We start from the raw sequence: 57,530 nt of genomic DNA on the forward strand, positions 1-57,530 counted from the left end.
GGCGCATCGCGTGCAGCGGTGGATGCCGGTTACGTGCCGAACGACTATCAGGTCGGTCAGACGGGCAAGATCGTGGCACCGCAGTTGTATGTGGCTGTGGGTATCTCGGGTGCGATCCAGCACCTTGCGGGCATGAAGGATTCGAAGGTGATCGTGGCGATCAACAAGGATCCGGAAGCGCCGATCTTCTCGGTGGCGGACTATGGTCTGGTGGGCGATCTGTTCACCGTCGTGCCGGAACTGACGAGCGCGCTGTAAGCGTCTGACGTAGTACCGAAGTGAAGTTGTGCGGCTGCGAGATCCATCTCTCGCAGCCGATTCGCATGAGGAGGCGTGCAAGTGCGTCTTCATGCGAATCGGTCGAGCAGCATCTGCAGTGAAAACAGAACGAACATAACAATATGCATCCCGGTAATCGCCACCCACCGAAGGCAATCGGAATCCCTTGGAGGAACGACATGAGTTATCAGGCCCCGATCAAGGACATGCAGTTCGTGATGAACGAACTGGCGGACCTGAACCGCATCGCTGCGCTGCCGGGTTATGAGGAAGCCTCGCCCGAACTCGCACAGGCCGTGCTCGAAGAAGCGGCCCGCTTCAATCAGGAAGTGCTCGCGCCGCTGAACGTGATCGGCGATCAGCAGCCGAGCACGTGGAAGGACGGCGTCGTGACGACCACGCCGGGCTTTAAGGACGCCTTTCGTCAGTTCTCCGAGGCGGGCTGGCAGGGCGTGGTGCATCCGCAGGAGTTCGGCGGTCAGGGCTTGCCCAAGCTCGTTGCCACGCCGTGCACGGAAATGCTCAATGCCGCGAACCTGTCGTTCGCACTGTGCCCGCTGCTGACCGACGGCGCCGTCGAAGCGCTGCTCACGGCCGGTACCGACGCACAGCGCGCCCTCTACGTCCCGAAGCTGCTTTCGGGCGAGTGGACCGGCACGATGAATCTGACCGAGCCCCAAGCCGGTTCCGATCTCGCGATGGTGCGCACGCGCGCCGAGCGGGAGGGGGACGGCACCTATCGCATCTTCGGTACCAAGATTTTCATCACGTTCGGCGAACACGACATGGCGGAGAATATCGTCCACCTCGTGCTCGCGCGCACGCCCGATGCGCCCCCGGGCGTTAAGGGCATCTCGCTGTTCATCGTGCCGAAGTTCAACGTCGACGCCGAGGGCAAGCTCGGCGCGCGCAACGACGTGCACTGCGTGTCCATCGAGCACAAGCTCGGTATCAAGGCGAGCCCGACGGCCGTGCTGCAATTCGGTGACAACGGTGGTGCGACGGGATATCTCGTCGGCGAAGAAAACCGCGGTCTCGAGTACATGTTCATCATGATGAACGCTGCGCGTTTCGCCGTCGGCATGCAGGGCGTGGCCGTCGCCGAGCGCGCTTATCAGCACGCGGTGGCGTATGCGCGTGATCGTCTGCAAAGCCGTCCGGTGGATGGCTCGTCGCGAGACGCCGTCACGATCATTCATCACCCAGACGTCAAGCGCATGCTCATGACGATGCGTGCGCTGACCGAAGGCGCTCGCACGCTGGCCTACGTGGCAGCAGCGCAGGCCGATATCGGTCATCACGCCGCCGATGCTGCCGAGCGCAAGCGCGCCCAGGCCATCTACGAATTCCTCGTGCCGATCGTAAAGGGCTGGAGCACGGAGATGTCGCTGGAGGTCACGAGCCTCGGTGTGCAGGTGCACGGCGGCATGGGCTTCATCGAAGAAACCGGTGCGGCGCAGTACTATCGCGACGCGCGCATTCTTCCGATCTACGAAGGCACGACCGCGATTCAGGCGAACGACCTGATCGGTCGCAAGACGCTGCGCGATGGTGGCGCGGTGGCGCGCACGCTGTGCGAGATGGTCGAAGCGACGGAGAACGAGCTGCGCGCAGCGGGTGGCGTGGCGGCATCGGTGGCGGAGCGCCTTGCCAGGGGGCGCGAAGCGCTGTCGATCGTAGTCGACTATGTCGTGGCGAACACGCAAGACAACGCCAACGCCGTGTTCGCAGGCAGCGTGCCGTATCTGAAGCTTGCGGGCATCGTGCTGGGCGGCTGGCAGATGGGACGTGCGTTGCTGGCCGCGCAGAAGCTGCGCGATCAGGATCCCTCGTTCTTCGATGCCAAGATCGGCACCGCACGTTTCTTCGCGGATCACATCCTGACGCAGGCGCCGGGTCTGGCGCAGTCGATCACCGAGGGGGCCGACTCGGCCTTGTCACTGAACGACGCGCAGTTCTGACGCGTTAGCATCGCGCAAAAACGAAAGGCGACCTGCGGGTCGCCTTTTCTTTTGCGCACGAACATCGTCGGACAAATATCGTTGACGAAAAAAAAAACGGCACTGCGTGATTCACGCAGTGCCGTGCATTGGGTCCCCGCCTCAGCCGCTAAGCCGGCATCCTGAACCGAAGGTTCAAGGTGGTCGCGGTTAGTAGCGCTTTGGGTTCATCAGACAGAGTGACGCTCACGCCAGCACTACAAACTTCCGCAACCTGCAACAGATCATTGGTTCAAGGAATCTATGACTTTCGCGAACCAGGCAGGGAAAACTAACCTTTCGGACCGGACGTCTGCGGGTGTCTTTCAGTTCTGATACTGATCGATCACTGCGCTCAGTCGTTCGTCCATGAGTTGCATTCTACGCTGAATTTCTTCGGCGGGGAATGCTTGTCCAGCAGCAATACTTTTTTCCAGTGCAAGCAATTCGGATGCCAGACTCAACGCTGCCATGACGGCAATCCGGTCAGTGCCGCGTACGCTGCTTTGCGCGCGGACCTTGCTCATTTCGGCATCCACGCGCGACACCGAAGCGAGCAGGTCGGCTTCGTGTTCCGGCGGGCAGGCGAGTCGGTACGACTGTTCCAGAATATGAACTTCGAGCTGCTTGATCGTCATGCGTTTTCTCCACCGGGGGCACCGAGCAGATCCATCTGACCCTCAGCGGGGTTCTGCGTGGGAAGCTTTTCAAGGATGGCGTTCAGGCGAACCTGTGCCTCGTCGATCTTGGCAGCAAGCTGATCGCGTTGCAGACGCAAGGCGTCACGCTCCGTGCGCAATTGCTCAATGGCAGCGCGGGTTTCGTCGCATTCGGCACGCGCGCGGTCGAGTTCCGCGAGCAGCGCTTGATTGTGTTGGTGAAAACGCTGGCTGATAAGAACCAGCTGTTCCATTTTGTCGGTGAGATTGTCGAGATCGGTGAGCATCGGGCTGCGTCCTCTTGATTGCCCTACATTCTAACGGAATCGGCGGCCAATGCCCGACGAACGAGCATTGACGCTCGTTCCAATGGCCCCTACACTTGCGGCACTTCGGTGCTCGCGCACGCCCCCCGGCATGCGCAGTTAAACGGGAAACAGGGAGCCGCGTCCCCACACGGGCTGGCCAACCTGTGCTGCCCCCGCAACGGTAAGTCATTCTTTCGGCCCGAAAGGTTTCCGAAAACGCGCCTCGCCTCCATTGCCACTGCGTGCTATCCGCATGCGGGAAGGCCGGTCAGGCGCCATGATGACCAGCCCGGATACCGGCCCAAGTGAGTGGGGAATCATCCATGCCGCCCGGCTTTGAGCCACAGGTGGCCTGACGTCGTTTTCATGTGTCGATGCCCAGCATCCGTGACGTGTCACCGGCGCTCCCCTTGCGCCGGCGGCCCGCGGGGGAACGGGCCTAGGCTATAAGAAAATTACGGAAGTCACACCCGACCATGCGCACCCACGTTCGCGCGATGGCGCCGCACGCGCCTGCTTTTGCACGTCTCGCTTCGGCGCCCGCCGCCAGCGCTCTCACCTGTATTTCCACCTGCATTCCCGCTCCGCGCCGTCTCGCGATGGCTGCCGCCTTGCTGGGCGCAAGCCTCGGCGCGCACGCGCAGTCGAGCGACGCGTCGCTCAACACGACCGTCGTGACGGCTTCGCGCACGGAGCAGAAGCTGGCGGACACGCTCGCCTCCACCTCGGTCATCTCGCGCGAGCAGATCGAGCAAAGCCAGGCGCAGGATCTTCCCTCGCTGCTGCGCGGTCAGGCCGGTGTGGAAATTGCGCAGAACGGAGGCTTCGGCACGACGGCCAGCATCTTCATGCGTGGCGCGAACTCGAACTCGTCGCTGGTGTTAATCGACGGCGTGCCCGTCAACTCGGCCACGACCGGTGTGACCAACATCGCTCAGATTCCGGTGTCGCAAATCGACCACATCGAAATCGTACGCGGCAACGTGTCGGCCCTGTATGGCTCGCAAGCTGTTGGTGGCGTGATCCAGATTTTCACGCGCAAGGGGGACGGCGGCCCGCCCAAGGCTTACGCCGAAGTCGGCTACGGCACGAACAACACCACGCAGGCCAACGCAGGTATCGCCGGGTCGTTCGAAGACGGCAAGACGCGCTTCTCGCTGGATGTGTCGCGTTTTCATACTAACGGCATTTCTTCCCTTGATCCGCGCTTCTATCCGAAGGCCAACCCGAACCGCAACGGCGACGACAACACCAGCGTGACGGCCTCGCTCTCGCGCAAATTCGGCGACACCTGGGAGGTCGGTGCGCGTCTGTTCCAGAGCGACGGCAGCAGCAGCTACGACAACGCCTTCGGCAAGCCCTCCGATCTGAACGACACCGACGCACGCGTGCGTCAGATCTCGGCATACGCCAAGGGCAACATCACCGACAAGTGGAACACGCGCTTCACCGTCACGCAGGGCGACGACTACAGCTACAACTACCTGAACGGCAAGGGCAACGGCAACTTCCATACGTCGAACAACCAGATCGACTGGGCCAACGAATACGCCTTCATGCCGGACCACAAGCTGATCGCGGGTTACACGCGTCAGGAACAGACGGTCGAAGGCAGCACGACCTACAACCACAACAACCGCCATCTCGACTCGTTCTACGTCGGCTATGAAGGTGTTTTCGCGCAGAAGCACGAAGTGCAGGCCACCGTGCGCCGCGACATCTATTCGGACTTCGGCGGTGCGAACAGCTACTGGGTCGGTTACGGCTACAAGCTGACCGAGCAGTGGAAGCTGATGGCCAACGCATCGGACGGTTTCCGTGCACCGACCTTCAATGAACTGTTCTACCCGGGCTACGGCAATCCGAACCTGCAACCGGAGCGTTCGATCTCGAAGGAACTCGCCGTCCAGTTCTACGACCCGGCCTTCGGTCTCGCGAAACTGGCGCTGTTCCGCACGAGCTACACGAACCTGATCCAGTCGCTGTCCGTGTTCCCGTACACGGCCGCAAACGTGGCGAACGCGCGCGTCGAAGGGCTTGAGCTCACGTATCAGGGCAAGATTCAGTGGACGGGCACGGACGTTCGCGCGTCGTTCACGCGTCAGAACCCGACCGATCTCGATGCCAACAAGGTACTTGCCCGCCGCGCCAGGCAATACGCGTCGTTCGGCGTGACGCAGAAATTCCTCGGCAAGTACTCGGTCGGTGGCGATGTCTATTACAGTGGCGAGCGTTACGATACGGGCGGCCAGCATCTCGGCGCTTACACGCTCGTGAACTTGCAGGCACGCTACGATATCGACAAGTCCTGGTACGTCTCGGCGCATCTGGACAACGTTTTCAACAAGAACTACCAGACGGTCTATGGCTACAACACCCTCGGACGCGCAATTTACGTCTCGCTTGGCTGGAAGCAGTTCTGACGACGTCCCGGCAGGACGTGACGCCGCATGACGCTGCGTCGCGCCCTCGCCATATGGACGGGACTGGCCGGTGTCGCGCTGGCCGTGCTCGTTGCGTCGCTTATGCTCGGAAGCGTGCCGGTTTCGTTGCGTGAGATCGGAGCGCTCGCGCTCGGCCACGATGTCGGTCTGGCGGGCGACGTGGTCTGGCGACTGCGTCTGCCGCGCGCGCTCGCCGCATTCGCCTGCGGCGGCTTGCTGGCAGTGGCTGGCACGCTCATGCAAACGCTGCTGCGCAACCCGCTAGCGGACCCTTACGTGCTCGGCATTTCCGGTGGCGCAGGCGTCGCGGCGCTTGCGTCGCTGGCGCTCATGCTGCCGTTTTTCTGGGTGCAGACGAGTGCTTTCCTCGGCGCACTGGCAGCCATCGCCATCGTAATGGGCCTCTCGCACCGCAGCTTCCTGCGCCCCGGCGATCAGGACAGCAGCACCAAACTGTTGCTTACCGGCGTGATGATGGCCGCCGGCTTCGGCGCACTTTCCACCCTGATTCTCACGCTCGCGCCCGACGCGAGTCTACGCGGCATGCTGTTCTGGCTGACGGGCGATTTGAATGGCGTGGATCGCGCGTCGCTGCCGCTTATCGCCCTCGCTGTGACCTTGCTCATCGTCTGCCCGGTCGCTCATCGGCTGAACGTGCTGCTGCGCGGCGAGGCTGTAGCTCAGGCCGTCGGTGTCGCCGTCGGCCCGTTGCGTGCGCGCGTCTATCTGGCGGCGTCGCTTGCGACGGCCGTCGCCGTGACGACCGCAGGCAGCATCGGCTTCGTCGGGCTTGTGGTGCCGCACATTCTGCGTCTGCGCTTCGGCAACGACCAGCGAATGTTGATTCCGGCGGCTGCCCTCGGCGGCGGCGCGTTGTTGATGCTCGCCGATCTGGTCGCGCGCACCGTGATTGCGCCGACGCAACTGCCGGTCGGCGTCATCACTGCGATGATCGGCGTGCCCGTGTTCCTGTGGCTGCTCTCGCGACGGGTGATCCGATGACATCTATGCCCTCAACGAACCCGACGACGAACGCAGCGATGTTGCAAACGCACGCGCTGACGCTGCGCGCGGGCGAGCGCGTGCTCGTCGACTGGCTGGACCTGGCGATTGCGCCGGGCGAGTGCTGGTGTCTGGCCGGACCGAACGGCGCGGGCAAGACGACGCTACTCGGCACACTCGCGGGATTGCGTCCCATCGACGACAAGCCGCAGCGCGATGCCACGATCACCGCCAGCGGACGTGTGGACATCGCAGGCAAGCCGCTCGCGCATTGGCGCCCCGGCCCGTTGGCGAAAGTGCGCGCGCTCATGCCTCAGCAGAGCCGCGACGCGTTCGGTGCGACCGCGCTGGAGGTTGTGCTGGCGGGCCGTCATCCGTATCTCGCGCAGGGCCGCTGGGGCGCATGGGAGTCCGACGATGACGTCGCGCTGGCCATCGACGCGCTCGCGCAAGTCGGGCTGGAAGACTTTGCGTCGCGCGACGTCACGACGCTCTCGGGCGGCGAGCGTCAGCGTGTATCGCTCGCGGCGGTGATTGCTCAGGCCACGCCGTTGCTGCTACTCGACGAACCTGTGTCGCATCTCGATCTGCATCATCAGATCGATGCACTCGAACTTCTCGCCCGCCACGCACAGCGCGACGATTGCGCCGTCGTTTTTTCGTGTCACGATCTCAACCTCGCGCGTCGCTTTGCCACGCACGCCCTGTTGCTCGACGGCCGTGGCGGGTGGCGCGCCGGTCCTGTGCAGGAGGTACTCTCCGCTGAGTATTGCAGCGACGCGTTCGGCTATGCGCTGCGCCTGATTCGCGATGGCGACGACGAGGCGCTCGTGCCGGTGCGTCGCACATGACTGACGTAGCCGGTGTACGTCCCCTTACTTCCGTATTCGACTTGATTGACAGGTGCTGTCCATGACCCAGGAAACTCCGAAATCCGACGCGCATTCCGCTGACAACGGCGTCGATGCGAATGCCGACGACGGCCGCAATGAACGCCATCGAGCGCGCATGGTGCGCAAAAAAGCGGTCGTCGACGAGAAGATCGAGAAAGCGCAGCGCGACTGTGGTGTGATCGTTATTACGACCGGCAACGGCAAGGGCAAATCCAGCTCGGGCTTCGGCATGGTCGTGCGCGCGATGGGGCACGGCATGAAGACCGGTGTCGTGCAGTTCATCAAAGGCGCAATCCCCACGGGCGAGGAGAAATTCCTGCGTCGTTTCCCTGAAGAATGCGAGTTTCACGTGATGGGCGAAGGCTACACGTGGGAGACCCAGGACCGTACGCGCGATATCGCCAAGGCCGAAGCGGCGTGGGAGCAGGCGCGCCGCATGTTGCAAGATGCCTCCTTTGGTCTGGTGTTGTTCGACGAACTGAACATCGCGCTCAAGCTCGGCTATCTCGACGTGAACACCGTGATCGCGGACTTGCAGGCGCGCCCCGACATGCAGCACGTGGTGATCACCGGCCGTGGCGCGCCGCAGGCGCTCATCGACGCGGCCCACACCGTGACCGACATGACGCCAGTGAAGCACGCGTTTGCCGATGGCATTCGCGCGCAGCCCGGCGTCGAAATGTAATTCCAGTCTCACTGCTCATCGTTTCAGGACGTTCCCGTATGACCGCATTCAGCCCCCTGCTGGCAGAACTTTTCGACATCGCTGCGCCATCGACGGCGATGGATGCCGCGCTCCAGCATGCCATCGACATCAAGACGAAGCCGCCCGGCAGTCTCGGCGCACTGGAGCGCGTGGCGCATCGGATCGGCCGCATTCAGCAGAGCGCGACGCCAGAGCTCACACGTCCCGCGATGCTGGTGTTCGCGGGCGATCACGGCGTCGTGGCCGCGGGCGTGAGTCCCTATCCGCAGGCCGTGACGGCGCAGATGGTGCTCAACTTCCTGCGCGGTGGCGCAGCCATCAATGTCTTCTGTCGCGCTGGCGGCATCGAGATGGAAGTGATCAACGCAGGCGTGGCGGCGGACTTTCCGGCCCATGCGTCGCTCGTGGACATTCCCGTCGCGCGCGGCACGCAGAACTTCGTCGACATGCCCGCCATGACGCGCGAGCAACTGGAGACAGCGCTTGCCGCCGGGGCCGCGCGTGTGGTGGCGCATGCGTCGCGCGGCACGCGCTTGATCGGCTTTGGCGAGATGGGCATTGGCAACACGTCGGCCGCCGCCTGTCTGATGCAGCGTCTGACGGGGCGGCCGCTCGCGGACTGCGTCGGCCGTGGCACAGGTGTGGACGACGCCGGTCTCGCGCGCAAGACGGCCGTACTCGAACGCGCGCTGGCGGCGCATCCGACAACCGGTGACATGCCTGACCCGCTCGACACGCTTGCGACCTTCGGCGGCTTCGAGATTGCGATGATGACAGGCGCGTATCTCGCCGCCGCGAAGCTCGGCCTTGTGATCGTGGTGGACGGCTTCATCAGCACGTCGGCACTGCTGGTCGCCGCGCGCGTCGCACCTGCGGTGCTCGATTACTGCGTGTTCGCGCACGCGTCGGACGAAACCGGGCATCGTGCCATGCTCGACGCGCTGGGAGCAGAACCTCTTTTGCAATTGGGACTGCGTCTCGGCGAAGGCACGGGCGCGGCGCTCGCGATGCCGCTGATTCAGGCGGCTGCGGCGTTCCTGCGCGAGATGGCGACGTTCGAAGGTGCGGGCGTTAGCGACCGCGCGTGAATGAGACGACAAACGAATGACGACCTCCGCCCCCGATCCTTCCGACGACTCCGTACCGCCGACACACGTGCCTGTGGTGCAGGATCGCGTGCGGGTCTCGTTCGGCGGATTCCGGGGACAGTTGCGTCTGTTCCTGACCGCGCTCGGATTCTTCACGCGTGTGCCGATTCCGCAGTGGGTGGGTTACTCGCCGGAGCAACTGAACGCCGCGACGCGTTATTTCCCGCTCGTCGGCGTGTTTGTCGGCGCGCTGGTGGCGTTGCTGACGGTGGCGATGGGGCACCTCTGGTCGCCGCATCTCGCTATTGCGCTGGGGCTTGGCGTGAGCGTGCTGCTCACGGGCGCATTTCATGAAGACGGACTCGCCGATTCCGTCGACGCTTTCGGCGGGGCGTTCGAGCGCGAGCGCGTGCTGGAGATCATGCACGATTCGCGCATCGGAACTTACGGCGCTGTGGCGCTGTGGCTCGCGCTGGCGGTCAAGTGGCAGGCGCTCGTCGACGTTCAGGCGTCGGTCGGATGGAGTGGCTTTGCCGTGGTGCTGATCGGCGCGCATGCGGCGAGCCGCAGCATGGCAATCAGTCTGCTGCGCACCCTCGATTACGTGCGCCCCGAAGGCAAGGCGAAGCCAGTGGCGCAACGGCTGAGTCTCGGCGGACTGATGTTCGGCGTACTTTGCAGCGCGCCGTGGTGGGTGTGGCCGGACTGGCGTGCCGGTGTGACGGGCGTGGTGGTCCTGATAGCACTGCGCGCGGCGTTCATCCGCTATCTGCGCCGACGCCTCGGTGGCTACACTGGCGACACGCTGGGTTTCGCGCAGCAACTCGGCGAGCTGGCGCTCTATCTCACGGTGTGCGCATGGATCTGATTCTGGTGCGTCATCCGCAGCCCGATGTGGCGTCTGGTGTCTGCTACGGACAGACGGATGTGCCGCTGATCCAACCGATCCAGCATGGGACGCTGGTCGCGAGAATCCGCGGTGCTATCGGAGACCGGCCGCTGACCGCGGTGCACAGCAGTCATCTGACGCGCGCGCGAATCCCGGCAAATTGGCTGTCGTCTATGTTTCATGCGCCGCATCACATCGATACCCGCCTCGCCGAGATGCACTTCGGCGAGTGGGAAATGCGTGGGTGGGACGAGATCGATCGCAATGCGCTCGACGCGTGGGCACAAAACGTCGCTGGCTTTGCGCCGCCCGGCGGCGAGTCGGCCCGCGACGTTGTGGTGCGCGTGGACGCGTGGGCGCGTGAGTTGCGCTCGCAAGTATCAGACAACGACGAGGTGCACGTTGTGATCGGTCACGCCGGGCCGATCCGTCTGCATATGGCCACGGCGTTGCGTTTGCCGACGACCACGTGCCTGCCGTGGGCACTCGACTTCGGTGGCATCTGCCATTTGCATATTGCCGACGACGGCAACGCGCGCCTGATTCACTGGAACGTGCAAACGAACGTTTAGCCGCACGCTGCTGCCGCCTCGCTGGCCGCCTTTACTTCGCAGAAGCCGTGCGACGCGAGCGCGCGATATCGAGGTCTTGGCACATCGTGCGGGCGCCGTCGAGAATGCGCGGGCTGGGGCGGTTGATGAGGTCGCCGTCGATGCCGAACAGATTGTTGTGTGCGACGGCCGGGAGTTGCGGCCACTTGCGCCAGTTATCCAGTGTGGCCAGCGGCTTGTCGGACTTCGTGGCCCCGGGTGTCGCGGTAAACATCGCTTCCGGCGCCTTGGCCAGTACCGCTTCGATGGACACGCGCGGCACGAGCGCCGGTTCGTCTGCGAAGATATTCACGCCGCCGCACAGGCGGATCACGTCGCTCACCATATGTGTGCCGTTCAGCGTCATGAGCGGCTGCGTCCACACCTGATAGAACACCGGTACCGGCGCGCGCGACGTATATTGCTTGCGCAACGCTTCATAGCGCGCGCGGAAAGCTTCTGCGGATTCTTTTGCTTTGGCAGGTGTGCCCATCAGTGTGCCGAGCGTCTCGATTGCGGCTGGCAGATCGGTCAGATGCTTCGGCTCCGAATAGAACACGGGTAACTTCAACTGACGCAGCGCCTCGACCTGACGCTGCGAATTGCCGTGCATCCACACGACGAGCAGATCGGGCTTGAGCGCGAGAATGCGTTCGAGATCGAGCGCATTGTTATCGCCCACGTGTGGAAGGCGCTGCGCCGCCTCGGGATAGTCGGAGTACTTCACCACGCCCACGACCTTGTCGCCCGCACCGGCGGCGAACAGCAACTCTGTGGCGTGCGGCGACAGACTGACCACGCGCTGCGCCGGGGCGGGCAGCGTGACAGTCGCGCCGGAGTCGTCCTTCACGGAGACGGCGGCATGTGCGCCGGACAGGGGTGCACATGCGAGGCAGGCGAAGGCGAGGGCAAGCGTCTGAACGCGAAGGCGGGTGAGCATGACCGGGCGGGGCAGCGATATCAGCGACATGGGTGCGATGCGTTCGATGAACGCGAAGCGAGGCGGGTGTAAGGGCTGGCGGGTGCGAGACGCGTCAACAAAGGAAACGTCGAAAAATGAGATCATTCCCGCCACGGACTCGCCATTTTCTGCGGGTTGGGGCGCGGCGACAAGCGTTTGAAAGACCGTCCCGCGAACCGATGTCACGCAACGGCTGTCGAATGATGCGTGGCATTCGGCGGCATGCCTGCCGTGCCGGATAGAACTGAAGGAGTCGACGTCGTGAAACGAAACTTGGGAATAGTAGGCGCTGCGGCGCTGGTGGTGGTCGCGATGCTCGCCGGGTGTGCTGCACCGGGCGGCGGTTCTGGCTCGGGAACCAGTGCAACGAGCACTAGCAAAGTGCAAGCCTATGGCGTGCTCGACGCCGGTGTGGCGGTGGTGAGGTAATGCGTTGATCCAAGTCGTCGACAAAAGCACGTCGACCGAAACGACTGCGCCCCCTGACGCCGAAGCGTTCAGGGGGCGCAGTGTCTGACGCGGTGCCGGGGGTGACGGGAACGTTACTGGAGCACAACTAAAACGTTACTGAAACGGGGCGGCACCCGGTAACTCGGCGCATTGCACAATGGACCGGAGTCCACGGCAACGGTCGAGCTACCGTGCGGCGTTAGTTCGATGCCGGAGCGGGGGCCATGGCGCCTGCGTCCGATGCCGGGGCGCTCATTGCGCCGCCGCCTGCATCGCTGGCCGCAGCCGGTGCCGGAGCGGTCGTGTCGGCCGCCGGGGCGGCCGGTTGATCTTCCTTCTTGGAGCAACCCACCGTCACAACAGTGGCGGTCAGAAGCGTGGCGAGCAACAGCGGCAGTTTTTTCATTTGGTCGTCCTTTTAATTGGGAAAGCCCTTGCGAAAGAACCTTCAGTCTAGCGGCGCCTTTCGGCGATGACTGTGTGCATTTGTTGCAGAAATGCTTCAATTTGTAACGAAAACGGCAGGAACACCCGTTATTTAATACTGCGTAAGCAGTCCTCGGATATTCCCGGGCAACGTACACCCGTTCGGAAGCATAACGAGAAAATTGGATGAGTCCGCTCTGCGGCAGTTCCCAAAAACATCGTTAAGGACGGAATCCGGGACGCAGCGTCATCAGCGCGCCCGCCAGTCGTAGCCATTCGTCTTCGGTCGCTGGCAGGCCCAGACGCAGGCTCGGCAGCGTTTGGATGCCATCCACCGACGAAATCGGACGTGCATCGAACAAGCGCGTCCATATGCCTTGTTCAGCCAGTTGCGCGTGCCATTGCGGCGCAAGCGCATGCGGCGTCCAGGCAAATAGCGGTGTGCCAACCGTTGGCCAGTGATGGTCGTACAACAGCGATAACAGTCGTTCACCTTCCTGTAACAGACGTTCCTGAGTCGCACGTTGCCATGCGGTGTCGCACAGGGCCGTTCGCACTGCGAACCTTGCCGGGCCACTGACCGTCCATGCGCCGAGCCGTTCGCTCAGACGTTTGCCAAGCCGTGCCGGGCACAGCGTGAAGCCCGCACGAATCCCTGCCAATCCGAAGAACTTGCCGACCGAGCGCAGGATGACGAGGCCGTCTTCGCCCGCGTGAGGCGTCATCGACGTCGCGGGGGATACGTCCGCGAAGGCTTCGTCGACGATCAGCATGCCGCCGCGTGCGGCCAGCTGTGCTTGCCATTGGGCGAGCGTCTCACGCGAGACGGATCGCGTCGTGGGATTGTCAGGGTTGACCCAGACGAGGTAGTCAACATCCGGCAAGCCCGCTTCGGGTCCGAGCCATGAGACGAGTGTGTGTCCGGCGTGCGCGAACGCCGGTGCGTACTCGCTATACGTCAGCGATGCGACGGCGACGCGCCCCGGGCGAAGCAGCGCGGGCAGCGCGCGGATGACCGCCTGCGAACCAGCGCAGGGCACGACGGTTTCCACCGGTACGCCGTAGTAACGGGCGGCCACGTCGCACAGGTCGTCGAAGGCGTCGGGGAGATCGCGCCAGACATCCGGCGGCGGCATCGGCACCGGATACCCCACGGGATTGATGCCGGTCGACAGATCCAGCCAGTCTTCGCGCGCACGTCCGAACCGGCGGATGGCTTCGCCGAGATTGCCGCCGTGGCGCGGGGCATCGGAGGGAGAAGATGAGGGTGACGGTGGGGGTGCAGCGGGTGATGCAGACATGGCGATCGGAAAGCGAGTTACAGCAGTGTTGTGGGCATGGCATCGGCCTGCGACGCGGCGAACAGCGCCAGCGCGCCGGTGACGATCAGCCACATCCACATGGAACGGGAGATCAGCCGCCATGCGGCCTTGATGTGTTGTGCGGAGGGTTCCATGCCGCAGCCGAGCGGTGGACGCACCTCCCACTCGCCGTGATATCGCGCCGGTCCGCCGAGCTGAACACCGAGGCTACCCGCACCGGCGGCCATCACGGGACCGGCATTGGGGCTGGACCAGGCGCTGGCCTGCGTGCGCCAGCAATCGATGGCACGCGCCACGTCGCCGAAGATCGCGTAGCTCGCTGCCGTCAATCGCGCGGGAATCCAGTTGAGGACGTCGTCGATGCGCGCCGCCGGTCGGCCGAAGTACAGAAACTTGTCGGTGCGATAGCCCCACATCGCGTCGAGCGTATTGGCCAGACGGAACAGCACGACGCCGGGCGCACCGGCAATCGCGAACCAGAAGAGCGCGCCGAAGATGGCGTCGTTGCCGTTCTCCAACGTGGATTCGACGGCGGCGCGCGCAAGATCGGAGGCGTTAGCGTCTTCCGTATCGCGCGAGACGATGCGTGCCGTGAGTGCGCGTGCTTGTTTCAGATCACCGTCGCGCAGGGCGTGAGCGATGGGCATGACGTGTTCGCGCAGACTGCGGGCACCGAGCGCCGCGTACAACGCCAGCGCTTGCCAGACGATGCCGCCCCAGCCAGGCAGGAACGTCAGCGCCCACGCGATCAGTACGGGAATCACGAGCATGATGCACCACGCCCACGTGCCACGCGTCATGGCGCTGAACGGCTTGTCGCGCACCTCGGGATCGTTGAGCCATGCCTCCACACCGTTGGCGATATAGCCGAAGCCGACCAGCGGGTGCCAGCGTCGCGGCTCGCCGAGCCAGGCGTCGAGTAACACACCGATCAATGCGGCAAGCCAGAGCGATTCGGGCGCGAGTCCTGTGAGCATCGGCGAGTGACTCCTATTTTCTCTTATCCCTTGATGGCCATCGGCAGCCCGGCGACCACGAAACGCACGTGCGGCGCCAGCGTGGCGACACGCTGGTTGAGACGTCCGAGTTCATCGACATAACGCCGCGTGAGCGCACCCATCGGGATCACGCCCAGACCGATCTCATTGCTGACGACGACGATCTTGCCGGGCAGCGACATCAGCGTCTGCGCAAGCGTGTCGACGACGCTCTGCCACTGTGCGTCCGTCGCCGGTCCGTCGGGATGATCGTCCGGCGGGCATAGCCAGCCCGCGAGCCACAGCGGCAGACAGTCGACGAGCACGCAATGGCCGTCCCGAGCGACTTCGCTCAGTGTGCGCGCCAGCTCGCGTCCTGCTTCCACCGTTTCCCAATGTCCCGGACGGCTCGCCCGGTGATGCGCAATGCGCGCCTGCATCTCGGGCTCGCCGGTCACGGCGGCCGTCGCGACATAGGTCACGGGCAGGCCGCTGTGCGTGGCGAGATGTTCGGCGAAAGCACTCTTGCCGGAGCGCGCGCCGCCGAGTACGAAGGTGAGATCGGGAGAGTTCGGAACGAGGTCGGTCATGCCGGATATTGTACGAGCGCCCGATGCGATAATCCGCGTCATGAGTGAAATCCCTGTCAAATTCGAAGCGCCTCCCAGCCTGCGTCGCGGCACCCTGATGATCCAGGGGACGTCGTCGGATGCAGGCAAGAGCACGGTCGTTGCGGGCCTGTGTCGTCTGCTGTTGCGCGAGGGCGTGCGCGTCGCCCCCTTCAAGCCGCAGAACATGGCGCTCAACAGTGCCGTGACGGCCGACGGCGGTGAGATCGGGCGCGCACAAGCGTTGCAGGCGCAAGCGGCAGGCGTCGCCCCGCATACCGACTTCAATCCCGTGTTGCTTAAGCCAAGCAGCGACCGGGGCGCACAGGTCATCATCGGCGGCAAGGTCGTGGCCGATCTCGATGCGCGTGCGTATCACGAGTACAAGCCTCGCGCGATGGCGGCGGTGCTGGCTGCGTACGAGCGTCTGCGCACGGGGTACGACGCAGTGTTGGTCGAGGGCGCAGGCAGTCCCGCCGAGGTGAACCTGCGCTCGCGCGACATCGCGAACATGGGCTTCGCCGAGGCGGTCGACGCCCCGGTGCTGCTCGTCGCCGACATCGACCGGGGAGGTGTTTTCGCGCAATTGATCGGCACGCTCGCGTGTCTGTCTGACGGCGAACGTGCGCGCATCAAGGGCTTCGTCATCAATCGCTTTCGCGGCGACCCGTCGTTGCTCACGAGCGGGCTGGAATGGTTGGAGACGAAGACGGGCATTCCGGTGCTGGGCGTGTTGCCGTACCTACACGGGCTGCATCTCGACGGCGAGGACATGCTGCCAGGCGAGCGTCACAAGGCCGCGAGCGGCGAGACGCGTCTGCGCGTGACCGTGCCCGCCTTGCCGCGCATCAGCAATCACACCGATTTCGACGCCTTGCGTGCACATCCGCAAGTTGATTTCCGTTATGTCGGCGCGGGCGAGGCGTGGCCCGCCAGCGATCTGGTGATCCTGCCCGGCAGCAAGCATGTGCGCGCCGATCTCGCGTGGTTGCGCGCCCAAGGGTGGGAGACGGCGATGGCGCGGCATCTACGCTATGGCGGCAAAGTGCTGGGCATCTGCGGCGGCTTGCAGATGCTCGGTGCTGCGATTCACGACCCGCTCGGGCTCGAAGGCGACGCAGGCACGACCGCTGGCCTCGGCTGGATGGAGATCGAAACCACTATGGAGGCCCAGAAGCAACTGCGCGTGGTGGCCGGACGTCTCACCGCCGGTGACGTGCCGGTGAACGGCTATGAGATCCACATGGGGGTGACGCGCGGGGCGGCGCTCGCGCGTCCCGCTGTCTGGCTGGACGCAGACCCACAAGGTGCACAAGGCCCGGTCGCCGACGGCGCCCGCTCGACCGACGATCAGGTCATGGGGACGTATCTGCATGGCCTGTTCGACACCCCCGAGGCACTGCAAGCGCTGCTCACGTGGGCGGGCGCGCGCGATCTGGCGGCGCAGGACTACAACGCGCTGCGCGAGGCGTCGCTCGATCGGCTGGCCGACGCGTTTGCAGCGCATCTGGATTTGTCGCGCGTGTGGGCCTGCCTGCGCTAGCAGGGCGGCCGGTTGGCGCGCCGTCGGCGTTCGTCTCGACGCCGGGCTCAGGCCCTGGCGGGATCGGTCGGATGCGGTACCGTCATCGACCCGTTGTAATATTGGCGATAATCGACCTCGGGGAGTCTGCAATGCCGGTGATTGTGGTGGCGAATCCAAAGGGTGGCGTGGGCAAGAGCACGCTGGCGACGAATCTGGCGGGCTATCTTGCTGCGCAGGGCCATGCCGTCATGCTGGGCGACACGGATCGTCAGCAGTCCTCGCGCGCCTGGCTGGGGCTGCGTCCGCCGGCGCTGCGACCGATTGCCACCTGGGATGTCGACCACAACGAGGTGGCGCGTCCGCCCAAGGGCACAACGCACGCAGTGCTCGATACGCCTGCGGGTTTGCATGGCAAGCGTCTCGACTCGATCCTCAAGCTCGCGGACCACATTCTGGTGCCGTTGCAGCCGTCGATCTTCGATATCCTCGCCACGCGGGATTTTCTCCAGAAGCTGGGCGAAGAGAAGGTGGTGCGTCAGGGAGACGTGCGCATCGGTGTGGTCGGCATGCGTGTGGACGCCCGCACCCGGGCGGCCGATCAGCTCTCGCGCTACTGCGAGGAAGCGGGCCTGCCGGTGCTCGGCATGCTTCGTAGTACGCAGAACTACGTGCAGCTCGCCGCGCACGGACTGACGTTGTGGGATGTGGCGCCGGGGCGTGTCGAGCGCGATCTGCCGCAGTGGGACGGCATCACCAAGTTCGTGGCGCGGTGATGGCCTGATCGGCCGGAGCCGATGGCGCTCAACCGCCGAGCGCAGCTTCGGTGCGATTTACAGCTTTCGCTTACGTCCACCAAATTACGCAGATTGCGGTCAAGATCCTAAAGTCATAGTATCCGCACTGACTACGCTAAAGACTCTTCCCCCTATGGAAAAAGGAGTCTTGTATGCCCCCCGTCACTTCAACGTCGTTCCCCGTCGGTACAACGCCCACTCCTCCGATTCTGACCTCGACGCCGTCGCAACCCGGCCAGATCGGCACAGCGACAACTGAGGGGCGGCCTCACATGTCGACAGACCTGACTCAGGTCAGCCGGTCGCCAGACGTGACGACGACATCGAACTCGACGATTACCGTGAGCGATGTCCCCTCTCCGGGGGATGTGACCGCGTCGGGTGCCCGACGCCAGCAGGTGTTGCGTGCTCAGACCGCTGCATTACCTGATTCCCGAACGGCATCCGGTGCCATAGAGCCAGGTGAAATGTGGGGCCACCTGAAGAATATCAAGGATACGACTGCGCGCTGGGGCATCTGGCTGGACGGGCTCCACAACTACGTGAGTACCCACGGACACATTGGCGTCGAGCCTTTGGTGCTATATGCCAGCGCTATCCACGCATTGTCGCAGGACCCGGACCAAGCGCACCAAACGCATGCCGCAAACGAGATTGTCCGGTTAATGGCGGGTCTCAAAGACGGCGCCCGTTTCGGCGATTTGGATGTAAAAATCAGCCGAGTGCTTCGCGCTGTAGAAATGGCGGAAACATCGCGTCTTATCGCGGAGTGTCTGTTGACCGACATCGAGAGCGATAAGGTGACGGCGAGCTTCGCAGGCAAGCAGCACTTTGTGATTTGGGCACTCAAGACTGTAGACGCGGATGGTCGACTTTTCGACAATGATCGTGTTAGGCGTGCCGATATCACGCGATTGGAACTGGTTTATCAACCCAGCGAAATGCGCGCTCAGACTTGGGCGCATGCGCTGGATCATCATGCTGAGCGCGGTGTTCCCATGAAGGAAGTCGTTCGACCCTTCGCACGAAGTATCGAGTTGATTCCACAGGGTGACGAGCGCGACTCGGCAGTCTCACGATTGGTCAGGACTGTATTGGAGGAAGCGAGCCGCGCAGACGACCCGGCGCCGTCGGTGTCGGCGACCATTCACGAAACCCTCATGGGAGCAAGCGACGAGACTGTGCGGCTAGGTCTTGCAAAGAGGTTCTTCGACAAGGCAGAGGGCACGATGAAGAAGACGGTGCGGGACGCGCTTATGGGGGGGTACGATGCGTTTTCTCCGACGCAAGCGTTCGCGTTGAAGGATTACCTTCCCGGCTATCTGCCCTGAATTCCCGCGACCTGGGCCTTAAGGTCTTGCCGGAATGCAAAACGCCCGCGGCGAATGCCGCGGGCGTTGATGATTCCTCGTGAAACGCGTCCAGGATTATCGACGCAGCGCCTTACTTTGCCTGAGCGGCTTCGAAGGCACGGGTCTCTTCCCACGCTTGCAGCGGCACGTGATCGCGCTCGCCCTTCTGCACGTTCTTCTCGCCGACGAACACCAGCTTGGGCTTGAAGCCAGCCAACACTTCCTTTTCTTCGACTTGTGCGTATGACACGATGATCACGATGTCGCCGAGCTGCGCGCGACGTGCAGCCGCGCCGTTGAGCGAGATCATGCCGCTGCCACGCTCGCCGCGAATGGCGTAGGTCGTGAAACGTTCGCCGTTGTTGACGTTGAAGATGTCGATTTGCTCATTTTCGACAAGGCCCGAGGCTTCGAGCAGGTTTTCGTCGATCGCGCACGAGCCTTCGTAATGCAATTCGCAATGCGTTACGGTGGCGCGGTGGATCTTCGACTTGAGCATGGTGCGGTACATGGCGTGCCTCTTGTGTTGCGATGTGTTGCGATGCCGCGCACGCTGCGCGACGAAGAATGTGCGCGCGGAATCGGCGAAGTGCCGACACGCGCACGGCTTGCGCCTGGAGCCCTTCGCGACGGTCACTGAACCGTGCGCGGCGGGCCCGGCGCTCAAATTTCGAGGTTGTCGATCAGACGCGTTGCACCCAGCTTGGCGGCAGCGAGCACCACCAGGCTTTCTGCCGGTGCCGCGCCCGGGGCTGGCACTCGCAGATTGGCGCGCTGGCGAATCGACACGTAGTCCGGCTTCCAGCCGCGCTCGGTCAGCGTCTTCATGGCCGAGGCTTCGAGCGCTGCGTAGTCGGTGCTGCCACCGTTCACGGTGTCGCGGATTTCATTGAGCAGACGATACAACTGCGGCGCTTCGGCGCGCTCGGCATCCGACAGATAGCGGTTGCGCGAGGACAGGGCGAGGCCGTCGTCGGCGCGCACCGTCTCGGCGGCAATGATCTCGATGGGCAGTGCGAACTGACGGCACATGCTGCGCACGATCATCAGTTGCTGGTAGTCCTTCTTGCCGAAAACGGCCACACGCGGCTGCACGCAGGAGAACAGCTTGGTCACGACCGTGCACACGCCTTTGAAGAAGCCGGGGCGGAACTCGCCTTCGAGAATGTCGCCCAGATCGTGCGGCGGCTCGACGCGGTATTCCTGCGGCTCCGGATACATCTCCTTCTCGTCCGGCGCAAACAGCACGTAGACGTTCTCGCGCGTGAGCTTCTCGATGTCGTCCATCATCGTGCGCGGGTACTTGTCGAAATCCTCGTTCGGCCCGAATTGCAGACGGTTCACGAAAATGCTGGCGACCACCGGATCGCCGTGCTGGCGTGCGAGCCGCATGAGCGAGAGATGGCCTTCGTGCAGATTGCCCATTGTGGGCACGAAGGCAACGCGATTCTGTCCGCGCAGTTGGTCGCGCAGTTCGTGAATCGAAGGGATGACTTTCATGGGGCGCTCAGTTTGGGGTGTAAGTCAGGCGGACGTAGATCGGCGCAAACGGTTCGGCCTGCGTGATCTCCAGCAGCGACTCGCGCGTGAGTTCGAGCATGGCGATGAAGTTGACCACCACGACCGGCACACCGCGCGTGACATCGAAGAGTTCGGTGAACTCCATGAAACGCGCGCCTTGCAGGCGTCGCAGAATCTGGCTCATGTGCTCGCGCACCGAGAGTTCTTCACGGGAAATCTTGTGATGCTGAACAAGCTTGGCGCGACGCAGCACCTCGGCCCACGCGGCGCGCAGGTCTTCGGCGTCCACATCGGGAAAGCGCGGCTGAAGGCTTTGCTCGATATAGACCTGTGAGCGCAGGAAGTCACGGCCGAGCACCGGCAGCGTATCGAGCTTTTGCGCGGCGAGCTTCATCTGCTCGTACTCCAGCAGACGACGCACCAGTTCGGCGCGCGGATCTTCCGCTTCCTCGCCGGTGTCGGCCTTTTTCACCGGCAGCAGCATGCGCGACTTGATCTCGATGAGCATCGCCGCCATCAGCAGATACTCGGACGCCAGTTCCAGATTGGTCCGGCGGATCTGTTCCACATAGAGCAGGTACTGCTTCGTGACCTGCGCCATCGGAATGTCGAGCACGTTGAAGTTCTGCTTGCGGATCAGATACAGCAACAAGTCGAGCGGGCCTTCGAAGGCTTCGAGGAAGATCTCGAGGGCGTCCGGCGGAATGTAGAGATCGTTCGGCAGCGCGAACAGCGGCTCGCCATAAAGACGTGCGCGCGCCACACCGTCGACCGTATCGGGTGTCGAGTCCTGTCCGTCGTGCGGGGCTGGCAGCTCGGTGGCCGAACCACCGGTGCCACTTGCACCCGCCGAGCGCGACGTTGCGGCGGCTGCGGCCTCGCCGGTCGCGCCTTCGGGGGCGCTGGCGTCGGCCGCGTCCACGTCGACCGACCCGCTTTGGGCCGGAATTTCCTGCGAACCGTCGTTTCGGCCATCTTCCGGCGCTGGGTCGGCAGCAGCGCTTGCCACGGGATCGACGTGCTCAGGCACCGGCGCGATCTCGGGGATCGGGTCGGGCGTGAACGACGGATCGTCGGGCGTACTTGGATTCAATGCGGAACTCGGCCGGGGGCGGCGATTTACTCGCTTTGGTAGACGTACGGCTGCTGGGCCACACGCGATTGCTGGGCGCGGCTGCGCTCTTCCATATCAATCGGATGCTTGTCCCACAGCAGGGCGCGACCCTTGCGTTGCTCCGCTTCCAGCGTCGGCTTCTCGGTCTTGAGTTGCTTGATGAATTGGGTGATGTCGGACTCGTACATGGTCGATTGCTTGAAAAATAGGCAAAAGCGGCACCGTCGGGACGGTGCCAATCGACGCAGATTCTACCGCAAACCCGTCGCTGTTCGGTGTTTTGGCATTTTGGGCGATTTGCCCGAATTTAGGCCGTATGGGTGAACCGCACTCCCGGATATGTTCAAATACGAGTCACATACGCAATGCGCGGTGTCTCGTTGTGCCATGCTGGCGGGCATCGTGCGTTTGAGCATTCCTCACGGCACGCCGGACCACCGGCGGCGATATTTCCAAGGAAGGTTTTGACCGTCTCGCAGATCAAATCCGGACACGACGCTGGCCGTCGCCTTGGCGTGCGCATTTCAGTACGCCCATTAGTTCGCTCATTAGCAGGTCCATTCCCGCATCTCCAGGGCATTCGCAGTCTGCCTACCCGACTGCTGAGCCTGGCGGCGCTGGCTTGCGGCCTGTGCGCATCCGGTCTGGCGCAAGCCGACTATCGGGTGCGTGTCGACGCGCCCAAAGACATCGCCAAGCTCCTGAAGGACAACCTCGACGTCGTGCGTTACGCCTCGCGCGACGATATCGGCGAGGCCCAGTTCGAGCACATCGTGGCTACCATCGGCGAGCAGGTGCAGGAACTGACGTCGACCGAGGGCTATTTCTCGCCCGTCACCCATGTGGATGTCGCGACCATCAACGGCAAGCGCGATGTCGACATCAAGGTCGAGGCGGGGCCTCGAACGCATATCAAGGACGTCGATCTCAAGTTCACCGGCCCGGTCGCCGAGCAGGATCCGCAGCGCGTTGAGCAGTTGCGCAACGCCTGGGAGCTGCCCGTGGACGCGCCCTTTCGCCAGTCCGACTGGGACAAGGCGAAGAACGACACCCTGTTCCAACTGGGACAGAAGCGCTACCACGCCGCGAAGATGACATTCTCGCGCGCCGTGGTCGACGCCGATAACGATGCCGCCTCGCTCGCCGCGACCTACGAAAGCGGCCCGCCGTTCACGCTCGGGCCGCTGGTGATCACTGGCACGCGTCGCTATCCCGCACAGATCATCCGCAACGTCAATCCGCTGTCCGAGGGCGAGGCCTTCGACGCCGACCGCTTGCAGGAACTGCAACGCCAGATTCAGGCGACGCCGTACTTTTCCAACGTGATCATTTCGGTGACGGAAGACCCGTCGAAGGCCGAACTCGCGCCGGTGGAAGTGAACGTGCGCGAATTCCCCCAGCAGCGCGTGCAAAGCGGTGTCGGCTACACGACGGACACGGGCGCGAGCATCAACGGGCGCTACTCGTACTACAACTTGTTCGGCAAGGCGTGGACGTTCGATTCGCAAGCGCGTCTCGAACAGTACCGACAGGGCGGCTACGCCGAAATCGGCATGCCGCCTGACGAGAGCGCGTACACCAACAGCCTGCGCGGGTCGTTCGACCGCACCTATCTGAACGGTCTCGACCAGCGCTCGACGCAGGTCGGCATCAAGCGTGCGCGCTCGCGCGAGCGTTACGACTGGGCTTACACGCTGGACTTCTATCGTACGGACGAGCGTCCCGATGGTGGCGAGCGTTTCCTCAACAAGGCACTCGTGCCTGCGTTCTCGTGGAACCGTCGCGATGTCGACGACCTGATCTTTCCGCGCAGGGGCAACATCATCAACACGCAGCTCGGCTTCGCCGCCAAGCCGCTGTTGACTGATCAGAGTTTCGCGCGGCTCTACGGCCGTATTCGCCAGTACTTCCCGGTCGGACAGCGCGATCTCGTGCTGGCGCGCCTGGAACTCGGAGCGGTGCTGACGAACGGCAACAGCAACCGGATTCCGTCGTCGCTGCTGTTCTTCGCGGGTGGCACGTCGTCGATTCGAGGCTACACGTATCAGAGCATCGGCCGTCAGCAGAACGGGACGACCTTCCCGACGAAGTACCTCGCGACGGCAAGCCTCGAATATCAGCGCTGGGTCACGCGCGACTGGGGCGGCGCGGCGTTCTGGGACGTGGGTACGGCGACCGACGACTACCGACATCCCACACCGCTCTATCACGGTGTCGGTTTGGGGGTGCGCTGGCGCAGCCCTGTCGGCCCGGTGAACCTCGATCTCGGATACGGCGTGAATGACCGGCGTTTCCGTCCGTCGATCTCGCTTGGGGTGGCCTTCTGATGATGAAGATGCTGCTCGATACCTTGAAGCCGATGACCGCCATGACCGATGTTCGCGATGTGGGGCAAGGCAGCCACAGCGCACAGGGCGCCGGGCGAGAACCCACGGAACCCACATTGACGCGCCCCGGCGCGCAGGGCACGGACGGTGGCGGTAACGTGCCGCCGGATAACGCGTACGCACCGCCGCCACCGCCAAGTCGCCGCCGCTGGGGACGCGCACTCGCGGGCATCGTTCTCGCGATGCTGCTGACCGTCGTACTCGCCATCGGCGCGCTGGTGTGGGCAATGTCGAACGAGCGCGGTAGCCGCTGGCTATGGCAGACGGCCGTCTCGACGCTCGGCGGCAAGCTCTCTGGAGAATGGCGCAGCGGCAGCGTGTTGCACGGCTTCACGCTGAGCGACATGCGCTACTCGGATGGTGCGACCCGCATCACTGTCAGCAGGCTCGAAAGCCGTTGGGATCTCGGCTTGCGTCCGCTGCATTTCACCGTCGACAAGCTCCATGCGGGCGATGTGGATCTGGCCTTCGCGCCGTCCCCGCCGTCGAACACGCCGACGACGATGCCGACAAGCTTGCGTCTGCCGTTGGGATTGACGCTGAACGACGTGCGCGTGGCGAAGCTCACGCTGCACTCGCCCGCGCTCGTGCTTGAAGACATTCGCGTGGCGGGTCGTAGCGATGGCACGCAGCATGCGGTGCAGATCGAGCATCTCGGCACGCCGTATGGCGAAGCGCAAGCCAGTCTGCAACTGAACGGGCAGCGTCCGTTTGCGCTGAACGGCAACGTCGGATTGCAGGCCAAGGCGGGTGACATTCCCGTCGCGCTCAAAGCCGATTTGTCCGGCTCGCTCGACGCCCTCGTCGTCGACTTGACGGCCAGCGGCGAGAAGCTGAACGGGACGGCGCACATCGCGGCGTCGCCGTTCGGTCCGGTGCCGCTCTCGCGCGCGCAGATTGCGCTCGATCACCTCAACCCGCGCGATTTCGCACCGGGTGCGCCGCAGGCGGACCTCGCCGTGCAGACCGACTTGCGACCGCAACCGGGTGCAAAGGAATTCCGCGTGTTGGGGCCGGTGTCGGTGACCAACGCGAAGCCCGGCGCGATCGATGCGGGCTGGCTGCCGGTGGAAAGTTTGCGCACGCAAGTGTTGCTCGATGCGACGCGTCAGGCATTGACAGGCATCGAGTTGAAACTCGCGGGCCGCGCCGTGTTGACCGGCAGCGGTGAGCTGCGACGCGAGAAGGTGGCGGCGACGGCGAGCGCACCCGCGCCTGCAACCCCGGCGACGTCTTCCGCAAGCGTAGCCAGTACCGCGAGTGCTGCTATGGCCGCGAACGAGACCACGGCCGATGCCGAAGCGACCGTCGGCGGTTTCGCCTTCACGATGCGCGACCTCGATCTGCGCGCGTTGTACGGCAAGCTGCCCGCGACGAAGCTCGGCGGCCCGCTTGACGTCAAGCTCGACGCAACCGGCCAGCGCATCGTGCTCGACTGGCGCGACGCGGCACGTCGTGTGCTCGCCGACGTCGGTCTAGACGCAAAGGGCACCACGATTCACGCGCTGTCGCTCGATGCCGGTAATGGCAAGGTCGCAGCAACCGGCGTGCTGGAGAACGGCGACACCGGCGCTTACAAGGCGCAGATCAAACTGACGCGTTTCGACCCCGCCGCGTGGTACGACCTTTACGGTCCCCAAAAGTCCGGGGCAAAGGCGCCGGTCGCCAGCGTCACCGGTCAGTTCGATGCACAGGGCGCGCTGCGTCCCGATTTCGGTCTGGCGCTGAAGTTCGCGTTGCAGGATAGCGTCTACGCCGACCTGCCGATGAGCGGTGCGGGCACGGTGAAGCTGGCTGGCACGCGCTTGTTGCCGAGCGATGCGAACCTGCTCGTCGCAGGGAACAAGGTCGTGCTGCGCGGCAGCTTCGGCGCGCCCGGCGACAAGATGGCGGTAAACGTCGACGCGCCGTCGCTCGACAAGCTGGGCTTCGGTCTGGCAGGCCGTCTGCAACTGGACGGTCAGGTGTCGGGCACGATGGAGCGTCCGGTGGTTGCCGCAACACTGGCCGCCGACAAACTCGTGTTCGGCGCGCAAAAGCTGGAGCATCTGGCCGGTAAGGTGGATGTCAGCGGTGGTTTGCCTGGCGTCGCGAGCGATCGTCTGAATGTCACGCTCGACGGACAGGGTTTCGCCAGCAGCGTCGCACGACTCGACAAACTGTCGCTGGCATTGGCGGGCACGCGAGGCGCGCACACACTGCATCTGAAGGCCGCAGGCAAGGTGCGCGAAGCGCCGCTCGACATGAATCTCGACGCTTCGGGTGCCGTGACCAACGCAGGCGGCAAGCCGGGTTGGAAGGGTACGATCCAGACGCTCGAAAATCGTGGCGTGCCGAAGCTGACTCTTGCGTCGCCCTGGCAGATCGAAGCGAGTGCGAAGCGCGTGCATCTCGGTGCAGCGAAGCTCGTGACGGGCGCCGGTGCGCTCTCGCTCGCAAACTTCGATTACGGTGGCGGCCAACTGAAGACAGCTGGCACGATCGACACGCTCGAAGTCGCGCAGGTGCTGCGTGTCGTGCAGTCGTTCACCGGCGAGGTGCCGCCGATTGCCAGCGACCTCGTGCTCGACGGCAAGTGGAACGTGAGCGCAGGTCAGCGTGCGGATGGCTTCGTGGAAATCGTGCGTCGCAGTGGCGACATCACGCTGCGTCGCGGCGGCGTGAACGACCACGTCAAGGTGACGATCACCGGCATTCCCGGTCTGAGCGCGGAGAAGGGCGGCGTGGGCGCGCGCGTGCCGCTAGGCATCTCGGAGTTGCGCACCCGAATCGATCTGTCGGGGCAGTCGGCGCGCACGACGCTCAAGGCCGTGTCCTCGCTGGTCGGCACGGTCGACGCCGATGTGCAAACCGGGCTGCGCGTGCAGGGCGGCATTCCGGACGTACCCGACGATGCGCCGCTCACCGGTCGCATCGCCGTCGCGATTCCGAACCTCTCGAAGTTCGAAGACCTCGCCGGTGCACAGTTCGCCTTCAAGGGCCGCGCCAACTTGCAGGTGGCACTGGCGGGTACGGTGGCGAAGCCGCGTCCGACCGGGGAACTGACGGCCGACGACCTTTCGGTGCAGATGTTCGACACGGGCGTGAGCGTGAAGGACGGCAAGATGCGCATCGCGCTCACGCCGACGGAGATCGTGCTGCGCGACGTGGTCGTGACCGGTGGTGGCGGCGGTACGGCGCGTGCAACGGGCAACATCCGTCTCGATACGCCGGAGCCGACGCTCGCCATCACGCTTGCCGCAGACAAGTTGCAACTGTTCGCTGCACCTGACCGTCAGTTGTCGCTCACGGGCGAGGCCAAGGCCACGGGCAGCGGCGAAGCGATCGCCGTGAACGGCAGCTTCACCGTTGACCGAGCGCGCTTCGCGTTGCCGCCCACGACCGCGCCGAAGCTGGGCGACGACGTCGTGGTGGTGCGCGGCGGCGCTCAGGCACGGGCCAAGCCACTCGATCCGAAGGAGGAAGCGGCGCGCATCAGCGAGAAGCTAGCCAGTCGGTTCTCGCCGCACATCAACGTCGAAGTGAATCTGGGGCGCGATTTCCGCTTCATCGGGGCAGGGGCTGATCTCTTGCTGCGTGGCAGTATGCGTGTGCAAAGCGATCCGCTCACACCGATGCGCGGGACCGGCACGATCACGGTGGCGGAAGGCACGTACGAAGCGTTTGACCGCAAGCTGGCCATCGAGCGAGGGGAGATCAACTTCGTCGGCCCGCTGAGCAACCCGAACATCTACATTCAGGCCATGCGTCGCAATCAGGAAGTGGCCGCCGGGGTGTTGGTGACGGGCACGGTGCGCCAGCCGCGCGTGACGCTCGTCTCCGAGCCGAACGTGTCCGACGAAGAGAAGCTGTCGTGGTTAATGTTCGGCCACGGTCCCGACGGCGCGGGCCTCGGCCAGCGTCAGGCGATGGCCGGTGCGGCGACGGCGCTGCTCGGTGCTACGGGCGGCAAGCGCATCATCAAGGATCTGGGCATCGATGAGTTCAGTATCGGCACCAGCGATTCCGGGCTGGCCGACGACGAGCAGGTCGTCAAGGTCGGCAAGGCGATCTCGGACAACTTCTCGTTGGGATACGAGCAAAGTCTGACGAGTGCGGCGAGTATCGTGAAGATCACGTGGCAGATATCGCGCCGCTGGCAACTGGCGCTGCGCACAGGTTCGCTGTCCGGCTTCGATGTGCTGTTCAACCGGCGCTTCGACTGATGCAGTGACATTGCTGCATCTGTGATGCGGGAGTACGACCGATCACAGGGAACAACAGAGAAGAGGAGGGTAACGATGAAAACGTCGCTCGATTTCGAACTTGGGGCGCGCGAATCAGGTGCACGCCGGGGCCTTCGTTGGGGAGTCGCTATGGGATTGCTTGCGAGTCTGTTGGGACTGTTCGGCTGCGATCAGCAGCAAATCGACAAGGTGCGTGAAAAGGCACGCGACACGTTCAACGCCGTCAAGCCGGACGATCTGATGCTGCGCGACCTCAAACCGGGCGTCACGACCGAGGCGCAGGTGCGCGATCAGATGGGCAAGCCCGAGATCGTATGGGAGAACGACGACGGTTCGCGCCGTCTCGAATATCCGCGTTCACCGGGCGGGTTGCGGACCTATATGGTGGACATCGCCGCCGACGGCAAGCTGCGCAGCGTGACGCAGGCGCTCTCGGCGGAGAACTTCCAGCAGGTGCAGCCGGGCATGTCGCAGGACGATGTGCGGCGTCTGCTCGGCAAGCCGACGACCGTCGCGGAATATCGTCTGAAGAAGGAGACGGTGTGGAGTTGGCGCTGGCTTGAGGACGGCGTGAACACGCCGGGCATGTTCAACGCCCATTTCGGCCCGGACGGCCGCGTCACGGTGACGTCGCGCTCGCCGGATCCGGCGTCGGAGCGGCCCTGACGGTTGCGCGTTACTGCGTTGCCTGCGACGCTTGCGTCTGATGACCGGCGCGGCGGTCGCGATGCGTCACCATCCGGTTGTGCAGACGCGTGATGATCCGGCTGCCGGTCTTCTCGAACATGAACGGCAGCACCGCATGGACGAGACACGCAAGGCATGCGCCGAGCAGGGGCAGGGCGAACGACAGCGAAGTCCCCATGTGCTGGAGATAATTTTCGCCGACTGAAGCAGGATGTTGAGTGAAGATTTTCATGGCGAGCTTTTTTTCGGAATGTTTCTGAAGTCTACTTGCCGTCACCGGGTAAAGGTTTCCAAATCTTCCCTCAAATGGGGTAGGATTTGGAAAAATTTTCCTCCCGGGTGTCATTGTGGATAAAACCGATCTCGCAATTCTCGAAAATCTGCAATCCGATGCCTCGCGCTCACTCGGTGAACTGGCGGAAGCGGTGCATCTGTCGCCCACGCCTTGCTGGCGACGCGTGCAGCGTCTGCGCGAAAGCGGCGTGATCACTGGACAGGTGACGCTGTGCGATCCGCAGCAACTCGACCTGCGCGTCACGGCGTTCGTCTTCATCAAGGCGGCAACGCACAGCGAGGACTGGATGGTCCGTTTTGTCGCGGGGGCGCGGGAATTGCCCGAAATCGTCGAAATTCATCGCATGGCGGGCGAGATCGACTATCTGCTCAAGGTCTACCTGCCCGACATTGCGGCCTACGACCGTTTCTACAAAAAGCTCATCCGCGTGGCGGATCTTCAGGACATCAGCGCCAGCTTTTCGATGGAGACGGTGAAGTTCACCACGGCGTTGCCGGTGGACCACTTGCGATAAGCGAGCCCATCGACGCCCCAAAACAAAACACCCCGAGGCCGGATCATCGGTGCTCGGGGTGTTTCGCTTTCGGGACTGCGCGTCTTACTTCACGCGCATGCCGGGCTTCGCGCCGTTGTGCGGCTCAAGAATGTAGATACCCGGATCGGCTTTCTCGTCGGCGGCCGAAGCGGCGAGCACCATGCCCTCCGACAGACCGAACTTCATCTTGCGCGGCGCGAGGTTCGCGACCATCACCGTCAGCTTGCCCACGAGCACTTCGGGTTGCGGATACGCCGACTTGATGCCGGAGAAGACGTTGCGCGTTTGCGCTTCGCCCACGTCGAGCGTGAGCTGCAGCAGCTTGTCCGAGCCTTCGACGGCCTTGCAATCGACGATGCGCGCAATGCGCAGATCGATCTTGGCGAAGTCGTCGATGGTGATGATGCCGTCGTCGGCCTTCTCTGTCGCTTTCTCGACTTTTTCGGACTTGGCCGCCTTGTCCTTGCCCTTCGCTGCTGCGGCGTCGGCCACCGGGGCCGTCGCTTGCAGCGAGTCGCGGTTCGCTGCGAGCAGCGCTTCGACTTGCTTGCCTTCGACGCGCGTCATCAGATGCTTGTACGCGTTGATGGCGGCATCGGCGGTGAGCGGACGGTCCACGTCCTGCCACGTCTGCGGGGCGATGTTCAGGAACTGCTCCACCGCCTGCGACGTCGTCGGCAGCACTGGCTTGAGGTACAGCGTCAGCAAACGGAATGCCTCCAGACATACCGAGCATGCCTCGTGAAGGGCCGCGGCCTGTGCCGGATCCTTCGCCAGATCCCATGGCTTGACCGTATCGACGTAACCGTTGATCGCGTCGGCCTGTTCCATCACCAGACGCAGGGCCTTGCCGAACTCACGACCTTCGTAATACGCGGCGATCTGCGGGGCGGCGGCACGCACCTGTGCGAGCAGCGGTGCGTTCATGGCATCCGCCGAGACACGGCCGTCGAAACGCTTGATCAGGAACCCGGCGGCACGGCTGGCAATGTTCACGTACTTGCCGACCAGATCGCTGTTCACCCGGGCGATGAAGTCATCGAGGTTCAAATCGAGGTCTTCCATCGTGTTGCCGAGCTTGGCACCGATGTAATAGCGCAGCCATTCCGGATTCAGCCCCGTATCGATGAAGCTCTGGGCCGTGATGAACGTGCCGCGCGACTTCGACATCTTCTGGCCGTCCACGGTCAGGAAGCCGTGGGCGTACACGTTGGTCGGCGTGCGATGGCCCGAGAATTCGAGCATCGCCGGCCAGAACAGCGTGTGGAAGTACATGATGTCCTTGCCGATGAAGTGGTACTGCTCGGTTGTGGAACCGGGCTTGACCCATTCGTCGAAGTTCAGACCGCGCTTGGCGCACAGGTTCTTGAAGCTGGCGTAGTAGCCGACCGGTGCGTCGAGCCACACATAAAAATACTTGCCCGGCGCGCCCGGAATCTCGAAGCCGAAGTAGGGTGCATCGCGCGAGATGTCCCAATCGGCGAGCGTCGATTCGCCATCTTCACCGAGCCACTCTTTCATCTTGTTCGCGGCTTCGGGCTGGGCGAGGCCCGACACCCACTTGCGCAGGAACTGCTCGCAGCGCTTGTCCGAGAGCTTGAAGAAGTAGTGCGTCGACGTCTTGCGAATCGGCGTGGCACCCGAGACGACCGAGTACGGATTGAGCAGGTCGGTCGGCGCGTAGGTCGAGCCGCAGACTTCGCACGAGTCGCCGTACTGATCCTTTGCGCCGCACTTCGGGCATTCGCCCTTGATGAAGCGGTCCGGCAGGAACATCTCCTTGACCGGGTCGTAGGCCTGTTCGATGTCGCGCGCCTCGATCAGGCCCTGTTCCTTCAGGGCGAGATAGACGTTTTCGGACAATTCGCGGTTCTCTTCAGAATCCGTCGAATAGTAGTTGTCGAACGAGATGTTGAAGCTGTCGAAGTCGCGCTTGTGTTCCGTCCACACGCGCTCGATCAGTTGCCTGGGCGTGAGGCCTTCCTTCTCGGCGCGCAGCATGACCGGCGTGCCGTGCGTATCGTCCGCGCCAACGTAGTAGACCTCATGGCCCTGCATTCGCATGAACCGTACCCAGATGTCGGTCTGGATGTATTCCACCAGGTGACCGATGTGAATCTGGCCATTGGCGTACGGCAGTGCGGATGTGACAAGAATGCGGCGGGACATGTGGTTTGACTATGTGGGTTGAAGGTTGCGGGAAGGGACGATTCTAGCAGGCGGGCGGCGCCCGCGCCCAAACTGACGTCCGGGCAGGGGGGTGTCGTGGAAAAGCGAGCGGCCAAAAAAAAAGCCGGAACGAGGTTCCGGCATAACTAGGCACACGTAACGTCAATAACAAAGAGGAGATGAAAGCGCCCACGGTAGGCACTTCCGAAGGGTCTGAGCGATGGGGCAGGGGATTAGTTCAATCGATGTGCCGACTTTCGATGCTGCGTTGCAGCATGCGGGTGTCCGGAGGGCTGCTGGAGGGCGGAAGCGCGCATGCCCGGCGGACCGGGCATGCGTTTGGACGGACTGAGCGAGTGTCAGTCCGCTAGCGCGCGGCGAGTCGCTTAGCGCGGCGCCTGCTGTTGTTGCTGGGGCGCTTGCAGGAGAATTTCCACGCGACGGTTCTGCGCGCGGCCTTCTGCCGTAGCGTCCGAGGCGACCGGCTGGCTGGAGCCGACGCCCATGCCTTGCAGACGGCGAGCGTCCACGCCGCGCGAGGTCAGATACTGGATGACCGCATTGGCACGATTTTGCGAGAGCGGGATGTTGATGCGATCGCCGCCGGTGCTGTCGGTGTGGCCGATGACTCGGGCCGTGATGCCCGGATTCTGGTTAAGCGAGTTCGCCAGATCGGTGAGCACGGCGGCGAAGTTCGGCTTGATGGCGTACTGGTTCGTGTCGAACGTCACGTCGCTCGGCACGTTGACCTGAAGCTGACCGTCCGGGCGCTCGGAGATCTGGGTGCCGGTGCCGGCCGTGTGACCGCCCAGCGTGTTCTTGATGGACTGCCAGTTGTAGCCCGTGGCACCGCCTGCGGCTGCGCCGACCGCCGCGCCGATCAGGGTGCCGGTGGTGTTGCCTCCGATGAGGTTGCCCAGCCCCGCCCCGACCGCTGCGCCGACACCGGTGCCGACTGCTGTGTTGGTACCCTGCGGCGTCTGGCACCCGGCCAGCATAGCGGCCGAGACCAGTACCAGCGCGGAAGCGCGCAGAGTGTTCTTGTTCATTTGAGGCTCCTTATCGATTAGCTAGCTGTGATGAAACACGCGTAAGCACTTCGTTGAAGCACGCGCGCGCCGCAGGGGTTTTGAGCCTGACGGCGCGACGTCTTTTACAATAGCGCTGAGCTTCAACCGCAGGCAAGGACATCTTGCCGCGACGGCTGGTTCCCCATAACACGCGCGCCTCGAATGCTAGTCGAGAGCGTGCGCCACGGTTGTTACAAGTTGTTAGCGCTATGCCGGGTTGTCCCGGTGCGCCCCGACAGAGCGAGAGACCCACATGGAAGTCGCCCAAATCAATGAAGTGCTGCGTGGCATCGTCGACCCGGATACGGGCCTGGACCTGATCGCTGGCAAGTATGTGAAGCAGGTTGCGGCCGAGCACGGCCACGTCGGGATTCAGATCGAGTTCGGTTATCCCGCCAAAAGCCAGTTCGAAGCCATGCGCGCGCGCATTACCGAGGCCGTCGGCAAGTTGCCCGGGGTCGAGCGCGTGGCCATCGAAATCGGCCAAAAGATCGTAGCGCACACCGTACAACGCGGGGTGAAGCTCCTTCCCAATGTCAAGAACATCGTGGCCGTAGCCTCGGGTAAGGGCGGCGTGGGCAAGAGCACCACGGCCGTGAATCTGGCGCTCGCGCTGGCGGCCGAAGGGGCCAATGTCGGCATTCTCGATGCAGACATCTACGGCCCATCGCTCCCGACCCTGCTGGGCATTCACGGCAAGCCGGAATCGAAGGACGGCAAGACCCTCGAACCGATGAACGGTCACGGCCTGCAGGCCAGCTCCATTGGCTTCCTGATCGAGCCCGACAATCCCATGGTCTGGCGTGGCCCGATGGTCACGCAGGCGCTCGAACAACTGCTCAACCAGACCAATTGGCACGACCTCGACTATCTGATCGTCGATATGCCGCCGGGCACGGGCGACATCCAGCTCACGCTCGCCCAGAAGGTGCCGGTCACGGGCGCGGTCATCGTGACCACGCCGCAGGATCTGGCGCTGCTCGACGCGCGCAAGGGTCTCAAGATGTTCGAGAAGGTCGGCGTGCCGATTCTCGGGCTGATCGAGAACATGAGCCTGCATATCTGCTCGAACTGCGGTCACGAGGAGCCGATCTTCGGCGTGGGCGGCGGCGAGCGCATGAGCCATGATTTCGACGTCGATCTGCTGGGCAAGCTGCCGCTGGAGATGAGCATCCGCGTGCACGCAGACGCCGGTATGCCGAGCGTGGTGGGCGACCCGGACGGCCGTGTGGCCGAGCTGTACAAGGCTATCGCCCGCAAGGTCGCGGTGAAGATTGCGGCGCGCCAGAAGGACATGACGAGCAAATTCCCGTCCATCGTCGTGCAGAACACGTAAGGACGGCATGAGGGCAGCATGAAGACGGGGTAGGCACGTCACAAAGCCCGTCGGGCCGGACTGAGAGGTCCGGCGCGGGGCGCTGCGAGTGAAAACATCACCGCACCGCAACATTCGCGTAAAATATGCCCACTTTTTACGTACTACCCCAATTCAGGCCCACACATGAGCATCAAGTCCGACAAATGGATCCGTCGTATGGCCGAGGAGCACGGCATGATCGAGCCCTTCGAGCCGTCGCAGATCCGGTATTCCCAGGACGGGCAAAAGATCGTCAGCTACGGCACGTCGAGCTATGGCTACGACATTCGCTGTGCGCCTGAATTCAAAGTCTTCACGAACATCAACTCGACGATCGTCGATCCGAAGAACTTCGACGAGAAGTCCTTCGTCGACGTCGAGAGCGATGTCTGCATCATTCCGCCGAACTCGTTCGCGCTCGCGCGCACCGTCGAGTACTTCCGCATTCCGCGCAGCGTACTGACCGTGTGCCTTGGCAAGTCGACGTATGCCCGCTGCGGCATCATCGTGAACGTAACGCCGTTCGAACCCGAATGGGAGGGCTACGTGACCCTGGAATTCTCGAACACGACGCCGCTGCCGGCCAAAATCTACGCCAACGAAGGCGTGGCTCAGGTGCTGTTCTTCGAATCCGACGAAGTCTGCGAGACCTCGTACAAGGATCGCGGGGGCAAGTATCAGGGACAGCGTGGTGTCACGCTGCCGAAAACCTAGCCTGATACGTTAACTCGCCGCCGGTGAGCACCCCACACATCGCAATGCCCCAGAGCCACGGCCATGTCGGACCGTGGCTCGTTCTTTTGTCGAAGGAACGCCAATGAAATTCCGTTTTCCGATCGTCATCATCGACGAGGACTTCCGCTCCGAAAACATTTCCGGATCCGGGATTCGCTCTTTGGCGGAGGCTATCGAAGCCGAGGGCATGGAGGTCAACGGCCTCACCAGCTACGGCGACCTGACCTCGTTTGCGCAGCAGGCGAGCCGCGCGTCAAGCTTCATCCTGTCCATCGACGACGACGAGTTCGGCACGTTCTCGAGCGAAGCCGGCGGTGAAGGCGAGGGCGAACTCGCGCTGGCCATCATCAACCTGCGTGCCTTCGTGCAGGAAGTGCGCCGACGCAATCCGGACATTCCGATTTTCCTGTACGGCGAGACGCGCACATCGCGTCACATTCCGAACGACATCCTGCGCGAGCTGCACGGCTTCATTCACATGTTCGAAGACACGCCGGAGTTCGTGGCGCGTCACATCATCCGTGAAGCGAAGTCGTACCTCGACTCGCTGCCGCCGCCGTTCTTCCGCTCGCTCACGCACTACGCGGCCGACGGTTCGTACTCGTGGCACTGCCCGGGACACTCGGGTGGCGTGGCGTTCCTGAAGAGCCCGGTCGGTCAGATGTTCCACCAGTTCTTCGGCGAGAACATGCTGCGTGCCGACGTCTGCAACGCCGTGGAAGAACTCGGCCAGTTGCTCGACCACAACGGTCCGGTGGGCGCGTCCGAGCGCAACGCTGCGCGCATCTTCAACGCCGATCACCTCTTCTTCGTGACGAACGGTACGTCGACGTCGAACAAGATCGTCTGGCACGCCACGGTCGCGCCGGGCGATATCGTCGTGGTCGACCGCAACTGCCACAAATCGATCCTGCACGCGATCACGATGACGGGTGCGGTGCCGGTGTTCCTCACGCCCACGCGCAACCACCTCGGTATCATCGGCCCGATCCCGAAGTCGGAATTCGAGCCGGACGTTATTCGCGCCAAGATCGAAGCCAACCCGTTCGCGCGCGAAGTGCTTGAGCGCGACCCGAACGCCAAGCCGCGCATTTTGACGATCACGCAAAGCACGTATGACGGTGTGATCTACAACGTCGAAATGATCAAGGACGTGCTGGGTAACAACATCGACACGCTGCACTTCGACGAAGCCTGGCTGCCGCACGCGGCGTTCCACGAGTTCTACCGCGACATGCACGCCATCGGCGAAGGCCGTCCGCGCTCGTCGGAAGCGACCATTTACGCCACGCACTCCACGCACAAACTGCTCGCAGGGATTTCGCAAGCGTCGCAGATCGTGGTGCAGGATTCGGAAGCACGCACGTTCGATACGTATCGTTTCAACGAAGCGTATCTGATGCACACGTCGACCTCACCGCAGTACGCGATCATCGCGTCGTGCGACGTGGCCGCCGCCATGATGGAGCCGCCGGGCGGCACCGCGCTGGTCGAAGAGTCGATTGTCGAAGCGCTCGACTTCCGCCGTGCTATGCGTAAGGTGGATCTGGAGTACGGCGATTCGTGGTGGTTCTCGGTCTGGGGTCCGGAGAATCTGGGCGACGAGGGCCCGATCCAGCGCGAGGACTGGGTGCTGCGGGCGAACGACCGCTGGCATGGCTTCGGCGATCTGGCCGACGGTTTCAACATGCTCGACCCGATCAAGGCGACGATCATTACGCCGGGGCTGGACGTGGGCGGCGAGTTCGGCGAGAGCGGCATTCCGGCCGCCATCGTCACGAAGTATCTCGCCGAGCACGGCATCATCGTGGAGAAGACCGGCCTGTACTCGTTCTTCATCATGTTCACGATCGGCATCACCAAGGGCCGCTGGAACTCGATGCTGACCGAGTTGCAACAGTTCAAGGACGACTACGATCACAACCGCCCGCTGTGGCGTGTGCTGCCGGAGTTCGTGGCGCAGTTCCCGCGCTACGAGCGAATCGGTCTGCGCGATCTGTGCGATCAGATCCACAGCGTGTACAAGGCGAACGACGTGGCGCGCGTGACGACCGAGATGTACCTCTCGGACATGCAACCGGCGATGAAGCCGACGGACGCCTTCTCGAAGCTGGCGCACCGCCAGATCGACCGGGTGCCTATCGACGATCTCGAAGGCCGTGTCACGAGCGTGCTGCTCACGCCGTACCCGCCGGGCATTCCGCTGTTGATTCCGGGCGAGCGCTTCAACGCCGCGATCATCGAGTACCTGCGTTTCGCGCGCGACTTCAACGAGCGCTTCCCTGGCTTCCACACCGACATTCACGGTCTGGTGGTGGAGGAAGTCGACGGCCGTCCCGAGTACTTCGTGGATTGCGTGCGACAGTAAGCGCATTCGCCATTCGGCGATAAGCCGGATCGCTGCGAAGCGAGTCCGGCGCGGCCGGAGCATCCGGTCGATAAACGTCAGGAAAGTACGGCCCCTTGTGAAAGCATGGGGCCGTTTTTTTCAAGCTCGGCGAGTGAGGTTGCGGTGGTGCGGTCGCATACTCCGATTGGCGATGTGCAACTTGCGTAATTCGCTCATCGCCGTTTCCGTCGCAACCCTAATCCCCGAAAATCTCGATAAACATCTGTGAAATCCCGCGAAAATCTCGCCAACGTCCGTGGCGTCGCCTAAAACGGCAATTTAGTGGGTGGACTCGAACACGTAGTTTTTGGGACTTTTCCCATCATTTTCTTGGGATGTCATTGCTACACTCGTCGCATTTTTCGAGTGGAGGGGGAGAGGTCATGGACGTCACGAGGGAACTGGTGTTCAGCACCTACGGCACACTCGTCTGCGCCACGTTGGTGTTGCTGCTGGGGCGCAAGCTTGTCGAATGGATCGCGCCGCTGCGCACCTACAGCATCCCCGAGCCAGTGGCGGCTGGCCTGCTGGTGGCCCTCGGCACCCTGGCGTTGCGTCAGTTCGGACACTTCGAACTGCGATTCGACACTTCGTTGCAAGGCCCGCTGATGCTGGCGTTCTTCGCGACCATCGGCCTCTCGGCGAATCTCGCAAGCCTGCGGGCAGGTGGCAGGCAGCTGGTGCTTTTCGTGGGTGTTGTGGCGGGCATGCTGATCATGCAGAACGCCATCGGTGTCGGGCTGGCTGTCTCGATGGGGCTGGCACCGGGCGTGGGGCTGCTGGGCGGCTCCATCACGCTCGCTGGCGGGCATGGAACGGGCGCAGCCTGGGGCGAGACGCTCACCACGCGCTACGGCGTGCAGTCGGCACTTGAAATTGCGATGGCGTGCGCCACGTTCGGGCTGGTGATGGGCGGTTTGCTGGGCGGGCCGGTCGCGCGCTATCTGGTGGGACGCCGTCTCGGCGGCAAAGTCCCTGGCCTTGAGGCGACGAAGGATGCTGCACCAGAAGGCTTCGAGCAACCGTATACGGTGCGTCTGATCACGGCGCAGGCATTGATCGAGACGGTAGCGATGATCGCCATCTGTCTGCTCGGTGGCGAGTTGATTGCGGCAGGGCTGTCGGATACGCCATTCGAATTGCCGACGTTCGTCTGCGTGCTCTTTACGGGCGTTCTCGTGCGCAACCTGCTGTCGCTCGTCCGCTACGAGGTGTTCGACCGTTCGCTGTCCGTGTTGGGGAACGTGAGTCTGTCGTTGTTTCTCGCGATGGCGCTTATGGCGCTGCGACTGTGGGACCTCTCGACGCTGGCCGTACCGATGATCGTGATTCTCGTGACGCAGGCGGTCGCGATGGCGGCGTATGCCATCTTCGTCACGTTTCGCGTGATGGGCAGCAACTACGACGCGGCCGTGCTCGCCGCAGGTCACTGCGGCTTCGGACTGGGCGCGACGCCAACGGCGATTGCCAACATGCAGGCGGTGACGGAGCGCTTCGGTCCGTCGCACCTCGCGTTCCTGATCGTGCCGATGGTTGGGGCGTTCTTTATCGACATACTGAACGCGCTCATCATCAAGGGCTTCCTGTCATTGCCGTTGTTCTGACGACGGTTCGTCCGGCGCACAAAAAATGCCACCCGAGGGTGGCATTTTTCATTGCTGAGCGCCGAAAGACGCCGAGGCCGCTTTACTTAGCGAGCTTCGCGCGTGCGGCGGCAATCGCACGCTGCACCTGCGCCGGCGCGGTGCCGCCGATGTGGTTGCGGCTGGCGACGGAGCCTTCGAGCGTGAGGTATTCGAAGACGTCTTCTCCGACGAGCGGCGAGAACTTCTGCAATTCGGCGAGCGAGAGATCGGCCAGATCGATGTCGCGGTCCGAGCAGATCTTCACGGCGTGAGCGACGATCTCGTGGGCATCGCGGAACGGCAGACCCTTCTTCACGAGGTAGTCGGCCAGATCGGTGGCCGTCGAGAAGCCTTGCAGCGCTGCGTTACGCATATTGGCTTCGCGCACCTTGATGCCCGGCACCATGTCCGCAAAGATGCGCAGCGTGTCGATCACGGTGTCGACCGTATCGAACAGCGGCTCCTTGTCTTCCTGATTGTCCTTGTTGTACGCCAGGGGCTGGCCCTTCATCAGCGTGAGCAGGGCGATCAGGTGGCCGTTCACGCGGCCGGTCTTGCCGCGCGCCAGTTCCGGCACGTCCGGGTTCTTCTTCTGCGGCATGATCGAGCTGCCCGTGCAGAAACGATCGGCCAGATCGATGAAGCCCACGCGCGGGCTCATCCACAGCACCAGTTCTTCCGAGAAGCGCGAGACGTGCGTCATCACGAGCGCGGCGGCGGCGGTGAATTCGATGGCGAAATCGCGATCCGACACGGCGTCGAGCGAGTTCGTGCAGACCTCTTCGAAGCCCAGCGTTGCGGCCACGCGCTCACGATCGATCGGGTAGCTCGTGCCGGCGAGAGCGGCAGCGCCCAGCGGCAGACGGTTCACGCGACGACGCACGTCGAGCATGCGCTCGGCATCGCGGCTGAACATCTCGAAATAAGCCATCAGGTGATGCCCGAACGTCACCGGCTGTGCGACTTGCAGGTGGGTGAAGCCCGGCAGGATCGTGGCGCTGTGCTGTTCGGCCAGATCCAGCAGCGCGCGGCGCAGATCACCGAGGTGCGTGCCGATATTGTCGATTTCGCTGCGCAACCACAGACGGATGTCGGTCGCGACCTGATCGTTACGCGAGCGGCCCGTGTGCAGGCGCTTTCCTGCGTCGCCGATCAGGGCGGTCAGGCGGGCTTCGATATTAAGGTGGACGTCTTCGAGATCCAGTTGCCACTCGAACTGACCGCCTTCGATTTCGCCGCGAATCTGCGTCATGCCGCGCTGAATGTCGGCCAGATCCTGTGCGCTGATGATGCCTTGCGCGGCCAGCATGTCGGCGTGGGCGAGCGAGCCTTCGATGTCGAACAGCGCGAGGCGCTTGTCGAAGAACACCGACGCGGTGTAGCGCTTGACGAGATCGGAAACGGGTTCGGAAAAGCGTGCCGACCAGGCTTCGCCTTTCTTGTGGAGTTGGGAGGTCATTGTCGTAGCGTGGCCAAACGTGGAACGTAGCGGAACCGTGGCAAAGCACGGCAAACCGCAATTATACAGCCGCCGCGCCCGGGCCACGACTTCCGGGCGCGGCGATCTTGTTCGTTCGGGTTAGGGGGCCGTGGCCGCCATCGATAGCGTCCAGATGCGCGGCGGGGCCGACAGACACAGGCCGGACGTCGCTTCGTCGAACGCCGCCCGTTGCAGCGCTTCGAGCTTCGCCGCGTGGGCGATGCGTTCGCGGGCCTGATGGATGCGCGCCAGACGCGTCGGGTCGTCAGGCAGGGCGCACAGGCGACCGAGGTCGTGCAGCAGCGACATGCCGAGCTTATCGAGCGCCGGACGCAGGCGCGTGCCAAGGTCCACGGGCTCGCCCGGCGCATGGCCGTCACGCGCCCAGCGGGCCAGCAACGCCGTCTGTACGAGCTTGCCCGCGTCGATCTGGAGGCGGAAGAAGGTGCGGGCCTGCGCAGGCGTGAGACCGTACTGCGGGGCCTGCTCGCCCATGCTGTCGAGCAATGCCTGTTCGCGCGCTGTGTCCTGCACGGCCTTGCCCGAGCCGTACTTGTTACGTGCCACGGCTTCGCTGATCGCCAGCCGCTTGAGAATGCCGTTCATCAGCGGATCGAGTACCGGGTCGACGACAGGACGCGCCTTTGCTTCGCGTGACGGATGGGCGGGCGAACCCGCCATCGCCTGCGACACGAGACGCACCGCGAAACCGCGAACGCCATGCGGCGCGGCCGCCAGTGTGTGCGAGGGCAGGAGGCCGGTGTTCGGTTCGGCTAACGATGGCTCGGCGTTTTCGGTCCCTAAGGCCGGGTTGGCATACGCCATGTGCGTAGCTGCACTCAGTCCCAGCAGGGTAGAAGCGACGAACAACGTTGCCCGTCGTGTGAAGGTTGCGCGTTTGGATCGCCCGATCGAATCGGTATGCATGTTGGTTGCCCCCCGGCAATCTGGTCGAATGGGTCGAAATATAACGTCCAATCGGACGACTGTCGTTGGGGAGATTCCCAAGGGGGCGGCAAGCCGACTGGCTGCGCACCCCCATGCAAACCGCTTGCACCGGCCTCGCAGGCGGGACCGATGCAGGGACCTCGACGGCGGATCAGCCTGTGTTGCGAAGGCCCGCAGCAATGCCGTTGATCGACAGATGGATGCCGCGACGCGCCCGCTCGTCCGATTCCCCGGCGCGGTGACGCCGCAGCAGCTCGACCTGCAAGTGGTTGAGCGGGTCGAGGTACGGGAAGCGGTTCTTGATCGAACGCGCGAGCATCGGGTTGTCCGCCAGGCGCTCGTCGTGCCCGGTGATCAGCGCCAGCGCCTGCGACGTGCTCTGCCACTCGCCGACGATCCGGTTGAACACGCGCTTGCGCAGTTTTTCGTCGGCCACCAGCTCGGCGTAACGCGATGCCACGGCCAGATCCGTCTTGGCGAGCACCATGTCCATGTTCGAGAGCAGGTTCGCGAAGAACGGCCAGCGTTTGACCATCTGACGCAGCGTGTCGAGACGCTTGTCGCGACCCGCGGCGTCCGCCTTGCTGCCGTCGCCATTCAGATACGCACTCACAGCGCTACCGAACCCATACCAGCCGGTGAGCAGCAAGCGACACTGCCCCCACGAGAAGCCCCACGGAATCGCACGCAGGTCTTCGATGCGACGGTTCTTCGGATCGGAGAACTTGCGCGACGCCGGACGCGAGCCGATGTTCAGCTCGGCGATTTCGGCAATCGGCGTGGCCGAGAAGAAGTAATCGGTGAAGCCAGGTGTTTCGTAGACCAGATCGCGATACGCGCTGAACGCCGTGTCCGAGAGCGTCTGCATGACCTGCTCGTACGCGGCCAGACGTGGCGGCTGATTCAGACTCGGCAACAGCGTGGCTTCGAGCGTTGCGGCGACGATGGTCTCCAGATTGCGGCGTCCGATCTCCGGGTTCGCGAACTTGCTGGCGATGATCTCGCCTTGCTCCGTCAGACGGATCTGACCGTTCACGGTGCCCGGCGGCTGCGACAGAATGGCCTGATAGGTCGGGCCACCGCCACGGCCGACGGTGCCGCCACGGCCGTGGAACAGGCGCAGACGAATACCCTTTTCCTCGAACAGATGCACCAGCGCCAGTTCGGCCTTGTACAGCTCCCAGTTGGACGTGAGGAAGCCGCCGTCCTTGTTGCTGTCGGAGTAGCCGAGCATCACTTCCTGCTCGCCGCCTTGCTGCGTGACGACATCCGACATCCCAGGGATATCGAAGAACTCCCGCATGATGACCGGCGCATTGCGCAAGTCGGCAATCGTCTCGAACAGCGGGATAACCATCGCGCCGACCTTTGGCTCGACGGTTTTCGCGCCGTCGACGCCGAGCGCGCCCTGAAAGAGTCCCGTCTCCTTTTGCAGCAGCATCACTTCGACCAGATCGCTCACGGTCTCCGTATGCGAGATGATGTAGTTGCGAACCGCGCGTGCGCCAAAGCGGGCGCGGATGTCGCGCGCCGCCGAGAAGACGGCGAGTTCGTCGCGGGTGCGTTGCGAGTAGTCGAGGTACGGCGAGAAGAGCGGACGCGCCTCGCGCAGTTCGCGCAACAGCAGCGCAAGCTTTTCGTTCTCGTCGAGCTTGGCGTAATTCGCTTCGACGCCCGCCTTCGCGAACAACTCGGCAATGACCGCTTCGTGAATGTCGGAGCTTTGACGCAGGTCGATGCTCGCGAGATGGAAGCCGAACACTTCGGCGGCGCGCACGAGCGGCCCGAGCCGCTGCGAAACCAGCGCGCTGCCGTGGTGCGCCATGAGCGAGGCGACGACCGTGTTCAGGTCGGAGATGAACTCGCTGGCGTCGTGATACGGACTGGCGTTACCGACGGCACCGCGATGCGGCACGTGGCCGACCCAGTCGCGTGCGGTCGCGGCCAGTCGCGCGTACACGCCGATGAGGGCGCGTCGATAAGGTTCGTCGGTGCGGTGCGGCGAGTCGTCCGGCGAGCGGCGTGCCAGCGTGAGCAGGGCGTCGCTGGCACCGGCGAGCAGTTGCGAGACGGACAGCTCCGCCCCCAGCAAGTGCACCTCTTCGAGGTAGTGCGCGAAGATTTCCGTGGCCTGACGCGTGATCGCCAGTTGCAGCGTCTGCGCCGTCACGTTCGGATTGCCGTCGCGGTCGCCGCCGATCCAGCTGCCCATTTGCAGGAAGCGCCCCAGCCCCTCCGAGCGCACGCTCGGCACGGCGTCGTGCAGCTCGGCGGCAACGTCGTCGTACAGCGCGGGGATTTCGGACAGGAACGTGCTGCGGTAATACGACAGCGCGTTTTCGATTTCGTCGGCCACCGTCAGACGAGAGCTACGCAGCATGCGGGTCTGCCAAAGCGTCGTGACGTACGCGCGCATCGAATCGGTGTTACGCGACGACTCGCGCTCGGTGAGGGCGTCGTCACGATGTTCCAGCAGACGGGCGATTTCGCGCTCGGCGTCGAGAATGCTCTTGCGCTGAACTTCGGTCGGGTGGGCGGTGAGCACCGGCACGATGAGTGCGCTGGCGAAAAAGGCTTGCAGCGTGGCGGGGTCGTCGCGTCCGGCATCTTTCAGGCTTTGCAGCGCGGCGCTCAGGCTGCCCCGCTGGGCACGGCTGCCCGCGAGCGCGTGCACGCGGCGGCGGCGGTTATGGTGGCGGTCTTCGGCGATGTTCGCGAGGTGCGAGAAGTAGCTGAAGGCGCGTACGACCTGAATGGCCTGCTCGTTGGTCAGCCCGTTGAGCAGCGTGTCGAGCGCTTTGGCGGCGCTGCGGTCGCCTTCGCGGTGAAAGCGCACCGCGTTCTGGCGGATGGTTTCGACCAGATCGAAGGCGTCGCTGCCTTGTTGCTCGCGCAGCACGTCGCCCAGCAGGCGGCCGAGAAAGCGGATGTCCTCACGCAGCGGCGCGTCCTTGTCCTCACGCGAGCGGCGCGCTTTGGGCGCAGCAGCGGTGGAGGCGGACTTGTCCTGCCCGTTGGCCTTCTGGCCTGAGCGCGTGGATGGAGGGGATGAAACCGCGGCTGCTACCTTCGCGGGGGACGTCTTGCCGACCGACTTGGCCAGGCCCTCTTTCGGGGCTTTTGCCTTTGCGCTGCTCTTCATGTCGCTCCTCTCGAGACCAGCCGTTCGGGCCGGTCAAGCGTGTTACCATTTTTTCTTTTGGTCTTCACGCGGTTGCTGAATGAACTTCGCTTCTCCTGAAACCCTGGTGATCGCATCGCGCGAGAGCCGTCTTGCCATGTGGCAAGCCGAACACGTGCGTGACGCGCTGCACAAATTATATCCGCAGTGTCACGTGAGTATTCTCGGAATGACCACTCGCGGTGACCAAATTCTCGACCGCTCGCTCGCGAAGGTCGGCGGCAAGGGCCTGTTCGTCAAGGAACTCGAACTGGCGCTGGCCGACGGCCGCGCCGATCTCGCCGTCCACTCCCTGAAAGACGTGCCGATGCAACTGCCGGACGGCTTCACGCTGGCCGCTGTGCTTGAGCGCGAAGACCCGTGCGACGCCTTCGTCAGCAACGATTACGACAGCCTCGACGCATTGCCCGCCGGGGCGGTCGTCGGTACGTCGAGCCTGCGCCGCGAGGTGAGCCTGCGCGCCCGTTATCCGCATCTCCAGGTCGCGCCGCTGCGCGGCAATCTGGACACCCGTCTGGGCAAGCTGGACCGGGGCGACTTCGCGGCGATTATCCTCGCTGCGGCTGGCCTGAAGCGGCTTGGGCTGGGCAGCCGCATCCGCGCCATCATCCCGACCGACGCGAGCCTGCCGGCCGCCGGTCAGGGGGCGCTGGGCATCGAGGTGCGCGCCGGGCGTCCCGAAATCTTGCAATGGCTCGCACCGTTGCACGATGCCAACACTACGCTCGCAGTCAGCGCCGAGCGCGCCGTCTCGCGTGCGCTGGGCGGCTCGTGTCAGGTGCCGCTGGGCGCCTACGCCGAGTTCTCGCCGCAGGGCGAGCTGGCGCTGCGTGCCTTCATTGCGTCGACGGACGGGGCGACCGTGCTTCGTGCGCAAGGGGCCGGGCGCATCGCGCAGGGTGACGTGGCGAGTGCCGAGGCGCTGGGGCAGCGTGTGGCGCAGGAATTGATCGACGCGGGCGGGCTGGCGCTGGTGCCGCCGTCCGAACCGAAGGACTCAGCCGTTTGACGTCGCGCGCGCCGCGTGCGCCGACTCCGTCATCAGCCGCAGCAGTCGGTGCTGCCGGCACCGACCTTCGGGCCGTCGCATCGCCGGTTGCGCCGTGCGCGATCCTGACGCGGCCGGACGGACAGGCGCAGTCGCTGGCCGCACGGCTGCACGCCGAGGGCATCGATACGCTCGAATTTCCGCTGTTGCACATTGCGGCGCAGGCCGATCCGGCGGCGCTTGCAGCGCTGGACGATGCGCTGCGTTCGCTTACGTCGTACGCGCTGGCCGTCTTCGTCTCGCCTAACGCGGTCGCACACGCGCTGGCGCGATGGGTGCATCTGCAATCCCCCAACGGTAGGGCGGACGATCGCGAGACCGCCGTTCGCTGGCCCGAGACGCTGTCGTTGGCCGTCGTCGGCCCGGGCAGTGCGCAGGCACTGGCCGAAGCGGGTATTGCGGCCCCGGCGCATCGCGTGATCGTCCCGCCGGGCGGTCCGCAGGCACGCTTCGACTCGGAAGCGTTGCTCGAACAACTGGACCTGCCGGCGCTGGCCGGTCGCCGTGTGCTGCTGGTGCGCGGGGACGGCGGGCGCGAACTGCTGGCCGACACGCTGCGGGCCAATGGCACGCAGGTCGATATCGTGAGCGCGTACACGCGTCGTGCCCCCGAACCGGACGCCACCGCGTGGGCCGCACTCGAAGCCAGGCTCGTCACGCCGCAGCGGTGTGCGTGGGTGCTGACCAGCTCCGAAGCGGTCCGGCATCTGAGCACACTGTTGGCTGCACGCTACGGCACCCGCGACGGCGTGCATACGCCGGGCACCCCGCAGGTGCTCGCGCAGATCCTCAGTGCAGCGTGCTTTACATCGCATACCCGCATCGCGGATGCCGCGCGCTCCGCGGGGTTTGATAGGATTACGCAGTGCGCGCCCGGCGACGACAACTTGCTGGCCGCACTCAAAACATGGGCGGATCCCATTCAAGTCAAGCATGACGACAGATAATCGCGTTCCAGAGTCTTCCCAGAACCCGTCGGCGTCGACCGGCCCGACGGCACATTCCACAGCGACCGGCGGTGCGACGTACAGCACGGCCGGCAGCCCGCCCGCGTGGCAGCCACCCGAGCCGCCGCAGAAGCGTCGCGGCTCCGGGGCGGCGCTGCCCTGGCTGCTCTTCGTGCTTGTCGCGGCGGGCGCCGGTATCGGCGGTTGGTCGCTCAATCAGAAGCTCGACCGTGTGCAGCAGGAAATGGCGCGCCGTCAGCAAGCGGGCGACTCGCAGGTCATGCAGGCGCAGGTACGCACCGCGCAGGCGCTAGACAATCAGCGCGATCTCCAGAACCGGCTCACGGCGCTGGAGGGCCGCGTGTCCGACGCACGCGGCCAGCAGGCCGCGCTCGAACAGCTCTATCAGGAACTCGCGCATAACCGCGACGAATGGGTGCTGGCCGAGACCGAGCAGATCGTCACGAGTGCGAATCAACAGCTTCAACTGACGGGCAACGTGCGCGGGGCGCTGATTGCGCTCGAAGGGGCGGACGCGCGTCTGGCCCGCACGGGCGCACCGCAACTCGCCGGTGTGCGTGATGCGCTGAAGAAAGACATCGACCGTCTGAAGGCCGTACCGGCCGCCGATCTGCCGCAACTCACGGGCAAGCTCGATCAGGCCATCGCCATGATCGATACGCTGCCGTTGCAGGCCGAGGAGCAGCGCATCGCACCGAAGGCGGACGGCACCGGGCCCAGCGGTGCGGGCGAGACCGGCTGGACGGCGACATGGCACCGCCTGAGCGGTGAAATGCTCGGCAGTCTGAAGCAACTGGTGCAGGTGCGTCGTCTGGACGATCCGGACGTGATGCTCGTGGCGCCTGAGCAGGGCGCGTTCCTGCGTGCGAACCTGAAGCTGCGTCTGCTCAATGCGCGTCTGGCGCTGCTTGCGCGCAACGCGTCGGCGGTGCACGGCGACGTGCAGGTCGCCGAGGCTGCGCTCGACAAGTATTTCGATGCCAAGTCGCGCCGCATCGCCGCCGTCAAAACGCTGCTCGATCAGGTCGATTCGGGCTCGCGCACCATCGAACTGCCGAACCTTGACGCCAGCCTGACCGCCATCGGTCAGGTCAAGGACGTCAAGGAAAAGCCGTAAGGAGCCGGGCATGCGAGGACTGATCTGGTTGACGCTCCTGTTCGCGGTAGCGGCCGGCTTCGCGGTGCTGGCCACGTTCAATCACGGACAGGTGGTCATGCTGGTGCCGCCGTACCGTATCGACGTGTCGCTGAACCTGTTCGTGCTGGCGTTGCTGGCCTTGTTCGTAGCGCTGTACGTGATCATTCGCGTGCTGCGCAACATCTACAAGATGCCGGAACGCGTGGCCGCGTATCGCAATCGCCAACGCAGCCGTCGCGCGAACATTGCGCTGCGCGATGCCGTGGCGAATCTCTTTGCGGGACGTTATACGCGCGCCGAGAAGGCGGCACGCGAAGCGGCCGAGCAAGACGACAATCGTGGTGTGGCCGCGATCATTGGGGCACGTGCGGCGCATCGAATGCGCGAATTCGCACGGCGCGATGCGTGGCTCACCGAAGCGCAAGGGGCCAATCTGGAAGAAGCGCGCCTGTTGCAGACGGCCGAATTGCGCGTCGATACACGCGATGCCGAGGGTGCGCTCGAAGCGCTGACGGAGATGCGAGCGCAGGGCGCACGTCGTATGCAGGCGCAGCTCGTCGCCCTGCGTGCCCATCAGCATCTCAAGCACTGGCCCGAGGTGCTGAATCTGCTTAAGGTGCTGGAAAAGCGCGAGGCGCTGCATCCGGCATTGGCCGCCAAGCTCAAGCAGACGGCCAGCGAGGGCATTCTGCGCGACCATCGTCACGATGCCGACGCATTGCTCAAATGCTGGCAAGAACTGCCTGCCGACGCACGTACTTCTGCGCGCACGGCTGACGTCGCCGCCGAATTGCTGATTTCGCTGGACCGTCCGCGCGAGGCGCGCGATATCGTCGAAGCTGCGCTGGCCGAGCATTGGGATGGCCGTCTGCTGCGCCGCTATGCAGAGTGCGCCGGTGCCGATGCCTTGCCGCTCATCCAGAAGGCGGAAGCGTGGCAGCAGCGTCATCCGAACGATCCGGATCTGCTCTACGCGCTGGGCAAGCTGTGTCAGCATCAGCGTCTGTGGGGCAAGGCGCAGACGTTCCTCGAAGGGGCCTTGCGTCATACGGACGACCGGCATCTGCAACAGCGCTTGCATCTGGCGCTTGCGCAGCTCTTCGAAGGACTGGGGCAGATGGATCAGGCGAATCGTCACTACCGGGCGTGCGCTACGGCTTGAATGTTGTCGGGCCTGCAACGGCCCGGTTCACACAGCGTTTCCTTAGCGCCCGCGTACAGCGGGCGCTAACGTTTGTTCATGCTGCCTTGCACTGGCAACCGAATTCAAGGCGTTGCGGATTTTCGCCTTGTTCTCAGCATTAAAGAGTGTCGAGACGCTATTCGTTACGGTGACGATCACGGCTTTCCAGCGTTTGCCCGTAAGCGTTGCCAGATCCATGTGCGACGTCAATTTTTCGGTGATGAACGCACGCGCGTCCTCCGTCGCTACGCCTTTCAGAAATCCTTCCAGTGCTCTTATCCGAATCTGATCGTCTTCGCGCGAGCGCCCTTTTCCCCCGTTTCGATACTGCTGCCGGTCTGAGATGTTCGGGGCAGCGAGGCGGCAAAGTCAGCGGGAGTCTGGTTTTGCGTCGTGGTCGAGCTGGCGTTCGTTTCCGAAGTCTGCGGGGCAAGGGTGTTCGTCGAGGGGGATGCCGGGGAAATTTCCATCATGAACTCCTTGAGTTCGTTGGGAGGGATTTCATCGTGCGCCCGATCGTTGATGAACACCTTTGCCTTTCGATCACGATCCCGACCAGTTTTCGACGCGGTGAGCGAATCTTGAAAAGCCGCGTGGCAGCCGGTCAATCCATCATCGTGGTCTTATACTCGTCCATCACTTCCGCAAGCGTTTCCGCCATCGTTCCGGCCAGATCGTCGAAGCCACGGCGACGGCATGTCGAGCGCAGACCGTCGAGTAGCTGCGCGGATTCGTCGGGCGAGAACGTGAGATAAGCGAAGTCTGCGCGCGCCATGACGATATCGATCAGATGTTCGAGCAGTGCTCGTGCATCGTGCTCGGGCATGCCGTCGACGCGGTCGGAAATTGCCTCGATGGTGTCGTACATGTCGGCGCTGTGTAGCTGTTGATCGGGGTGCACGATGGCCCGCGCGACGGCGGCCATCGCGCTGCCGGGAGCGGATTTGAGCAACGCGTCCGTGAGGTCGCGCCACCCGCCGTTAATGACGAAATTGCGCGAGGCACTCACGACCGCCAACGCTGCGGGCCGCTGTTCGGCCTCCGTCAGCAACCGGATGAACCGGGCCATGGGCACGAGACGCTGCGCTCGCGGACACGCTTTCGAACGCTCCACGGCCGCGAGCAAATCGCTCCACGCGGCGGCGCGTGTGTTTGGGGGCACGTCGGCAATCGCGTGCAGCCGATGCGCGATCAGACGCTCGATGCTGGCAGACGTCGACGTTTGCGCGAGCGCCTGCGCACCGTCGCCGGAGAGCTTGTCGAAGGTCAGGAGCATGGCGCGCGCCGCAATCGCCGTCCGGTCTTCGAAGCGATACGTCAGGGCGACGACGCGCTCGAAGGCCGTCGTCCAGCTCTCTTGCGACTGCTCGGCTTCCAGACGTCGCAACAAGCCTTCCATCAACTGATGTGCATCGGCATAGGGGCTCTTGTCGAGCACCGCTTCGAGGGCGAGCGACTCCAACGTTGCGAACCAGTCCGACGTCTGCGCCGCCGGATCGCCAAGAATCAGCAGTGCTTTGCGCAATACGTGATCGGGAACCGGCGGGCTGGCGCGATATGAGACGCCGGAGGTCGACGGCTTGGGTTCGAGCGCCGGAATCTCATGCAGGGCGGCAAGGCGCTTCCAGCGCGATAGATGAAGGGACTCGTCAAAGCTGCCGAACGCTGTGGAAGCGTCTCGCTTTCCCATGGGGTGTGTCGGCACCGAAGGTGGCATGACCCAAGGTGGGCTGAGCGGTCGCTGGAGCGTCTGCCAAAAATCGTGGACGAAGGTGTGTGCGGGCGTGCCGGGGGCGGGCGTGCTGGACGACGCGGCTGTGGCGGGCGTTGCGGATGCCGTCGTTGTCGTATCGCCGTTGACGCAAGCGTGGCCGGACGGCGGGGAAGGGCTGAAACGCGGTGTAGGGAACAAGCGCGGACTCCTCGTCGTGGATAAGGGAGTCCGCACTGTGCCCTATTACCCGGTGTAGCACTTTGTCGCTGTGCTCAGGACTTTGCGGAATTGGCCGTTTCAGCGAATTGCACTACGCGTTAGCGGCAGACGACTTACTCAATGGCGGTCGCTTCGTTGCCCGAGCTTTGACGCAGCGGCAATTCCGGCAGTCGCGCGAGGGCGACGATGGCGAGTGCGGCGATCAGCGCACTGCCGCCAAAGAACGCACCGAACGCCAGCCGTAGATGGTCCTCCATACCGGCGGGGGCACCACCCGGGCGCAGAAAGTCGGTCAACTCGCGCGGTGCGCTGCCGTTGTCGCCCGCCACCAGCAGACCGACGATCAGCGCGCCGAACATCGCCACGCCGATCATCCCGCCCAACGCGCGGAAGAACGCATGCGCGGCGGTCGCGATCCCGATGTCGCGTGGCGCAACGGCGTTTTGCGTCGCCACGGTCATGACCGGCATGGCCGAGCCGAAGCCGATGCCCACGAGGCCGAGGCAAATGCCGATCACCGTGAGCGGCAGCGACTGCACGCCGAGCGCGATAATTGCGAGCCCGGCGAACGCCACCGGCAAACCGATCTGCGGCGGACGCTTGTAATGCCCCGTCTGACGCATGTAGTGCCCGGAACTCAGCGCGCCGACCACAATGCCCAGCAGGGGCAGGATCAGCATCAGCCCCGAGCTGCTGGCCGACTCGCCGCGCTGCAATTGCAGATACAGCGGCACGTAAATGCCGATGCTGATGTTGACCATCATCACCAGCACGGCCATCGTCGACGTCATGCGAAACACCGGATTGGCGAGCAGTGCGACAGGCAGCAGCGGCTCGCGCACCGTACGTTGATGGCGCAGGAATACCGCGCCGACGATCACCGTCGCGGCGACCAGACCGCCGATTTCCGCCGACAGCCATGCGTAGCGGTGTCCGCCCCACGTGAGCGCCAGCAGCAGGCAAACCGTCGACACGATCAGCAGCAGCGAGCCGAGGTAATCAATGCTTGGCTTGCCGGCGCGTCGCGGCAGGCGTCGCAGCGCACGATCGCTCAGATAGATCGCGAGTAGGCCGAGCGGGATGTTGATCCAGAAGATGAGCGTCCAGTTGAGGTACTGGGCGAACACGCCGCCGGTGACGGGCCCGGCCACACCGGAGACCGCGAACATCCCCGAGATATAACCTTGATAACGACCGCGCTCGCGCGGCGAGACGATATCGGCGATCACCGTGTTCGACAGGGCGATCAATCCGCCGCCGCCCAGCCCTTGCACGCCGCGCGCGACGATCAGCGCGAGCATCGAGGGGGCGAGTGCGCACAACACCGATCCCACCAGGAAGACGGTGACGCTCGCGGCGATGACGACACGGCGTCCGAACAAATCGGAGAGCTTGCCCACGATGGGCGTAATGGCCGTGGACGAGAGCAGGTAGGCGGTGACGACCCACGAGACAGCGTCGAAACTGCCGAGGTCTCGCGCGATGGTCGGGAGTGCGGGCGCGACGATGGTCTGGTCGAGCGAGCCCAGAAACATGATCAGCAGCAGGCCGGAGAGGATCGATTTGACCTCGGCGGGCGTGAGGGACGTTGCCGAGACGCCGGCCGGCGTCGTCTGTGAGTCGTTGGCGGACATGCTAGCGGATGAAGACGAATGCTTGGGGGAGCAAAAAACAAGCCGCCCCGGCAGGGACGGCCTGATTCACGCGAGACGTGCCAAACATGTTACTCCCGCAAGCGCCATGCGGCCAGAAGCCTCGTAGCGCTTTGGTCTCGACGATTGAGGCGGCGTTTTGTCAGATGATCTGTCAGATGATCTGTCAGATGATCTGTCTCGTTCGCCACCGCCTCGTCGGCCATGCCTGCTACTTGTTCACCAGCCGCGCAGGCACTGCCAGCGTCAGCAATCCGCCCAGAATCATGAAGACGGTGAGCAGGAACATACCGCTGTTGGTGCTCTGCGTGGTGTCCTTGAGGAAGCCGATCAGATACGGGCCGACGAAGCCCGCCAGATTGCCCAGCGAGTTGATCATCGCAATACCGGCGGCGGCCGCCGTGCCGCCGAGAAACGCCGTCGGCAGACTCCAGAACAGCGGCAGCACGATCATGATGCCCATGGTGGCGAGCGTGAGTGCGACCATGGCAAGTTGTGTGTTGTGGCTCCACACCGTCGACAGGAACAAGCCGATTGCGCCGAGGAACGCCGGAATCGCAATGTGCCAGCGACGCTCGCCCTTCAGGTCCGAACGGCGTCCGACCGCGACCATCGCAATGACCGCGAAGAAGTACGGAATGGCAGTCAGCAAACCGATCTGCAACGGGTCGGTCACGCCGGTACTCTTGATGATCGTAGGCAGCCAGAAGCCCACACCATAGAGGCCGATCACGAACGAGAAGTAGATCAGGCTCATCATCCACACGCGCGGGCTCGAGAACACCTGACGCAGCGGCAGGTCTTCCTTGGTGAGCACGTCGCTTGCGATGTTGCGCTCAAGCATCGACTTCTCGGCATCGTTCAGCCATTTGGCGTCGCGAATCCGGTCGTCGAGTACGAACAACACCGCAATGCCGATGATCACCGACGGAATCGCTTCGATCAGGAACATCCACTGCCAGCCCGCGAGACCGTTCACACCGCTCATGTCCTTCAGGATCCAGCCCGAGAGCGGACCGCCGATAAGACCGGAGAGCGCCACGGCCGTCATGAACCATGCCGTCATGCGCCCGCGCCGCGAGGCCGGATACCAGTAGGTGATGTAGAGAATGATGCCGGGGAAGAAGCCCGCCTCGGCCACGCCGAGCAGGAAGCGCATGACATAGAACATCGACGGTGTGGTGACGAACATCGTCGCACCGGAGATGATGCCCCACGAGATCATGATGCGCGCGATCCACACGCGCGCGCCGACGCGATGCAGGATCACGTTGCTCGGCACTTCGAAGATGAAGTAACCGATGAAGAAGATGCCTGCGCCGAGACCGAACACCGTCTCGGAGAATTGCAGGTCGCCCACCATCTGCAACTTGGCGAAACCCACGTTCACGCGATCGAGATAAGCGACGACATAGCAGAGCAGCAGAAACGGAATCAGCCGCCAGCCGACCTTGCGGTAAGTGGCCGCTTCAAAGTCCGCCGAGGCCGTGTCGGCCATGGGCGAGGGGGGCGTCGGAACGCTGTTCATACGGATCTCCTCCGGATTGACGTTGTGTTGTCTATCGTTATGTTGTGGTGCGACAACTACGGGTGCTACGGACTGCTGGAAACGGTATGCGCGCGGATTGATGCGGCTGCGCTAGATGCAGCGGCCGCCGTCGACTTCGAGACACACGCCGGTGATGAAGGCGGCGTCGTCGCTCGCGAGATAGAGGCACGCGTTGGCGATGTCCTGCGGCGTGGAGAAACGGCCGAGCGGAATGCCTGCGAGAAATTTGGCGCGGTTCTCGGGCGTATTCGGCACGCCCATGAATTCGGCGGTCAGACCCGTGTCGCCGATGACCGGATTGACGCAATTGACGCGAATGTTCTGCGGGCCGAACTCGGCGGCCATCGCCTTGCTTGCGGTGATCACTGCACCTTTGCTGCCGTTGTACCAGACGAGGCCCGGGCGCGGACGCACGCCCGCCGTCGATGCAATATTGATCATCACGCCGCCGCCATGTTGCTGGAAGTAGGGGATGACAGCGCGTGCGCTCCAGAAGATACTTTTGACGTTGACCGCATAGACGCGGTCGAACTCGGCTTCGGTGACTTCAAGCAGCGGTTTGTTGCGGTGCGTGGTGCCAGCGTTGTTCACGACGACATCGAGTTTGCCGAAGCGCGCAACGGCCTCCGTGAGCAACGTGACGTGATCTTCCTCGCGCGACACGTCACCGTAGACAAACGTCCCCCGTCCGCCCGCCTCGACGATCTCTCCAGCCACACGCTCGCCCGCTTCACGATTCAGGTCGTTCACGATCACCGCCGCGCCTTCGCGCGCAAACGTCTTGGCAATGCCTTCGCCGAATCCCGATCCGGCGCCCGTCACGATAGTCACCTTCTGTTGCAAACGCATGCCTTGTCTCCAAAGTGCGAAGTAAGCGCAAAGGAAGCGAATCACCCGTGCCGGATGGCGACGGTCTTGAGTGTGGTGAATCCGTAAAGGGCTTCGAACCCCTTTTCTCGGCCGTGGCCGGAGTGCTTCATGCCGCCGAAGGGCAACTCCACACCGCCGCCAGCGCCGTAATTGTTGATGAAGACCTGACCGGCGCGAATGTCGCGGGCCAGTCGCATCTGACGTGCGCCGTCGCGCGTCCAGACACCGGCAGCGAGTCCGTAAAGCGTGCCGTTGGCGAGTCGCACCGCGTCGGCTTCGTCGGCGAACGGCATGGCCGCGAGCACCGGACCGAAGACTTCCTCGCGTGCGAGACGGTGCGTGTCGGGGACATCGCGCAGCAGCGTCGGGGCCTGATAGAAGCCCGCCTCCGGCGCGCTGCCCACGACTTCGCCCTGCGACATCACGGCAATCCCGTCGTGCTGGGCTTCGGAGAGGAAGTCCCACACACGTTGTTGCTGCTTCGCGTTGATGAGCGGACCGAGGTCGAGATCGTCATGCGACGGCCCCACGCGCAGCTGCGCGAACGCTTCGGCCAGTCGCGCGAGGACGCCCTCGTATGCATCGCGCTCCACCAGCAGACGGCTACCTGCCGAGCAGGTTTGCCCGGCGTTCTGCACGATGGCGTTCACGACGACCGGCATCACGGCGTCCAGATCGGCGTCGGCGAAGATGATCTGCGGCGACTTGCCACCGAGTTCGAGCGTCACCGGCGTATGGTTCTCGGCGGCCATCTGCGAGATCAGCGTGCCGGTGGCGGGCGAGCCGGTAAACGAGATGTGATCGATGCCCGGATGCTTCGCCAGTGCAGCACCGGCTTCGGCCCCGTAGCCCGTCACGATATTGAGCGCGCCCGGCGGCAACCCGGCTTCGAGCGACAGCTCCGCCACGCGCAGCAGCGAGAGACACGCGTCTTCCGCCGGTTTGACGACACAGGCGTTGCCCGTCGCGAGCGCGGCGGCCACGCTGCGTCCGAAGATCTGCAACGGGTAATTCCACGGAATGATGTGACCGGTCACGCCGTGCGGCTCGCGCACCGTGAACACGGTGAATCCCTGCTGATAGGGAATCGTCTCGCCGTGCAGCTTGTCGGCGGCTCCGGCGTAGAACTCGAAGTACCGCACGATAGCGGCGGCATCGGCACGGGCCTGTTTGAGGGGCTTGCCGGTGTCGCGGGCTTCGAGTTGGGTGAGTGCTTCCTGATGACGGGCGAGCAGGCTGGCGAATGCGTAGAGCGTGCGCCCGCGCTCGGCGGCGGCGGTACGGCCCCAGTCGCCGTTGAAGGCGGCGCGCGCCGCACTCACGGCACGGTCGATGTCTTCGGCGTCGCCGCGGGCGATTTCGGTGAACGGCTGCCCGTCCGAGGGATCGATGACGGCAATGACAGTGTTGGCCGCATTGGCCGACAGCGGGGACAAAGGGGACAAAGGGGATAGCGGAGACATCGCGGAAACACCGCCGCGCCTGGCGGGGGCGACCCAGCGATTGCCGATGAAGTGTGTAGCTTCGGGCATGTCGACTGCACCTCGTGTAAAGGGTGGAGCCATTATCACTTAACTCACGAGGGCATTGACCGTCGTATAGGTCACATCCGCATAAACACCTAAAATGAGTGCATTGCAATTAAAGATATTTTATTGCAATTTTTTATCGCCTATCCTTGATCACATCGAATCGCCAGACGGGCGTCTGGCATGGCACTACAGTTCGCTGCGTACCGTCGGGTTCAACGACGGACGGACCCGGCGAGGCAGTCGAACCGAAGCATTCAGGAGCAGGCAGGCGATGAACGACGCTGTGACCCAAGATACGCTGTTGACCCCGCTATTGACCCGGTTACAGGAAGCGCTCGGCGCGGATGCCGTGCTCACAAGCGAGTCGGATACCGCTGGCTATACCGAAGACTGGCGCGGCCGTTATCGGGGCGAGGCGCTGTGTGTCGTGCTGCCGTCGTCCACCGAGCAGGTGAGCGACATTGTGAAGCTGTGTGCAGCGGCCGGTGTGTCGATCCTCCCGCAGGGCGGGAATACCAGCCTGTGCGGTGGCGCAGTGCCGCCGACTCACGGCCCAGCCCCGGTCATTCTGAATCTGGCGCGTATGCGGCATATCCGTCAGGTAGACGCGGCCAACGGCTCGATGGTTGTCGAGGCTGGGTGCATTCTGAAAACCGTGCAGGATGCGGCGGCCGACGTCGGACGTC

Annotated in this window: 51 protein-coding genes, 1 other RNA gene and 1 riboswitch (1 of these 53 running past the window's edge); of the genes, 27 read left to right on the plus strand and 25 right to left on the minus strand. The window is 63.8% G+C overall.

What is annotated here, in order from left to right; translation table 11 throughout:
- Positions 1-258, plus strand: a 258-nt coding sequence (locus PAN31117_RS11465) for an electron transfer flavoprotein subunit alpha/FixB family protein (protein ID WP_217429652.1), incomplete at its 5' end; no start/stop codon positions are given.
- A gap of 200 nt (positions 259-458) precedes the next feature.
- Positions 459-2,240 carry an acyl-CoA dehydrogenase gene (locus PAN31117_RS11470; protein ID WP_150738303.1) on the plus strand — a complete coding sequence of 594 codons (1,782 nt, stop codon included), beginning with the start codon at positions 459-461 and terminating at the stop codon, positions 2,238-2,240.
- Positions 2,241-2,369: 129 nt separating this feature from the next.
- Here the strand turns inward: PAN31117_RS11470 and ssrS are convergent.
- The 3 genes from ssrS to PAN31117_RS11485 form a co-directional block, all read right to left on the minus strand.
- Positions 2,370-2,550, minus strand: a non-coding RNA gene (gene ssrS / locus PAN31117_RS11475) — 6S RNA.
- 34 nt (positions 2,551-2,584) lie between these two features.
- On the minus strand, positions 2,585-2,896 hold the full coding sequence (locus tag PAN31117_RS11480) for a cell division protein ZapA (RefSeq protein WP_039400039.1): 312 nt from the start codon (positions 2,894-2,896) through the stop codon (positions 2,585-2,587).
- Positions 2,893-3,204 (minus strand): ATPase, encoded by a 312-nt coding sequence (locus PAN31117_RS11485; protein ID WP_150738304.1) that lies wholly within the window; start codon positions 3,202-3,204, stop codon positions 2,893-2,895. The genes PAN31117_RS11480 and PAN31117_RS11485 overlap by 4 nt, the downstream gene beginning before the upstream one ends.
- Positions 3,205-3,293: 89 nt before the next feature.
- Positions 3,294-3,544: riboswitch (cobalamin riboswitch) on the plus strand.
- Between the two features lie 157 nt (positions 3,545-3,701).
- Between PAN31117_RS11485 and PAN31117_RS11490 the strand changes: the two genes are divergently transcribed.
- The 7 genes from PAN31117_RS11490 to cobC all read left to right on the plus strand — a co-directional run bounded on the left by PAN31117_RS11490 (position 3,702) and on the right by cobC (position 10,819).
- Positions 3,702-5,648, plus strand: a complete 1,947-nt coding sequence (locus PAN31117_RS11490) for a TonB-dependent receptor plug domain-containing protein (protein ID WP_150738305.1) — start codon at positions 3,702-3,704, stop codon at positions 5,646-5,648.
- Positions 5,649-5,675: 27 nt separating this feature from the next.
- Positions 5,676-6,671, plus strand: a complete 996-nt coding sequence (locus PAN31117_RS11495) for a FecCD family ABC transporter permease (RefSeq protein ID WP_150738306.1) — start codon at positions 5,676-5,678, stop codon at positions 6,669-6,671.
- On the plus strand, positions 6,668-7,522 hold the full coding sequence (locus tag PAN31117_RS11500; protein ID WP_370855750.1) for an ABC transporter ATP-binding protein: 855 nt from the start codon (positions 6,668-6,670) through the stop codon (positions 7,520-7,522). Before PAN31117_RS11495 ends, PAN31117_RS11500 begins: the two co-directional genes overlap by 4 nt.
- Before the next feature lie 61 nt (positions 7,523-7,583).
- Positions 7,584-8,249, plus strand: a complete 666-nt coding sequence (gene cobO / locus PAN31117_RS11505) for a cob(I)yrinic acid a,c-diamide adenosyltransferase (protein ID WP_150738308.1) — start codon at positions 7,584-7,586, stop codon at positions 8,247-8,249.
- Between the two features lie 38 nt (positions 8,250-8,287).
- Positions 8,288-9,358, plus strand: a complete 1,071-nt coding sequence (cobT, locus tag PAN31117_RS11510) for a nicotinate-nucleotide--dimethylbenzimidazole phosphoribosyltransferase (RefSeq protein ID WP_150738309.1) — start codon at positions 8,288-8,290, stop codon at positions 9,356-9,358.
- Positions 9,359-9,374: 16 nt separating this feature from the next.
- The gene (locus tag PAN31117_RS11515) at positions 9,375-10,226 is read left to right on the plus strand and encodes an adenosylcobinamide-GDP ribazoletransferase (RefSeq protein ID WP_246189037.1); all 852 of its coding nucleotides are present in this window, start codon (positions 9,375-9,377) and stop codon (positions 10,224-10,226) included.
- Positions 10,217-10,819: an alpha-ribazole phosphatase family protein gene (gene cobC / locus PAN31117_RS11520; RefSeq protein WP_150738310.1), complete on the plus strand. Its 603-nt coding sequence runs from the start codon at positions 10,217-10,219 to the stop codon at positions 10,817-10,819. The genes PAN31117_RS11515 and cobC overlap by 10 nt, the downstream gene beginning before the upstream one ends.
- A 31-nt stretch (positions 10,820-10,850) precedes the next feature.
- On the opposite strand, the gene PAN31117_RS11525 is transcribed toward cobC, so the two are convergent.
- Positions 10,851-11,807, minus strand: coding sequence for a cobalamin-binding protein (locus tag PAN31117_RS11525; protein ID WP_246189038.1), 957 nt, complete (start codon positions 11,805-11,807; stop codon positions 10,851-10,853).
- A gap of 252 nt (positions 11,808-12,059) precedes the next feature.
- Here PAN31117_RS11525 and PAN31117_RS27120 point away from each other — a divergent pair, with 252 nt between their 5' ends.
- Positions 12,060-12,227: a hypothetical protein gene (locus PAN31117_RS27120; RefSeq protein WP_174990920.1), complete on the plus strand. Its 168-nt coding sequence runs from the start codon at positions 12,060-12,062 to the stop codon at positions 12,225-12,227.
- A gap of 220 nt (positions 12,228-12,447) precedes the next feature.
- Here PAN31117_RS27120 and PAN31117_RS11530 read toward each other — a convergent pair whose 3' ends face one another.
- The 4 genes from PAN31117_RS11530 to cobU form a co-directional block, all read right to left on the minus strand.
- Positions 12,448-12,654, minus strand: coding sequence for a hypothetical protein (locus tag PAN31117_RS11530; RefSeq protein ID WP_150738311.1), 207 nt, complete (start codon positions 12,652-12,654; stop codon positions 12,448-12,450).
- Between the two features lie 241 nt (positions 12,655-12,895).
- The gene (cobD, locus tag PAN31117_RS11535) at positions 12,896-13,975 is read right to left on the minus strand and encodes a threonine-phosphate decarboxylase CobD (RefSeq protein ID WP_150738312.1); all 1,080 of its coding nucleotides are present in this window, start codon (positions 13,973-13,975) and stop codon (positions 12,896-12,898) included.
- A gap of 17 nt (positions 13,976-13,992) precedes the next feature.
- The gene (cbiB, locus tag PAN31117_RS11540) at positions 13,993-14,973 is read right to left on the minus strand and encodes an adenosylcobinamide-phosphate synthase CbiB (protein ID WP_150738313.1); all 981 of its coding nucleotides are present in this window, start codon (positions 14,971-14,973) and stop codon (positions 13,993-13,995) included.
- 23 nt (positions 14,974-14,996) lie between these two features.
- Positions 14,997-15,563, minus strand: a complete 567-nt coding sequence (cobU, locus tag PAN31117_RS11545) for a bifunctional adenosylcobinamide kinase/adenosylcobinamide-phosphate guanylyltransferase (RefSeq protein WP_150738314.1) — start codon at positions 15,561-15,563, stop codon at positions 14,997-14,999.
- Between the two features lie 40 nt (positions 15,564-15,603).
- On the opposite strand from cobU, the gene PAN31117_RS11550 reads away from it, so the two are divergent.
- From PAN31117_RS11550 to PAN31117_RS11560, 3 genes are all read left to right on the plus strand, one after another.
- A complete protein-coding gene (locus PAN31117_RS11550) occupies positions 15,604-17,124 on the plus strand; it encodes a cobyric acid synthase (RefSeq protein ID WP_150738315.1) in 1,521 nt (506 codons plus the stop codon).
- Positions 17,125-17,255: 131 nt separating this feature from the next.
- A complete protein-coding gene (locus PAN31117_RS11555; protein ID WP_150738316.1) occupies positions 17,256-17,879 on the plus strand; it encodes a nucleotide-binding protein in 624 nt (207 codons plus the stop codon).
- Positions 17,880-18,172: 293 nt separating this feature from the next.
- Positions 18,173-19,231, plus strand: a complete 1,059-nt coding sequence (locus PAN31117_RS11560) for a hypothetical protein (protein ID WP_150738317.1) — start codon at positions 18,173-18,175, stop codon at positions 19,229-19,231.
- A gap of 112 nt (positions 19,232-19,343) precedes the next feature.
- Here the strand turns inward: PAN31117_RS11560 and panD are convergent, their stop codons facing one another.
- From panD to PAN31117_RS11580, 4 genes are all read right to left on the minus strand, one after another.
- Positions 19,344-19,763, minus strand: a complete 420-nt coding sequence (gene panD, locus PAN31117_RS11565) for an aspartate 1-decarboxylase (RefSeq protein WP_150738318.1) — start codon at positions 19,761-19,763, stop codon at positions 19,344-19,346.
- Between the two features lie 152 nt (positions 19,764-19,915).
- A complete protein-coding gene (panC, locus tag PAN31117_RS11570; RefSeq protein ID WP_150738319.1) occupies positions 19,916-20,752 on the minus strand; it encodes a pantoate--beta-alanine ligase in 837 nt (278 codons plus the stop codon).
- 7 nt (positions 20,753-20,759) lie between these two features.
- Positions 20,760-21,587: a segregation and condensation protein A gene (locus tag PAN31117_RS11575; RefSeq protein ID WP_044457839.1), complete on the minus strand. Its 828-nt coding sequence runs from the start codon at positions 21,585-21,587 to the stop codon at positions 20,760-20,762.
- Between the two features lie 305 nt (positions 21,588-21,892).
- Complete coding sequence (locus PAN31117_RS11580; RefSeq protein ID WP_150738320.1) at positions 21,893-22,075, minus strand: DUF3460 family protein; 183 nt, start codon at positions 22,073-22,075, stop codon at positions 21,893-21,895.
- Positions 22,076-22,465: 390 nt separating this feature from the next.
- On the opposite strand from PAN31117_RS11580, the gene PAN31117_RS11585 reads away from it, so the two are divergent.
- The 3 genes from PAN31117_RS11585 to bamE all read left to right on the plus strand — a co-directional run bounded on the left by PAN31117_RS11585 (position 22,466) and on the right by bamE (position 29,166).
- Entirely contained in the window at positions 22,466-24,214 is a 1,749-nt protein-coding gene (locus PAN31117_RS11585; RefSeq protein WP_370855753.1) for an autotransporter assembly complex protein TamA, read from the plus strand.
- On the plus strand, positions 24,214-28,479 hold the full coding sequence (locus tag PAN31117_RS11590; protein ID WP_150738321.1) for a translocation/assembly module TamB domain-containing protein: 4,266 nt from the start codon (positions 24,214-24,216) through the stop codon (positions 28,477-28,479). The genes PAN31117_RS11585 and PAN31117_RS11590 overlap by 1 nt, the downstream gene beginning before the upstream one ends.
- A gap of 150 nt (positions 28,480-28,629) precedes the next feature.
- A complete protein-coding gene (bamE, locus tag PAN31117_RS11595) occupies positions 28,630-29,166 on the plus strand; it encodes an outer membrane protein assembly factor BamE domain-containing protein (RefSeq protein ID WP_039400006.1) in 537 nt (178 codons plus the stop codon).
- A gap of 10 nt (positions 29,167-29,176) precedes the next feature.
- On the opposite strand, the gene PAN31117_RS11600 is transcribed toward bamE, so the two are convergent.
- A complete protein-coding gene (locus PAN31117_RS11600; protein ID WP_150738322.1) occupies positions 29,177-29,419 on the minus strand; it encodes a DUF6356 family protein in 243 nt (80 codons plus the stop codon).
- Positions 29,420-29,534: 115 nt separating this feature from the next.
- Between PAN31117_RS11600 and PAN31117_RS11605 the strand changes: the two genes are divergently transcribed.
- Positions 29,535-29,996 carry an Lrp/AsnC family transcriptional regulator gene (locus PAN31117_RS11605; RefSeq protein WP_039403921.1) on the plus strand — a complete coding sequence of 154 codons (462 nt, stop codon included), beginning with the start codon at positions 29,535-29,537 and terminating at the stop codon, positions 29,994-29,996.
- A gap of 84 nt (positions 29,997-30,080) precedes the next feature.
- Here the strand turns inward: PAN31117_RS11605 and metG are convergent, their stop codons facing one another.
- Both metG and PAN31117_RS11615 read right to left on the minus strand, forming a co-directional pair.
- Positions 30,081-32,186, minus strand: a complete 2,106-nt coding sequence (gene metG, locus PAN31117_RS11610; RefSeq protein WP_150738323.1) for a methionine--tRNA ligase — start codon at positions 32,184-32,186, stop codon at positions 30,081-30,083.
- A gap of 386 nt (positions 32,187-32,572) precedes the next feature.
- Positions 32,573-33,235 carry a YiaD family glycine zipper/OmpA-like lipoprotein gene (locus tag PAN31117_RS11615; RefSeq protein ID WP_150738324.1) on the minus strand — a complete coding sequence of 221 codons (663 nt, stop codon included), beginning with the start codon at positions 33,233-33,235 and terminating at the stop codon, positions 32,573-32,575.
- A 274-nt stretch (positions 33,236-33,509) separates the two neighbouring features.
- Between PAN31117_RS11615 and apbC the strand changes: the two genes are divergently transcribed.
- From apbC to gltS, 4 genes are all read left to right on the plus strand, one after another.
- Positions 33,510-34,592 (plus strand): iron-sulfur cluster carrier protein ApbC, encoded by a 1,083-nt coding sequence (gene apbC / locus PAN31117_RS11620; RefSeq protein ID WP_150738325.1) that lies wholly within the window; start codon positions 33,510-33,512, stop codon positions 34,590-34,592.
- A 165-nt stretch (positions 34,593-34,757) separates the two neighbouring features.
- Positions 34,758-35,327 carry a dCTP deaminase gene (dcd, locus tag PAN31117_RS11625; RefSeq protein ID WP_039373928.1) on the plus strand — a complete coding sequence of 190 codons (570 nt, stop codon included), beginning with the start codon at positions 34,758-34,760 and terminating at the stop codon, positions 35,325-35,327.
- Positions 35,328-35,430: 103 nt separating this feature from the next.
- Positions 35,431-37,716, plus strand: a complete 2,286-nt coding sequence (locus PAN31117_RS11630; protein ID WP_150738326.1) for an arginine/lysine/ornithine decarboxylase — start codon at positions 35,431-35,433, stop codon at positions 37,714-37,716.
- A gap of 404 nt (positions 37,717-38,120) precedes the next feature.
- Positions 38,121-39,341, plus strand: coding sequence for a sodium/glutamate symporter (gene gltS, locus PAN31117_RS11635; RefSeq protein ID WP_150738327.1), 1,221 nt, complete (start codon positions 38,121-38,123; stop codon positions 39,339-39,341).
- A gap of 82 nt (positions 39,342-39,423) precedes the next feature.
- On the opposite strand, the gene argH is transcribed toward gltS, so the two are convergent.
- The 3 genes from argH to ppc form a co-directional block, all read right to left on the minus strand.
- Complete coding sequence (gene argH, locus PAN31117_RS11640) at positions 39,424-40,821, minus strand: argininosuccinate lyase (protein ID WP_039399986.1); 1,398 nt, start codon at positions 40,819-40,821, stop codon at positions 39,424-39,426.
- Positions 40,822-40,941: 120 nt separating this feature from the next.
- Complete coding sequence (gene aroQ / locus PAN31117_RS11645; RefSeq protein WP_174990922.1) at positions 40,942-41,712, minus strand: gamma subclass chorismate mutase AroQ; 771 nt, start codon at positions 41,710-41,712, stop codon at positions 40,942-40,944.
- Between the two features lie 229 nt (positions 41,713-41,941).
- Complete coding sequence (gene ppc / locus PAN31117_RS11650; protein WP_150738329.1) at positions 41,942-44,932, minus strand: phosphoenolpyruvate carboxylase; 2,991 nt, start codon at positions 44,930-44,932, stop codon at positions 41,942-41,944.
- A 79-nt stretch (positions 44,933-45,011) separates the two neighbouring features.
- Between ppc and hemC the strand changes: the two genes are divergently transcribed.
- From hemC to PAN31117_RS11670, 4 genes are read left to right on the plus strand one after another with little or no spacing between them, the layout of a single operon-like run.
- Complete coding sequence (gene hemC / locus PAN31117_RS11655) at positions 45,012-45,980, plus strand: hydroxymethylbilane synthase (protein ID WP_150738330.1); 969 nt, start codon at positions 45,012-45,014, stop codon at positions 45,978-45,980.
- On the plus strand, positions 45,977-46,966 hold the full coding sequence (locus PAN31117_RS11660; RefSeq protein ID WP_174990923.1) for a uroporphyrinogen-III synthase: 990 nt from the start codon (positions 45,977-45,979) through the stop codon (positions 46,964-46,966). Before hemC ends, PAN31117_RS11660 begins: the two co-directional genes overlap by 4 nt.
- The gene (locus tag PAN31117_RS11665) at positions 46,953-48,104 is read left to right on the plus strand and encodes a uroporphyrinogen-III C-methyltransferase (RefSeq protein WP_174990924.1); all 1,152 of its coding nucleotides are present in this window, start codon (positions 46,953-46,955) and stop codon (positions 48,102-48,104) included. The genes PAN31117_RS11660 and PAN31117_RS11665 overlap by 14 nt, the downstream gene beginning before the upstream one ends.
- A 10-nt stretch (positions 48,105-48,114) precedes the next feature.
- Positions 48,115-49,287 (plus strand): heme biosynthesis HemY N-terminal domain-containing protein, encoded by a 1,173-nt coding sequence (locus PAN31117_RS11670; RefSeq protein WP_150738333.1) that lies wholly within the window; start codon positions 48,115-48,117, stop codon positions 49,285-49,287.
- Between the two features lie 42 nt (positions 49,288-49,329).
- Here PAN31117_RS11670 and PAN31117_RS27125 read toward each other — a convergent pair whose 3' ends face one another.
- The 3 genes from PAN31117_RS27125 to PAN31117_RS11680 all read right to left on the minus strand — a co-directional run bounded on the left by PAN31117_RS27125 (position 49,330) and on the right by PAN31117_RS11680 (position 50,998).
- Positions 49,330-49,506 carry a hypothetical protein gene (locus tag PAN31117_RS27125; protein WP_174990925.1) on the minus strand — a complete coding sequence of 59 codons (177 nt, stop codon included), beginning with the start codon at positions 49,504-49,506 and terminating at the stop codon, positions 49,330-49,332.
- A gap of 77 nt (positions 49,507-49,583) precedes the next feature.
- Entirely contained in the window at positions 49,584-49,838 is a 255-nt protein-coding gene (locus PAN31117_RS11675; protein ID WP_150738334.1) for a hypothetical protein, read from the minus strand.
- Positions 49,839-49,912: 74 nt separating this feature from the next.
- Complete coding sequence (locus PAN31117_RS11680; protein WP_150738335.1) at positions 49,913-50,998, minus strand: hypothetical protein; 1,086 nt, start codon at positions 50,996-50,998, stop codon at positions 49,913-49,915.
- A 25-nt stretch (positions 50,999-51,023) separates the two neighbouring features.
- On the opposite strand from PAN31117_RS11680, the gene PAN31117_RS11685 reads away from it, so the two are divergent.
- Positions 51,024-51,278, plus strand: a complete 255-nt coding sequence (locus PAN31117_RS11685; protein WP_150738336.1) for a hypothetical protein — start codon at positions 51,024-51,026, stop codon at positions 51,276-51,278.
- Between the two features lie 76 nt (positions 51,279-51,354).
- On the opposite strand, the gene PAN31117_RS11690 is transcribed toward PAN31117_RS11685, so the two are convergent.
- From PAN31117_RS11690 to PAN31117_RS11705, 4 genes are all read right to left on the minus strand, one after another.
- Positions 51,355-52,875 (minus strand): MDR family MFS transporter, encoded by a 1,521-nt coding sequence (locus PAN31117_RS11690; RefSeq protein ID WP_150738337.1) that lies wholly within the window; start codon positions 52,873-52,875, stop codon positions 51,355-51,357.
- 229 nt (positions 52,876-53,104) lie between these two features.
- Positions 53,105-54,421: an MFS transporter gene (locus tag PAN31117_RS11695; protein ID WP_246189040.1), complete on the minus strand. Its 1,317-nt coding sequence runs from the start codon at positions 54,419-54,421 to the stop codon at positions 53,105-53,107.
- Between the two features lie 111 nt (positions 54,422-54,532).
- Entirely contained in the window at positions 54,533-55,291 is a 759-nt protein-coding gene (locus tag PAN31117_RS11700; RefSeq protein ID WP_150738338.1) for an SDR family oxidoreductase, read from the minus strand.
- A gap of 41 nt (positions 55,292-55,332) precedes the next feature.
- A complete protein-coding gene (locus PAN31117_RS11705; RefSeq protein WP_246189041.1) occupies positions 55,333-56,844 on the minus strand; it encodes an aldehyde dehydrogenase family protein in 1,512 nt (503 codons plus the stop codon).
- A gap of 271 nt (positions 56,845-57,115) precedes the next feature.
- Between PAN31117_RS11705 and PAN31117_RS11710 the strand changes: the two genes are divergently transcribed.
- On the plus strand, positions 57,116-57,530 hold the beginning of the coding sequence (locus tag PAN31117_RS11710; protein ID WP_150738339.1) for an FAD-binding oxidoreductase. Its footprint extends 1,034 nt past the window's final position; only the first 415 of its 1,449 coding nucleotides appear in the window; it begins with the start codon at positions 57,116-57,118; the stop codon falls past the right edge of the window.

Origin of the sequence: Pandoraea anapnoica (genome assembly GCF_902459765.1) — a bacterium.
Lineage (GTDB): Bacteria > Pseudomonadota > Gammaproteobacteria > Burkholderiales > Burkholderiaceae > Pandoraea > Pandoraea anapnoica.

Coding starts and splice junctions, on each gene's coding strand:
- PAN31117_RS11690 (WP_150738337.1), bottom strand. CDS start 52,875: ATGTCCGCCAACGACTCACAGACGACGCCGGCCGGCGTCTCGGCAACG.
- dcd (WP_039373928.1), top strand. CDS start 34,758: ATGAGCATCAAGTCCGACAAATGGATCCGTCGTATGGCCGAGGAGCAC.
- cobU (WP_150738314.1), bottom strand. CDS start 15,563: ATGACCGACCTCGTTCCGAACTCTCCCGATCTCACCTTCGTACTCGGC.
- PAN31117_RS11490 (WP_150738305.1), top strand. CDS start 3,702: ATGCGCACCCACGTTCGCGCGATGGCGCCGCACGCGCCTGCTTTTGCA.
- PAN31117_RS11560 (WP_150738317.1), top strand. CDS start 18,173: ATGTCGACAGACCTGACTCAGGTCAGCCGGTCGCCAGACGTGACGACG.
- PAN31117_RS11500 (WP_370855750.1), top strand. CDS start 6,668: ATGACATCTATGCCCTCAACGAACCCGACGACGAACGCAGCGATGTTG.
- PAN31117_RS11615 (WP_150738324.1), bottom strand. CDS start 33,235: ATGAACAAGAACACTCTGCGCGCTTCCGCGCTGGTACTGGTCTCGGCC.
- PAN31117_RS11495 (WP_150738306.1), top strand. CDS start 5,676: ATGACGCTGCGTCGCGCCCTCGCCATATGGACGGGACTGGCCGGTGTC.
- PAN31117_RS11550 (WP_150738315.1), top strand. CDS start 15,604: ATGAGTGAAATCCCTGTCAAATTCGAAGCGCCTCCCAGCCTGCGTCGC.
- PAN31117_RS11590 (WP_150738321.1), top strand. CDS start 24,214: ATGATGAAGATGCTGCTCGATACCTTGAAGCCGATGACCGCCATGACC.
- metG (WP_150738323.1), bottom strand. CDS start 32,186: ATGTCCCGCCGCATTCTTGTCACATCCGCACTGCCGTACGCCAATGGC.
- panD (WP_150738318.1), bottom strand. CDS start 19,763: ATGTACCGCACCATGCTCAAGTCGAAGATCCACCGCGCCACCGTAACG.
- PAN31117_RS11480 (WP_039400039.1), bottom strand. CDS start 2,896: ATGACGATCAAGCAGCTCGAAGTTCATATTCTGGAACAGTCGTACCGA.
- PAN31117_RS11670 (WP_150738333.1), top strand. CDS start 48,115: ATGCGAGGACTGATCTGGTTGACGCTCCTGTTCGCGGTAGCGGCCGGC.
- PAN31117_RS11515 (WP_246189037.1), top strand. CDS start 9,375: ATGACGACCTCCGCCCCCGATCCTTCCGACGACTCCGTACCGCCGACA.
- cobC (WP_150738310.1), top strand. CDS start 10,217: ATGGATCTGATTCTGGTGCGTCATCCGCAGCCCGATGTGGCGTCTGGT.
- PAN31117_RS27125 (WP_174990925.1), bottom strand. CDS start 49,506: ATGGATCTGGCAACGCTTACGGGCAAACGCTGGAAAGCCGTGATCGTC.
- cobD (WP_150738312.1), bottom strand. CDS start 13,975: ATGTCTGCATCACCCGCTGCACCCCCACCGTCACCCTCATCTTCTCCC.
- PAN31117_RS11680 (WP_150738335.1), bottom strand. CDS start 50,998: ATGGGAAAGCGAGACGCTTCCACAGCGTTCGGCAGCTTTGACGAGTCC.
- ppc (WP_150738329.1), bottom strand. CDS start 44,932: ATGAAGAGCAGCGCAAAGGCAAAAGCCCCGAAAGAGGGCCTGGCCAAG.
- PAN31117_RS11685 (WP_150738336.1), top strand. CDS start 51,024: ATGACCCAAGGTGGGCTGAGCGGTCGCTGGAGCGTCTGCCAAAAATCG.
- PAN31117_RS11485 (WP_150738304.1), bottom strand. CDS start 3,204: ATGCTCACCGATCTCGACAATCTCACCGACAAAATGGAACAGCTGGTT.
- panC (WP_150738319.1), bottom strand. CDS start 20,752: ATGAAAGTCATCCCTTCGATTCACGAACTGCGCGACCAACTGCGCGGA.
- bamE (WP_039400006.1), top strand. CDS start 28,630: ATGGGATTGCTTGCGAGTCTGTTGGGACTGTTCGGCTGCGATCAGCAG.
- PAN31117_RS11555 (WP_150738316.1), top strand. CDS start 17,256: ATGCCGGTGATTGTGGTGGCGAATCCAAAGGGTGGCGTGGGCAAGAGC.
- PAN31117_RS11665 (WP_174990924.1), top strand. CDS start 46,953: ATGACGACAGATAATCGCGTTCCAGAGTCTTCCCAGAACCCGTCGGCG.
- hemC (WP_150738330.1), top strand. CDS start 45,012: ATGAACTTCGCTTCTCCTGAAACCCTGGTGATCGCATCGCGCGAGAGC.
- PAN31117_RS11600 (WP_150738322.1), bottom strand. CDS start 29,419: ATGAAAATCTTCACTCAACATCCTGCTTCAGTCGGCGAAAATTATCTC.
- apbC (WP_150738325.1), top strand. CDS start 33,510: ATGGAAGTCGCCCAAATCAATGAAGTGCTGCGTGGCATCGTCGACCCG.
- gltS (WP_150738327.1), top strand. CDS start 38,121: ATGGACGTCACGAGGGAACTGGTGTTCAGCACCTACGGCACACTCGTC.
- PAN31117_RS11705 (WP_246189041.1), bottom strand. CDS start 56,844: ATGCCCGAAGCTACACACTTCATCGGCAATCGCTGGGTCGCCCCCGCC.
- PAN31117_RS11630 (WP_150738326.1), top strand. CDS start 35,431: ATGAAATTCCGTTTTCCGATCGTCATCATCGACGAGGACTTCCGCTCC.
- argH (WP_039399986.1), bottom strand. CDS start 40,821: ATGACCTCCCAACTCCACAAGAAAGGCGAAGCCTGGTCGGCACGCTTT.
- PAN31117_RS11580 (WP_150738320.1), bottom strand. CDS start 22,075: ATGTACGAGTCCGACATCACCCAATTCATCAAGCAACTCAAGACCGAG.
- cobO (WP_150738308.1), top strand. CDS start 7,584: ATGACCCAGGAAACTCCGAAATCCGACGCGCATTCCGCTGACAACGGC.
- PAN31117_RS11530 (WP_150738311.1), bottom strand. CDS start 12,654: ATGAAAAAACTGCCGCTGTTGCTCGCCACGCTTCTGACCGCCACTGTT.
- cobT (WP_150738309.1), top strand. CDS start 8,288: ATGACCGCATTCAGCCCCCTGCTGGCAGAACTTTTCGACATCGCTGCG.
- PAN31117_RS11700 (WP_150738338.1), bottom strand. CDS start 55,291: ATGCGTTTGCAACAGAAGGTGACTATCGTGACGGGCGCCGGATCGGGA.
- PAN31117_RS11470 (WP_150738303.1), top strand. CDS start 459: ATGAGTTATCAGGCCCCGATCAAGGACATGCAGTTCGTGATGAACGAA.
- PAN31117_RS11525 (WP_246189038.1), bottom strand. CDS start 11,807: ATGTCGCTGATATCGCTGCCCCGCCCGGTCATGCTCACCCGCCTTCGC.
- PAN31117_RS11695 (WP_246189040.1), bottom strand. CDS start 54,421: ATGAACAGCGTTCCGACGCCCCCCTCGCCCATGGCCGACACGGCCTCG.
- cbiB (WP_150738313.1), bottom strand. CDS start 14,973: ATGCTCACAGGACTCGCGCCCGAATCGCTCTGGCTTGCCGCATTGATC.